This is a genomic window from Streptomyces sp. NPDC087215, assembly GCF_044744885.1.
Lineage (GTDB): Bacteria > Actinomycetota > Actinomycetes > Streptomycetales > Streptomycetaceae > Streptomyces.
This window is the reverse complement of sequence record NZ_JBIUZD010000010.1, coordinates 1-52,843: the sequence shown is the minus strand read 5'-3', so window position 1 is coordinate 52,843 and position 52,843 is coordinate 1. Positions and strand designations below refer to the sequence as shown.

The following is a 52,843-nucleotide window of genomic DNA, read 5'->3' as shown; positions in this document are numbered from 1 at the left end:
CCGGAGCAGGCCCGCACCGGCCCGCACCGGCGCGGTCCGGCCGTGACCGGGGGCGGGAGGGGTGGTGCGCCCCGGCGTCCGGGCCGGTGCCGTACGCCCCACGGCCACCCGCTCACCGCTCACCACCGCCCACCGGCGCGCGACACCGCACCCCTGCGTCCGCCCGGGGCGTCACGCCCCCGGCCAGAGTCCCTCCGGGGTCAGGCCGAGGAGGTCGATGGCGTTGCCCCGGACGATCCGCTCCACCACGTCCCCGGGCAGATGGCCCATCTGCGCCTCGCCGACCTCGCGGGACTTGGGCCAGGTGGAGTCCGAGTGCGGGTAGTCCGTCTCGTAGAGCACGTTCCCGGCGCCGATCGCGTCGAGGTTCCGCAGCCCGAAGGCGTCGTCGAAGAAGCAGCCGTAGACGTGCCCGGCGAACAGCTCGGACGGCGGGCGCAGCACCTTGTCGGCGACCCCGCCCCAGCCCCGGTTCTCCTCCCAGACGACGTCGGCGCGCTCCAGGATGTACGGGATCCAGCCGATCTGTCCCTCCGCGTACATGATCCTCAGGTTCGGGAAGCGCTCGAACTTGCCGCTCATCAGCCAGTCGACCATCGAGAAGCAGCAGTTGGCGAAGGTGATGGTGGAGCCGACGGCGGGCGGGGCGTCGGCGGAGGTGGACGGCATCCGGCTGGAGGAGCCGATGTGCATGGCGATGACCGTGCCGGTCTCGTCGCAGGCACGGAGGAAGGGGTCCCAGTGGTCCGTGTGGACCGAGGGCAGCCCGAGGTGCGGGGGGATCTCGGAGAAGGCCACGGCCCGCACCCCGCGCGCGGCGTTGCGGCGCACCTCGGCGGCGGCCAGTTCGGGGTCCCAGAGCGGGATGAGGGTGAGCGGGATGAGCCGCCCCCGGGCCTCGGGCCCGCACCACTCCTCCACCATCCAGTCGTTGTAGGCGCGGACGCAGAGCAGTCCCAGCTCGCGGTCGGACGCCTCGGTGAAGGTCTGTCCGCAGAAACGGGGGAAGGTGGGGAAGCAGAGCGCGGACTGGACGTGGTTGACGTCCATGTCGGCGAGGCGCTCGGGCACGGAGTGGGAGCCGGGCCGCATCTGCTCGTAGGTGATGACTTCGAGGCGTATCTCGTCGCGGTCGTAGCCGACGGCGGTGTCGAGGCGGGTGAGCGGCCGGTGCAGGTCCTCGTAGACCCACCAGTCGCCGACCGGCCCGTCGTCCCCCTTGGCCCCCATGACCGGGGCGAACTTGCCGCCGAGGAAGGTCATTTCCTTCAGCGGGGCGCGGACGATCCGGGGGCCGGTGTCGTGGTGGCGGGACGGGAGGCGGTCCCGCCAGACGTGCGGGGGCTCCACGGTGTGGTCGTCCACCGAGATGATCTTCGGGAAGGTCTCCATGCGCTTCACGGTAGCGCCGATCTGACGGTCCGTCAGCTATTGTGCGGCAGATCGGGGCGGACGGGGGCGCCCCGGCGGCCCGCCCCGGAGCCCTCCGGAGGCCCGATCGAGGCCCCGGCGAGACCGACCCGATGCTGACGGACCCCCTCCGGACAAGGCAGACTGTGCGGGGCGAGACCAGCGGTTGCGGTACGGCAGGGGGAGCGATGGACCGTGAGAACGGGCCGCGAGTTCCGGTGCAGCGGGCTCCGAGGACGAGCGCGGCGGCCGACGCGGGTACGGCCACGGACACGGCCGGAACCACGGACGCGGCGACGACCGGGGGTCCGGTGACGGAGCGGGACACCAGTACGGACATGACCATCGACGGGGACGCGGTCTCCGGCGGCTCCGGCGCGGACGCCGTGCCCGGCGCGGACGACGGCTCCGGTACGGCCGGCGGCGCGAGCACGCACGGCGGCCCCGGCGCGGACCGGCGCACGGGCACGGACGACGGCCCCGGCGCGGACCGTGGCGCGGGCCCGGACGGCGGGGCCCGGACCGGCGGCAACGCGCGTACGGAGCCCGGCGGCGGGGCCGACGCGGACGCCCGGACCGGCACCGGCCCCGGCGCGCCCACGGACACGGGGACCACCGGCACCGGACCCGGCGCCCCCACGGACGCCCGGACCACCGGCACCGGAGTCCTGAGCGGCCCGGGGGCCGGGAGCGGCTCCCCCGGGGTCCTCAGGTTCGCCGTGCTCGGGCCCGTCCGGGCCCAGCGCGGGGAGGAGCCCGTGCCCACCGGCTCCCCGCAGCAGCGCGCCCTGCTCGCCGCCCTGCTGCTGCGCGGCGGACGCACCGCCACCGCCGCCGAGCTGATCGACGCGCTCTGGGGCGAGGAGTCCCCCTCGCAGGCCCTCGCGGCCGTCCGGACGTACGCCTCCCGGCTCCGCAAGGCCCTCGGCCCCGAGGTCCTGGTCAGCGAGTCCGGCGGCTACGCCCTGCGCACCTCCGCCGCCGCCCTCGACGTCACCGCCGCCGAGGCACTCGCCGCCGAGGCCGAGAAGCTGCGCACCGCCGGGGACCGGGCGGGCGCCCGGGACCGGCTCGCCGCCGCCCTCGGCCTCTGGTACGGCGAGGCGCTGGCCTCCGTACCGGGGCCGTACGCCGAGACCCAGCGGACCCGCCTGGAGGAGTGGCGGCTGAGCCTCCTGGAGACCCGGCTCGACGTCGACCTGGAGCTCGGCGCGCACGCCGAGGCCGTGTCCGAGCTGACCGCGCTCACCGCCGGGCACCCGCTGCGCGAACGGCTCCGCGAACTGCTGATGCTGGCCCTGTACCGCAGCGGACGGCAGGCCGAGGCGCTCGCCGTGTACGCCGACACCCGGCGGCTCCTCGCCGACGAACTCGGCGTCGACCCCGCCCCCGAGCTCTCCCGGCTCCAGCAGCGCATCCTCCAGGCCGACGCCGAACTGGCCCGCCCGGTCGAGGAGCCCGCACCGGCGGCGGCGCCCGTCGCCCGGCCCGCGCAGCTCCCGGCGACCGTCCCCGACTTCACCGGCCGCGCCTCCTTCGTACGGGAACTCGGCGCCCGGCTGGCCACCGCCGAGGGCCACGTCATGGCCGTGTCGGCGCTCGCGGGCATCGGCGGTGTCGGCAAGACGACCCTGGCCGTGCACGTCGCCCACGAGGCCAGGCCGCACTTCCCGGACGGACAGCTGTACGTGGACCTCCAGGGCGCGGGCTCGGGCGCGGCGGCGCCGGAGACCGTCCTCGGCTCGTTCCTGCGCGCGCTCGGCCTCCCCGACTCGGCCATCCCCGACTCGCTCGACGACCGGGCGGCGCTCTACCGCTCGACGCTGGACGGACGCCGGGTCCTGGTCCTCCTGGACAACGCCAGGGACGCGGCGCAGATCCGCCCGCTGCTGCCCGGCACGGCGGGCTGCGCGGCCCTGGTGACCAGCCGCATCCGGATGGTGGACCTGGCGGGCGCGCACCTGGTGGACCTGGACGTGATGTCACCGGAGGAGGCTCTCCAGCTGTTCACCCGGATCGTCGGCGCGGAGCGGGTCCAGTCCGAGCGGGAGGCGGCCCTCGACGTGGTCGGCGCCTGCGGGTTCCTGCCGCTGGCCATCCGGATCGCGGCCTCCCGGCTCGCGGCCCGCCGGACGTGGACGGTGTCCGTGCTCGCGGCCAAGCTGGCGGACGAGCGGCGGCGCCTCGACGAACTCCAGGCGGGCGACCTGGCGGTGAAGGCCACGTTCGAGCTGGGGTACGGCCAGCTGGAGCCCGCCCAGGCCCGCGCGTTCCGGCTGCTGGGTCTCGCGGACGGCCCGGACATCTCGCTCCCGGCGGCGGCGGCCGTCCTCGACCTGCCGCTGTGGGACACCGAGGACCTCCTGGAGGCCCTCGTCGACACGTCCCTGGTGGAGTCGGCGGCGCCCGGCCGGTACCGGTACCACGACCTGGTCCGGCTCTACGCGCGTGCGTGCGCCGACCGCGACGAGCAGCCCCCGTCGGAGAAGACGGCGGCGCTCTCCCGGCTGCTGGACTTCTACCTGTCGACGGCGGCCCGGGTGTACGCGATCGAGCGCCCCGGCGACCGGCTCGTCGACCACCTGGAGCCCGCCGTCCACGAGGGGCTCACCTTCACCGACCGGCACGCGGCGCAGGACTGGCTGTACGCGGAGGCGAACTGCCTGCTGGCCTGCGTCCGCCAGTCCGCGGCGGCACCGGACACCGTGCGGCGGGCCGTGGACCTGCTGTGGGCGGCGCTCGACCTGGGCGAGTCGGGGGCGAACTCCCGGGAGTTCGAGGCGACGGGCGCCGTGGTGCGCGACGCCGCCCGCGCCCTCGGGGACGACCGGGCGGCGGGCCGCGCGTTCATGGTCCTGGCCGGGGTCCACCACACGGCGGGCCGCTTCAAGGAGGCCGACGCCGACGCCGAACTGGCCCTGCCGCACGCCGACCGGGCCGGGGACCCGGTGCCCGCCTGCTGGTCGGCGAACGCGCGCGGGATCATCGCGCTCTACCAGAGCCGCTTCGCGGAGGGCGAGCAGTACTTCACGGAGGCGATCGAACGGTTCCGGGGCATCGGCGACCAGCCGGGCGAGGCGAGCGCGCTGTGCAACCTCTCCCGCATCCACCTGGCCACCGGCCGCACGTCGAGCGCCATAGCGCTGGCCCGGCAGGGCACCGCGATCTACGACGCCATGGGGCACGCGCTGCGCGGGGCCAACGGGCGGTACGCGCTGGGGCTCGCTCTCACCCAGGACAACCAGCTGGCCGCCGCGGGCGAGCAGCTCCGGGAGGCGCTGGCCGTCTTCGCCGACAGCAGGCAGCGGCTGTGGGAGGGGATGACCCTCTTCCGGCTCTCGGAGGTGGACCTCGCCGCGCAGCGGCACGCCCCGGCGGCGGCCAACGCCGAGATGGCGCTCACGGTGCTGCGCGGCATCGGCGGCGAATGGCGGCGCGGGAACGTCCTCACGGTGCTGGGGCGCGCGCTCTTCGGCATCGGGCAGAGCGGCCGGGCGCTGGTCTGCTGGCGGGAGGCGCTCGGCATCTTCGACGAACTCGGCGCGCCGGAGGCGGCGGAGGTCCGGGCCCTGCTGTCCCCGGCGAACGCCGCGTAGGCGAACGCCGCGTAAGCGCGGGCCGCGTAGGCGCGGGCCGGGGCAGACCGGGTGCCGCGCCGTCCGGACACAGGGCCGTACGTACCGGGGCGGACGCCCACGGGCCCGGTGGTCCCCGCGCCCGGAGCCGGGCTCGGGCGGCCGGGCCGTCCGGTCCGGCAGGGGCGACCGGGCGCCGGGCTGACCGGGCGGGGCCGACCGGGCCGGGTCCGAAGCGGGCGTGCCGGAGGGGCGGGACCGCCCAGGGCCCCGGTCGTGGCCCCGGCCATGGGCGCGGTCATGGCCCCGGTCATGGGTCCGGTCATGGGTCCGGTCGGCCCGTGACGGCCGGTCCGGCGCGGGACGTTTCCCACGGCCGTACGGCCGGTCCGTGGCGGGGCCTCGCCCGAGCCCGCCCTCGTCTCCCGGCGGTCGGCCGCGAGCCCCGCCCCCGTACGGTCCCGTGGCTCGTTTCCAGCCGCCCCCGGAGGGGGGTTCCCACGGCCCGGGAGGCTCCCCGTACCGGCCCGGGAAGGCCCGCGCGCGGGCCCGGTGGCCGTACGGACAACGGCCCCCGCCCGGACCGCGTGCCGCCCGCCTCCGGGCGGCCCCCGTCCGCTTGGCCTGTGCGTTCATCGTTCGTTTATCGCCACCCGGCATGATTCTGCCCATGACGATCCGCCGCGTCGGGGGGCAGACGGGTCGCCGATGAGGGCCGGAACACCCGGTACTAGGGTGATCGGCTCCCGGAGATTCGTCCGGCCGTCCAACGGGGGAACAGCCGGACGAATCTCCTCATCTCTCGGACATCACAAGCAGGAGTTGACCAGCATGACCGACCCGATCACGCAGGACCCGATCATCGCCACCAAGGACATGCACGCCACCTCCGAGCCCGCGCTCGACGCGATCACCGAGAAGGTCACCGGTCCGGACGAGCACCCGATCGTCACCAAGGACATGCACGCGACCTCCGAGCCCGCGCTCGACGCGATAGCCGAGAAGGTGACCGGCCCGGCCGACCACGCCGTCAAGCCGCTCAACTAGACCACTCCCGACGGGGAATGGCCGCGGCGGCGACTTCGGGGGAGCCGCCGGGGCCGACCGGGGAGGTCCGGTCGACGGGGGAGCGCACGGGCCCGGGGGACGCCCGGGACGGAACCAGGGGGGATCCGTCCGGGCGGGGCCCGTGCGCAACGCGATCGGACCACCGCACAGGAGGGGCCGGGCAGCAGCCCGGCCCCTCCCGCGTGCGCGCCCCGGACTTCGGCCGACCCCTTCCGCACGCGCTCCCGCCCCCGACCGGTCCGTTCAGGAGCGGACCCGGCCGCGCAGTTCGCCCTTGAGGACCTTGCCGCTGGCGTTCCTCGGGAGTTCGGGGAGGAACTCGACCTCCCTGGGGACCTTGTAGTTCGCCATCTCGCGGCGGGACCAGGCGATCAGGTCGTCGGCGGTGACCCGGGCGCCGGGGCGGCGGACCGCGAAGGCCTTGCCGACCTCGCCGAGCCTCGGGTCGGGGACGCCGACGACGGCGACGTCCGCGATGTCGGGATGGAGGCCGAGGAGCTGTTCTATCTCGGCCGGATAGGCGTTGAAGCCGCCGACGATGTACATGTCCTTGAGGCGGTCGGTGATCCGCAGGTTGCCCGCCTCGTCGAGGACCCCGACGTCCCCGGTCCGCAGCCAGCCCTCCGCGTCGACCGCCGCCGCCGTCGCCTCCTCGTCCTCGAAGTAGCCGCGCATCACGTGATGGCCCCTGACGAGGATCTCGCCGGTCTCGGAGAGCCGCAGTTCGGTGCCGGGGATGGGTCGGCCCGAGGTGGTGGCGACGGTCTCGTCCGGGTCGTCGCGGCGGCACATGGTGACGATGCCGCTGGCCTCGGAGAGGCCGTACGCGGTGAGGACCGTGGCGATGCCCAGCTCGGAGCGGAGCCGTTCGACGAGGAGGAGCGGGACGACGGCGGCGCCGGTGACGACGAGCCGGAGCGACGACAGGTCGTGGGCGGCGCGGGCCGGGTGGTCCAGGAGGGACTGGTGCAGGGTGGGCGGGCCCGGCAGGACGGTGACGCGTTCGGTGGCGATGTTGGCGAGGACCGTGTCGACGGTGAAGACGGACTGCGGGACGATCACCGCGCCCCGCATCAGACAGGCGAGGACGCCCGCCTTGTAGCCGAAGGTGTGGAAGAAGGGGTTGACCACGAGGTAGCGGTCGCCCTCGCGGAGTCCGGCGAGTTCGGACCAGATCGCGTAGCAGCGCAGGCTCTGGGCGTGGCTGATGACCGCGCCCTTGGGGCGGCCGGTGGTGCCGGAGGTGTAGATGATGTCGGAGGGGGCCTGCGGGTCGATGGCGGCGATGCGTTCGTGGACCCGGGCGGCCGGGACGGCGTCGCCCTCGGCGAGGAACTCCTTCCAGGTGGTCCACTCCTCGGGCGCGCTGTCGCCGAGGACGACGACCCGCTCCAGATCGGGCAGGTCGACGCCGGAGCGGCGCAGCGAGGCCACGTAGGAGGTGCCGAGGAAGGTGCCGGTGACGAAGAGCAGCCGGGCCCGCGAGCGCTGGAGGACGGAGGCGGCCTCGGTGCCCTTGAAGCGGGTGTTGAGGGGGACGAGGACGGCTCCGGCGGTGACCGCGCCGAGTGCGGAGACGATCCAGTCCAGGGTGTTGGGGGCCCAGACCGCGACCCGGTCCCCGGTGCGTATGCCGGTGGCGAGGCAGGCGGCGGCGGCCCGCTCGACCCGTTCGCCCAGCTCGGCGTAGCTGACGCGGGCGCGTCCGTCGACGACGGCCTCCCGCGTCCCGTACCGCTCCGCGGCCGCCCGGACGAGTCCGGGGATCGTGCCCCACTCCAGATCTCCGCGCATCTCCACCTCCACCGTTCCCATGAGCACCGTTCCCATGAGCGCCTCCCCATGAGCTGACTGTTCGTCAGATTAGTTGTAACCTGACGCGCTGTCAGCAGCACTGCCACATGGGGAGGTTGCCTTGCTCAAGGACGCCACGGCCATCGTCGGGATCGGACAGACCGCCTTCGCGAAACAGCTCCCCGAGACGGAACGGGCCCTCGCCTGCCGGGCGATCCTCGCGGCCCTCGACGACGCCGGGATCGATCCCTCCGAGGTGGACGCCTTCGCCTCGTACACGATGGAGGAGACCGACGAGGTGGACGTCGCCAAGTCCATCGGCGCCGGGGACGTCACCTTCTTCTCCAAGGTCGGCTACGGCGGCGGCGGTTCCTGCGCCACCGTCGGCCACCTCGCCGCCGCGATCGCCTCCGGGCAGGCGAGCGTCGGCGTGGCCTGGCGGTCCCGGAAGCGGGGCAGCGGACCCCGGCCCTGGAAGAACACCGCCGTCCAGCTCCCCACCCCCGGCCAGTGGACCCGCCCCTTCGGGCTGCTCCGCCCCGCCGACGAGATCGGGATGCTGGCCCGCCGCTACATGCACGAGTACGGCGCCACCCGCGACCACCTCTTCAACGTGGCCCTGGCCTGCCGCAACCGCGCCAACCAGAACCCCGGCGCGATCATGTACGAACGGCCGCTGACCCGGGAGATGTACATGACCTCCCGCTGGATCAGCGAGCCCCTCTGCCTCTTCGACAACTGCCTGGAGACCGACGGCGCCCTCGCCTGCGTGATCGTCGGCGCCGAACGGGCCCGCGACTGCCGCCAGAAGCCGGTGTACGTCCACTCCGCCGCGCAGGGCCTGCCCGCCCAGCACCACGGCATGGTCAACTACTGGAACGACGACCCGCTCTCCGGCCCCGCCTGGACCGCCGCCCGGCACCTGTGGAAGAACGCCGACTTCGGCCCCCAGGACGTGGACGTCGCCCAGATCTACGACGCCTTCACCCCCCTCGTCCCGCTCTCCCTGGAGGGCTACGGCTTCTGCGGGCGCGGCGAGGGGGCGGCCTTCACCGAGGGCGGCGCCCTGGAGATCGGCGGACGGCTCCCCGTGAACACCGGCGGCGGCGGCCTCTCCGAGGCGTACGTGCACGGCTTCAACCTCATCAACGAGGGCGTGAAGCAGCTCAGGGGCGTCTCCACCGCCCAGGTCCCGGACGCCGCCACCTGCCTGGTCACGGCGGGCGAGGGCGTCCCCACATCGGCGATCCTGCTGAGGAGCTGAGAGAAGATGCTGACACCTGTCGTCGACGAGGACGGCGCCCCCTTCTGGGAGTACGCCGCCCGGGGCGAGCTGCGGATCCAGTCCTGCGCCGACTGCGGCGAGCTGCGCTTCCCGCCCCGCCCCTGCTGCCCGCACTGCCGGTCCTTCGCGAGCGAGTGGCGGCTGATGTCCGGACGCGGCCGGATCTGGTCGTACGTGCTGCCGCACCCGCCCCTGCTGCCCGAGTACGCGGCCCAGGCCCCGTACAACGCGGTCCTCGTGGAGCTGGCCGACGCCCCCCGCGTCCGGCTCGTCGGGAACGTGGTCGCCGCCCCCGACGCCCCGCTGAACTCGGTCGACCCGGCGCGGCTGCGCATCGGCGCGCCCGTGCGGGTGGCCTTCACCCCGCTCGACGGGCTCGCCGTCCCCCGCTGGCTCCTGGAGCGCGGATGAGCGTCCGCGTCGAGCGGGACGAGAGGACCGGGGTCGCGGTCGTCACCCTCGACCGGCCGGACCGGCACAACGCGATCACCCTGGGGATGGCCCGTGAACTCGCCGCTGTCTGGCGGGCGTTCCGGTACGAGGACGAGGTCCGCGCGATCGTCGTCACCGGGGCCGGCGGGCGGGCCTTCAGCACCGGCGTCGACCGGACGGACGCCGGGGAGGTGCCCCAGCCCTCCTCCCCGTACACGATCGACGACCCCCTCCTCACGATCGGGCCCAAGGCGAACGACCTGTGGAAACCGGTGGTCGCCGCCGTCGAGGGGATGGCCTGCGGCGGGGCCTTCTACCTGCTCGGCGAGGCCGAGTTCCTGATCGCCGGGGAGGACGCGTCCTTCTTCGACCCGCACACCACCTACGGGATGGTCAGCGCCTTCGAGACCGTCCACATGGCGCTGCGGATGCCGCACGGGGAGGCCGCCCGGATGGCCCTGATGGGCGGGGCGGAACGGATCTCGGCCCGGCGGGCGTACGAGACCGGGCTCGTCTCCGAACTGACCCCGCCCGGCGGGGCGCTCGACGCCGCCCGGCGGGCCGCCGCCGTCATCGCCGCCCATCCGACGGAGGCCGTCCAGGGCACGGTGCGGGCCCTGTGGTCCGTACAGGAGAGCGCCAGGTCCCGGGCCCTGGCGCACGCCCCGCACCTGGTCTCCCTGGGGAACCTGCCACCGGAACGGCAGGCGGAGCTGTTCGGCCGCAGGCCGGACGGGCACCGGCTCCGGTGACGGGGGCCGGGGGCGGGTGGACCGGGCGGGGCGGGCGGGGCGGGCAGTGCGGAGGGCCGGGCGGGGCGGGTGGGGCGGGCGGGCGGAGCCGGACCGGCGCGAACCGGACCGGTCGCCCGGCCCCGCTCCGCCCGGCCCCGGCAGGGCACGGACCGGCGTGATCCTCCGTGCCCGCCCCCGCCCCGGCGGAGCCCGCTCCTACCGCTCCACCCGTACGTCGTACACCCAGCAGTTCTCCACCCGGTCGACGGCCTTCGGGTCCTTCATCGGGACCTCGAAGCGCTTCTTCCGGCCGCCCTCGACCGTGACCAGCGTCTCCACCGAGTCCACCGCCGAGCCCGAGGCGCCCTTGAACTCCAGGGTCACCCGGAAGGTCTCGGTGTCCCGTTCCTTCGAGGTGATCTCCAGGGTCGCCGTGGTGTCCGCGCGCCGGGCGGTCCTCCCCTTGCCCTTCCGCCGCTCGGGCTTCACGCAGTCCACGACCACGACCTCCGCCGTCGCCCGGGACGGGGTGGGAGTCGGCGCCGTGGTGCCCGAGCCGGAGCCCCCGTAGTCGTCGTTGCGCTTCTCGTCGCTGGAGCAGCCGCCGCCCGAGTCGTCGTCCGAACCGCCCCCCGACGAGTGACCGCCGCTCCTGCTCTTCCCGCTCTTCCCGCCGCTCCCGCCGGTGCTGGTCTGGAACCCGGTCAGCGCGAGCACCACCACCGTGAGCGTCGCCGCGAGCTTCAGCCGTGTGCGTACCATTCCGCTCCCCCGTTGCTGTCGTGTTCGCGCCACCCTAGGGGACGGGCCGCGTGGCGGGCCTCACCCACCCGGCGTAGCGTCGGGAGCGAGAGCCGTCCCCGTGAAGGAGGCCGCAGCGATGGTCCGCAACGTCATCGGCTCGGTCCTGGCTCTCGCCGGAGCGACGGCCGCCGTCTGGAGCCCCTTCCGTGCCTGGTACGACGGCCGTCACGGGCGCGACTACGCGATCGGTGACCTGTTCAGCGGCATCACCGACGGCAGGCCCGACGTGCTCGCCTCGATCCTGCTGCCGTTCGCCTTCGCCGCCCTGCTCACCGTGTTCGGCGTGGTCCTGCGCTCCCGGGCGCTGGTGGCCGTCGCCGGGCTCGTCGTCCTCGGCTTCACGGTCCTGTGGATGGTGCGGGTCGGGCAGGCCGAGGGCAGCCTGGTGATCTCGGGCGACGGCCGGGGGCTCGGCCAAGGCGTGGCGAACGCCCTCGGTGGCGGGGTCCTGCTGCTGGTCGGCGCGCTCGTGATGTCGGGCCGGTCCCGCCGCCGCACCGCACCGCGCCGGGGTCCCGCGCCGGAGCCCGTACCTCCTGCGGAACCGCCGCCGGACGTCACCGGGGGGACGCCGGACCAGCACCCCACGGCCTCGACGCCGTACGCGGCGACCCGCACCTTCGACGTACCGCCGCCGGAGCCCCCGCGCGAGGACCCGCCCCCGAGGGGCTGACCCCCGGGGGGCCGCTCCCCGGACGACGGGTCCGCGGATCGCTCTTCACCTACCGCGCGCGATCGCTCTTCCCTACCGCGCGCCGGGTCCCCGGCCCGTGGCCGTGCCCTTGACCGCGTCGAGCGCGTACACGCAGCGGTCCTTGCTGCACGCGTACACGACCCCGCCCCTGGCCACCGGCGAGCCGGTGATCTCGCCGCCGGTCGCCAGCTTCCAGCGCAACTGCCCGCCGCTCGCGTCCAGGGTGTAGAGGACGTGGTCGGCGGAGCCGAAGTGCACCCGGCCGTCGGCGACGACCGGCGAGCCGACCAGTTCGCCGCCCGCCGCGAACCGCCAGCGGGGCGTGCCGGTGACCGCGTCGAGCGTGTAGAGCGCGCTGCCGCTGCCGACGTGCACGTTGCCGTCGGCGACGAGCACCGGCTCGGCCGACTGGCGCGGCTCGGTCGCGATCCGCCAGCGGTCCTGGCCGGTGGCCGCGTCGATCGCGTACACCGTGCCGAGGTGGTCGGAGAGGTACACCCCGCCGCCGGTGACCGCCGGTCCCGGCGCGAAGGCGGGCGGCGAGAGGAAGACGGCGGGCGCCTCGAAGTGCCAGCGGACGTGACCGGAGGCGATGTCGATCGCCAGGACCCGGGTCCCGGCGGCCACGTACACCCGGCCGTCCTCGGCCGGGGCGAACCTGACCGGCACGTTGGCGCAGGAGGCGGCGTCACCGATCGGGTACGACCAGCGCTCCACGCCGGTCCGGGCGTCGAGGGCCTGGAGCCGGGCGTCCCGCCACACGTACACGGTGTCGCCGTGCACGGCGGGCCCGGCCTCCGGGGTCTCGAAGTCGGTCTGCGCCCCGGTGATCTCCCACAGCTTGGCGCCGTTGGACGCCTCCCAGCCCTGCACCCCGCCACCGCGCGTACCGGTGACGACGGTGCCCCGGTCGACCTGGAGCGAGTACACCCAGGCGTCCGTGCGCAGCCGCCAGCGCTCGCCGCCGTCGGTGGCGTCGAGGGCGTACAGGGTGGGCCCGTCGGAGGCGTGGATGCGGCCCGAGGCCACCGCCATCGACCAGGCCACGTCCCGGGTCTTGAACTGGCGGCGTCCGCTCCCGGTGTCCAGGGCGTGCACCTCGAAGGAGGTCACGTACAGCAGGTCGCCGTCGACGACCGGCGTGCCCCACACGTCGTTCGACATGCGGAAGCGCCAGGGCCGCCAGTGGCCGGGCTCCGCCGGGGCCGGGTCGGCGCCCTGTGCGGGGACGCCGACCGGGCGGGCACCGGGCGGCGGGCCGGGCTCCCCCGCGTACGAGCCGTGGTCCGCGCCGTGCGGGCCGCCTCCCGGCGGGCGGATCCAGCCGGTGGCCGGGCCCGCGTCGGGGCTCCGGCCGACGGCCAGCGCGGCCCGGGTGTCCGCGACCCGGGGGCCGGGTCCGATCGGCACGGTCGCGCCGCCCAGCCGTACCGGGCCGCCGGTGCTCTCGGCGCGTCCGGCGTGCCGTCCGCCGCCGACGGGCGCGGGACCCGGGCGGCGGCCCGCGTCGGGCGCGGGCTCCGGGAAGCGGGGGTCGCCCGGCGGGCGGGGCGGCGGCGGGGGCGTCCGGCGCGGGACCGGCGGCGCGGCGGGGGCCGTCCGGCCCCCGCCCCTGCGGGTCTCGATCATGGCGGTGGCGCTGTGCGGCAGCCAGGCCGAGGCGGTGCCGCTGTCGTCGCTGCCGGGTCCGAAGAGGTGCGGGGCCAGCTGGGCCTGGAGGTCGGCCGGGGTGGGCCTGCGGGTGACGTCCGTCTGCATACAGGACTCGATGAGGGGGCGCAGCTCCTCGGGCAGGCCCTCCAGGTCGGGGCCCTCGCGCAGCAGCATGAAGACGGTCTCGACCGGATTGGCACCGTGGTAGGGCGCGTGGCCGGTGGCGGCGAAGACCAGCATCGAGCCCAGCGAGAAGACATCGCTGGCGCCGGTGACGCTGCGCGAGTCGCGGGCCTGCTCGGGCGACATGTAGGCGGGGGTGCCGACGGCGACGTTGGTCATGGTCAGCCGGGTGTTGGAGACCCCGGACGCGATGCCGAAGTCGATCACCCGGGGGCCGTCCTCGACGACGAGGACGTTGGAGGGCTTGAGGTCCCGGTGGACCAGCCCCGCGCCGTGGATGGACTGGAGGGCCTCGGCGACTCCCGCCGCCAGCCAGCGCACGGCCTGGGCCGGGAGCGGCCCGCACTCGTTCACTATCTCTTCGAGGGAGGGCGCGGGGACGTAGGCGGTCGCCAGCCAGGGCACGGCGGCCCTCGGGTCGGCGTCGACGACGGCGGCCGTGTAGAAGCCGGAGACCGCCCGCGCGGCCTCCACCTCGCGGGTGAAGCGGACCCGGAACAGCTGGTCCTCCGCGAGCTCCGTGCGCACGGTCTTGATCGCCACGCGACGGCCCGAGGCCGAGCGCGCGAGATAGACCAGGCCCATTCCGCCCGCGCCGAGCCGGCCCAGCACCTCGAAGGGCCCGATGCGTCTCGGGTCGTGCTGCGTCAGCTGGTCCACTTGCCTGCCACCTCCCCGTACGGGCCATGAGGGTACGGCCCCGTGGCCCTGATTCTTCCTGTCCGAGGGCCCGGTGGCGAACCCGGGGGCGGATCGGGGTGTCACGCGTCGCGGCGGGTGTCACCGGCCGTGCGGCGGACCGGGTGGCCGGGGGCGGGCGGCGGGGGACGGAGCGGGACTTCCGGGGCGGAGCGCGGGGGGCGGAGCGGGTGGGTCAGGGCGTAGCGGACGGCTCGCGCGGTTCGGCGAGGACCGCGAACCGGGCGCCCTGGTCGTCGTGGAGGACGGCGATGCGGCCGTGCGGGGTGTCGAAGGGCGGGACGGCGACCCGGCCGCCGAGCCGGACGGTGGTGGCGCAGGCCTCGTCGCAGTCGCGGACGGCGAAGTGGACGAGGACGTGGCCGGGGAGTTCGGCGGGGAAGTCGTCGGTGAGGACGGCCCGCCCGCCGAAGGCGCCGTCGTCGGAGCGGGCTCCGGGCGGGAACCAGACGCGGTGGTCGAAGCCGGGTTCCCGGCCCTCCTCGCGGGCGTCGGCCTGGCGGCCGAGGTAGCCGAAGACGCTGGCGTAGAAGGTGTCGACGGCGTCGGGGAGGCGGGTGTACACCTCCATCCAGCGGAAGGTGCCGGGGGCGCCGGTGGCCCCGAAGCCGTCGTCGTCGCCCTGCTGGCGGAGGCCGAAGACGGCGCCGCCGGGGTCGGCGGCCAGCGCGAGGACACCGAAGGGGCCCACCGGGTAGGGCTCCATGACCATCCGTCCGCCCGCCGCCCTGATCCGGGTGGCGAGGGCTCCCGCGTCCGGGGTGGCGAGGTAGAGGGTCCAGGTGGTGGGCATCCGGCCGTCGCGCTTGGGGAGGAGCCCGGCGACCGGGCGCCCGTCGAGGAGGGCCTCGCCCCGGCCGGGGTCGAAGGTCCAGCCGAACAGCGCGCCGTAGAAGCGTTTGCCCGCTTCCAGGTCGGGGAGCTGTGCGTCCACCCAGCAGGGGGTGCCCTCGGTGCGTACGGCCATGGGGTCACGCTAGGGCCGTGGGAACGGTCCCGCACCTCTCGAAATGCGAACAAAGTAGCGATTTCCTGGCGTACAACCCTTGGGGCGCTTGAGTTGTCCACCGAAGTTTTCCACAGCCTGTTCATAAGCCTGTTCGGGTACGGGGTTCCCGCGGCCGTCCTCCCCGCGCACCCGGAGCCCGGGGCGGGCCCGCCCCGGAGCCGGGGGCCGGACTCCGGCCGCGCATCGCCCGCACGCCACCCGTACGCCGTCCGCGCTCCGCCCGTACTCCGCCCGTGCGCCGTGCCCGACTGGCCAGATCCCGCCCCTCCGCGCCGCCGGGGGCCCCGTCCGGACACCCGCGCCGACCTCGTAGAACACGGACGCCGCAGGGGTGCACCCCATTTGCAGTCGGCCGAATCGCGCGCCGACACCCCCTCGGTAAGCTGACGGCATGACAGGACAAGTACGCACCGTCGACGGCCGCGTGGCCGGACGACGCGGCCAGGCGACGCGGCAGAAGCTGCTCGACTGCCTCGGCGAGATGCTCAGCTCCTCGCCGTACCGGGACGTCAAGGTCATCGATGTGGCCCGGAAGGCGGGCACTTCACCCGCGACGTTCTACCAGTACTTCCCGGACGTCGAGGGCGCGGTCCTCGAGATCGCGGAGGAAATGGCCAAGGAGGGAGCCGGGTTGACCGAGCTGGTCTCCGGCCGCTCCTGGGTCGGCAAGGCCGCCTGGCAGACCTCCGAGGACCTCGTCGAGGGCTTCCTGGACTTCTGGCGCAGGCACGACGCGATCCTCCGGGTCGTCGACCTCGGCGCCGCCGAGGGCGACAAGCGGTTCTACAAGATCCGCATGAAGATCCTGAACTCGGTCACCAACTCCCTGACGGACTCGGTGAAGGAACTCCAGGCCAAGGGCAAGGTCGACAAGGAAGTCAGTCCCGCCGCCATGGCGGGCTCCCTGGTCGCCATGCTCGCCGCGGTCGCGGGCCACCAGAAGGGCTTCACCACCTGGGGCGTGAAGCAGGCCGAACTCAAGCCGAACCTCGCCCTGTTGGTCCATCTGGGCATCACCGGCAAGAAGCCGACCAGATAGACCCGGCCCCTCCCCTCCTCCCCCGTCCTGTCGTCGACGCCGACGGCGGCCCGCCCCCACGGACCGCCGTCGGCGTCGCCGTCTCCGGACCGCGCCGGGCACACCGGGCGCCTACAGGCTGCGGGCGGTGATGTCGCCGTAGGAGGTGGTGGCGCGGACGGCGAGGTCGGCGGCGCCACCGGCGTTGCGGAGCGCGTTGTGGACCCGGCCGTGGGCGGTACCGGCGTCCAGGATGGCGGAGACGCCCCGGGCCGCGCCGATCTCGATCTCGCCGTACGCGGTGTCCAGCACGACCGCGCCCCGCTCGGCGGCGGCGACCCGGAGGTCGCCCTTGCTCGTACGGATCTCGGCGGAGCCGCCGAGACGGCCGACCGTGATGTCACCGGCCTGGAGGACGAGCCGCGCCTCCCCCGCCTCGTCGAGCTTGACGGTGCCCTGCGCGCCCTCGAAGGTGACGTCCCCGAGCCGTCCCACGCCCCGGAGGTCGGCGGCGGCGGTCCTGGCCTCGACATGGGAACCGGCCGGGAGCTGGACGGTGACCTCGACGGAGCCGGAGGCACCGAGGACCCGGCGCCCGCCCTCCGGGACGACGATCCGCAGGACGCCGTCCGCGTAGCCGACCTCGGCCCGCTCGGCGGCCTTCACGTCGCGGCTCTCGGCGGCGTTCGCGGGGCGGACCTCGACCGTGGTGTCGGTCCGGTCGGCGGCGATGAGGCGGATGCGCCCGGCGGGGACGTCGAGGACGGCGGTGACGGCGGCCGGGGTGAGGAACTTCTGCATGACGCTCTCCCTTGGGATTTTGTTTCCGATGAGAGAAAGCTACGTTGCGTTCACGAATCCAGCAACACTTCTGTTGCAGTCATTCACCATTCCAGCAGGTCAGTTGCGATAAATCGTTGCAACGAACCAGAATCTAACGCAACACTCCTCCCCCCATTCGTTGCAATGGATTGGAGGTGAACGCTAGGCTGGGGGCATCACGCGGCACACACCACCGAGCGCACATCACGCACACGAAGGAGACAGGATGCCGGGCGGCAGGCTCACCCAGCAGGAACGTCAGCGGATCGCCCTCGGCCTCGCCGACGGCCTCCCCTACGCGGAGATCGCCCGGCGGCTCGACCGTCCCACCTCGACGGTCACCCGCGAGGTCATGCGCAACGGCGGACCCGCCGGATACCGCGCCGACCTCGCCCACCGCGCCACCGAGCAGCGCGCCCACCGGAGCGGGCGGACCGCGTCCCGGCCGACCGCCCCGGCGCCCCAGCCGCACGGGCGGGACGCCGGGGCGGTGCGCGCGTACGAGGAGGCGTTCACGACCGTCCTCATGCAGTCGGGAATGCCGCAGATGACCGCCCGGGTGATGGCCGCCATCTGCCTCGCCGACAGCGGCAGCCTCACCGCGTCCGAGCTGGTCCAGCACCTCGGGGTCAGCCCCGCGTCCGTCTCCAAGGCCATCACGTTCCTGGACTCCCAGGGGTTCGTCACCCGGCAGCGCGACGAGCGCCGCCGCGAGCGGTACGTCGTGGACGACGACGTCTGGTACCGGTCGATGATGGCCAGCGCCCGCTCGACCGCGCACATCTCCGGGACCGCGCGGGAGGGCGCCGGGGTCTTCGGACCCGGCACCCCGGCGGGCGCCCGGCTGGAGAACATCGCCCGCTTCCTCGACTTCGTCTCGGAGAGCATCGCCCGCGCGGCGGAACAGGCCCGCGACATCCTCCACGCGAAACCGTCCCCGGCTTCGACGACGGACCTCCCCCGGTCCCCGGACGCCCCGGGGCCCGAGGAAGCCGAGGAGACCGAGGAAGCCGAGGAAGCCGAGGAGACACCGGACGGCTCGGGAGCCCCGCATCCCTCAGGAGCCCCGGCCTCCCCCGGCGCTCCCGTCTCCTCGGCGGCCTCGGCCTGAGGCCCGGCACGACCCGCACGACCGACCCGCGCGACCGCCCCGGCCGGTCACCCGGGCGGCCCCGGCCGGACCGGACCCGGCCGGACCGGCCCCGGGCAGACCGGACCAGGCCGGACCCGGCCGCCCGCCCCGCGACGGACACGGACACCCGGCCGCCGCCGGACATCCCCCCGGGCATCCCCCAGGCATCCCGCCGGACGCCCCGTCAGGCGCCCGGTGTTCGCCGGGTCAGCCGGAAGAGCCTGATCTCGCGTTCGACCCGGGCCTGGTAGGTGGCGTACGGCGGCCAGAAGTCCAGGGCCGCCCGCCAGGCCGCCGCCCGCTCCTCCCCCGTCAGGATCTCCGCGCGGACGGACACGTCCTCGCCCCGCCAGTTCACCTCGACGTCCGGGTGGGCGAGCAGATTGGCCGTCCACGACGGGTGCCCCGGGCGCCCGAAGTTGGAGCCCACGAGCAGCCAGCGCCCGTCCGGCTCGGGCACGCAGGCGAGCGGGGTGACCCGGGGCAGCCCGCTGCGGGCGCCCCGGGCGGTGAGCACGACCCCGGGCAGCATCCGCGCGCTGAGCAGCACCTTCCCCCGGGTCAGCCGGTGCACGGCCTTGTCCATCGCGGGCACGACGTGCGGGCCGATCCGGGCGAAGGCCCGGGTCGACGACACCTTCTGCATGATGCCGCGTCCGACGGGCATCTACGCCGCCTCCCCGAAGAGTCCGGTCCGTTCCGCCGCCCGCGCGCGCAGCCGTCGCACGGGCCCGAAGAGCAGTTCGTCGGAAGCGGCCCGTTTGAAGTAGAGGTGCGCCTCGTGCTCCCAGGTGAAGCCGATGCCGCCGTGCAGCTGGAGGGACTCCCCGGCGGTGGCCCGCAGCGCCTCCAGGGCGTGGGCGAGGGCGAGCGGTCCGCTCTCGGGCCCGGGTCCCGGCTCGCGGGCGGCGCAGTGGGTGAGCGAACGGGCGGCCTCGATCTGCACGTACAGGTCGGCGAGGCGGTGCTTGACGGCCTGGAAGGAGCCGACGGGCCGCCCGAACTGTTCGCGGGCGCCGACATGGGCGACGGTCCGGTCGAGGGCCTCGCGGGCGGCGCCGACGGCTTCGGCGGCGATCATCACGGCGGCGGTCCGGCCGGTGGCGGCGAGGGCGCCGAGGACGTCGGCCGGTTCCTCGCCGAGGAGTTCGGCGGGGGTGTCCCGGAACTGCACGGTGGCCTGGGTGCGGGTGAGGTCCAGGGTGGGCATACGGGTCCTGACCAGCCCTGGGGCGGGCGCGTCGGGCTCGTCCCGTACGAGGAGGAGCAGGGTGCGGCTGCGGGCGAAGCCGCCGGTGTGGGCGGCGACGAGGAGCAGTCCCGCGCTGTGGCCGTCGACGACCTGGGCGGCCTCGCCGTACAGCCGCCAGCCGCGCCCCGCACCGCCCCCGCCGTCGCCTCCGCCGCCTCCGCCGCCGTCCTCCGTGTCGGAGGCGGTGACCGGCCGGGCCTGGACACCGCCCGCGCGCCCGCCGCCGGACCAGCTCTCGGCGGTGTTGTCGCCGGTCAGGCCGAGGGCGAGCGCGAGGGCCGCGCCGGGGACGGCGAGGGCGCAGGTCAGGCTGCCGTCGGCGAGGCGCGGAAGGAGCGCGGCGCGCTGGGCGGGGGTGCCCAGCGCGGTGAGCAGGGGGGCGGCGAGGACGCTGGTGGCGAGGAGCGGGGAGGGGGCGAGGGCCCGGCCGGTCTCCTCGCAGGCGAGGGCGAGTTCGGCGGGGCCGCAGCCGACGCCGCCGTACTCCTCGGGGAGGGCGAGCCCGGCGAGGCCGAGGGTCCGGGCCATCCGGGCCCAGAGCCCGGGGTCGTACCCCTGGGGGGTGGCGGTGGCCGCGCGGTTCTCCCGCGGTCCGGCCCGTTCGGCGAGCAGGTCCCGCAGGGTGCGCCGGATCTCCTGCTGCTCCTCGGTGAGCGGGGCGGCGGGCGAGGTGGTTCCGGCGGCGGGCGCTGCGCTGTCGGCGGCGTCCATAGGGCTCCCTCCGATTCTGACGGTGCGTCATGCTAGGCCGGTGGGGGGCGGGTTGCCAGAGATGCGCCGGTCCCGATCGAGAGAATCTGATGTACCGTCAGATTCATGTCCTCCCTCACGCACAGCGCCCGCCGCGTGGCCGTCGTCGGCGTCGCCCTCTCCGACGGCGGCCGGGTCGACGAGGCCACCCCGTACGCGCTGCACGCCCAGGCCGCCCGCCGGGCCCTCGCGGACAGCGGGCTCGACCGCTCGCTGATCGACGGCCTGGCCTCGGCGGGGCTCGGCACCCTCGCGCCGGTCGAGGTCGCCGAGTACCTGGGGCTGCGGCCCCGCTGGGTGGACTCGACCTCGGTGGGCGGCGCCACCTGGGAGGTGATGGCCGCGCACGCCGCCGACGCCATCGCCGCCGGGCACGCCAACGCGGTACTGCTCGTGTACGGCTCCACCGCGCGCGCCGACATCCGGGCCCGGCGGCGCACCTCGAACCTCTCGTTCGGGGCGCGCGGACCGCTCCAGTTCGAGGTCCCCTACGGGCACACCCTGATCGCCAAGTACGCGATGGCCGCGCGCCGCCATATGCACCAGTACGGGACCACCCTGGAACAGCTGGCCGAGGTCGCCGTACGGACCCGGGCGAACGCGGTGCTCAACCCGGAGGCGATGTTCCGCGAGCCGATCACCGTCGACGACGTGCTGTCCGGGCCGATGATCGCGGACCCGTTCACCAAGCTGCACTGCTGTCTGCGCAGCGACGGCGGCTGCGCGGTGCTGCTGGTCGCCGAGGAGTACGTCCGGGACTGCCGTACCGCCCCGGTCTGGGTCCTGGGGACGGGCGAGCACGTCTCGCACACCACGATGTCGGAGTGGGAGGACTTCACGGTCTCCCCCGCGGCGGTCAGCGGGCGGCTCGCCTTCGAGCGGGCGGGCGTGACCCCGGCGGACATCGACCTCGCCGAGGTCTACGACGCCTTCACCTACATGACCCTGGTGACCCTGGAGGACCTGGGCTTCTGCGCGAAGGGCGAGGGCGGGCCGTTCGTCCAGGAGAAGGACCGACTGCCGGTGAACACGGACGGCGGCGGGCTCTCGGCCTGCCACCCGGGGATGCGCGGGCTGTTCCTGCTGGTGGAGGCGGTACGGCAGTTGCGCGGGGAGGCGCCGGGACTCCAGGTGCGGCGGCCGGACGGCTCCCTGCCGGAGCTGGCGGTGGCCTCGGGGACGGGGGGCTGGTTCTGCTCCTCGGGCACGGTGGTCCTGGGCCGCGGCTGACGGGGCGGCGACGCGGCACCACCGGCGCCGAACGCGCACCCGGCCCCGCTCCCGGCCGCACCCGGCCCCGCTCCCGGCCGCACCCGGCCCCGCTGCCGACGCCCGTCCCACGGCCTACGGTGGCCCCATGACCGACTCCGATTTCCACCGGGCCCTGCACTCCCTGAAGGTCTGGGACACCACGCTGCCCTCCTTCGAACCGGCGGACGCCCCGGTGGAGCCGCTGCCCCTCTTCCACGCCTGGTTCACGGCGGCGGTCACGGCCGGTCAGACCGAGCCGCACACGCTCTCCCTGGCCACCGTGGACGAGGGCGGCGCGCCCGACGTCCGTACGGTGATGCTGCACGACGCCGACGCGCGCGGCTGGCACTTCGCCTCGCACGCCACCAGCGCCAAGGGCCGCCAGCTCGCCGCCCGCCCCGAGGCCGCGCTCGGCTTCTACTGGCCGGTCCAGGGCCGCCAGGTCCGGGTCAGGGGCCGGGTCGTCACCGGTACCCCCGAGGAGGCGTACGCGGATCTGCACGCCCGTACCACCGGCGCCCTCGCGGCGGCCCTGGTGGGCAGGCAGAGCGAGGTACTGGACTCCCCGGAGGCCCTCGCGGCGGCGAGCGGGGCCGCCTGGCGGCGGGCGGAGACGGACCCGTCCGCCGCCGTCCCGACCTGGACCCTCTACGTCGTCGAACCGTCCGAGGTCGAGTTCTTCCAGGGCGACGCCCGACGCCGCCACCTCCGGCTGCGCTACCGCCGCACCCCCGACGGCTGGACCCGCGAACTCCTGTGGCCGTGAGCCCCCGCGAAAACCCGCGTGCCCCCCGCCCGGACAGGGGGCGGGGGGCACGCGGGTGCGGGGCCGCGCCGGGCGGAGGGCCCGGCGGGGTTCCCGGGGTCAGGCGGTGGCCGGGACCGCGACCTTCTGCTCGGCCTCGCGGACGTCGACCAGCTCGTCGATCGGGGACGCCGAGGCGTTCTCGTACGCCGTGTGGTCGAGGATCTTCTCGCGGGCGGAGACGATCACCGGGACGAGCGCCTGGCCGGCGACGTTGGTGGCGGTCCGCATCATGTCGAGGATCGGGTCGATCGCCATGAGCAGGCCGACGCCCTCCAGCGGGAGGCCCAGGGTGGAGAGGGTCAGGGTCAGCATGACCGTGGCGCCGGTCAGACCGGCGGTGGCCGCCGAGCCGATCACGGAGACGAAGGCGATCAGCAGGTAGTCGCCGATGCCGAGCTGCACGTCGAAGATCTGCGCGATGAAGATCGCGGCGAGCGCCGGGTAGATCGCGGCGCAGCCGTCCATCTTGGTGGTGGCGCCGAACGGGACGGCGAAGGAGGCGTACTCCTTCGGGACGCCGAGGCGCTCGGTGACCTTCTGGGTGACCGGCATGGTGCCGACCGAGGAGCGCGAGACGAAGGCCAGCTGGATGGCGGGCCAGGCGCCCTTGAAGAAGTGCAGCGGATTGACCTTGGCGACCGTCGCGAGCAGCAGCGGGTAGACGCCGAAGAGGACCAGGGCGCAGCCGATGTAGACGTCGGCGGTGAAGGTCGCGTACTTGCCGATCAGCTCCCAGCCGTAGTCGGCGATGGCGAAGCCGATGAGGCCGACGGTGCCGAGCGGGGCGAGCCGGATGACCCACCACAGGGCCTTCTGCAGCAGTTCGAGGATCGACTCGGAGAGGGTGAGGATCGGCTTGGCGCGGTCGCCCAGCTTGAGGGCGGCGATGCCCGCGACGGCGGCCATGAAGACGATCTGGAGCACGTTCAGCTCGGTGAACGGGGTGATGACGTCCGTCGGGATGATGCCCGTCAGGAAGTCGATCCAGGAGCCCTCGCGCTTGGGCAGCTTGCCGTCCTGCGGGGTGAGGCCGGTGCCCGCGCCCGGGTTGGTGATCAGACCGATGGCGAGGCCGATGGCCACCGCGATCAGCGAGGTGATCATGAACCAGAGCAGGGTGCGGGTGGCGAGCCTGGCGGCGTTGTTCACCTTCCGCAGGTTGGTGATCGAGACCAGGATCGCGAAGAAGACGAGCGGGGCGACGGCCAGCTTGAGCAGCTGGACGAAGATGTCGCCGATCTGGCCGAGCGTCTCCTTGAGCCAGGAGACGTCCTGGCTGCGGGCCAGCCAGCCGAGCAGGACGCCGAGGACCAGACCGGCGATGATCTGGGCCCAGAAGGGGACCTTCGGTATACGGGAGGAAGTCGGGGACTTCGTCTCGGGCGTGGTCGCGGACGCGGACACGGGCACACTCCACAGGTGCGTATGCGGGGCGATACGGGGACGGGGGTGCGGCACAGACGCTCTCGCGCGGGCCGCCGCATGATGCCGGGTCAGAGCTCGCGGCAACAGACCGCGGACATACAGCGGCACAGATCGACGTGCAGGCGCGCCACGAGCGGGATGCCCGGGGCATGAGGAAGTCGCACTGCTGTCGTCATGTCGAACACGTTAACACTTGAACTTTGAGAACCTCAAAGCCCTTCTTTGGGGGAATCAGAGCCTCCGCCCGCCTCGGAAACGCAGAACACCCCAGGCGGGAGCCTGCGAAGCTCCTGCCCGGGGTGTCCGGGGGCGTACGTGTCTGTGACGAACCTTACGTGGCCTTTACGGGGCGGACCCCGCTCGGAGGCGGAACGGATCCCGCCCGGCGCGCGCCCCGACCGGTCCTAGAGCGCGTCCTCCTGGGACCGGTTGGCCGCGAGCCGGCCCTTGGCGCGGTCCACCCTGGCGACGACCTCGACGCTGGCCTGGTCCCGCACCTTGCGCAGGAGGACGAAGCTCAGCGGGGCGGAGATGACGATGGAGAGCACCAGGACCCAGAGCAGGTTCGAGTCGCCGAGCCCGCGCGGCAGCACGCCGACGGTGACGAGGCCCCACAGGGCGAGGAAGCATCCGGCGAAGATGCCGAGCCGCATCAGCGTGTAGCGGAGCATGTCAGTCCACTCATCCGTTCCGACGTTTCCGGGTTTCCGAGACGCGCCCGGGGTCCCATATGGGGACGAGCGCCCCTCCAGTGAAGCACGGGGAGGGGCGCTCGCCGGGAGGGGGTCCCGGGCCGGGTTCAGATCAGCCAGCGGTGCTCGCGGACCAGCCGGAGCCGTGCCCAGCGTCCGCCGAGGCCGTAGTAGCTCCCGGCGCCGGTCGCGGCGGTGATCAGGAGGACCAGGGCGATCATCCAGTGGTCGTCCAGGAAGGGGTTGGCGCCGGGCCAGAGGGTGACGAGCCACATGAAGCCCATCATGAGCGAGCCCGAGACGGCGGCGACGCGCATCCCGATGCCGAGGATCATGGCGAGGCCGACACCGAGCAGACCGAGCATGAAGAGGGTGTCGAGCCACCAGGCACCCGCGACCGAGTCGAACACGTGGGCGAAGGGGCCGCTGGTGCCGTGCAGCAGGAAGCCCTCGGTGGGGTGCCCGCCGTTGATCCACGCCCCGGCCGACGGGGTGGCCCTGCCGAGACCGAAGGCCTTGTCCAGGAAGGGCCAGAGGAAGTAGAAGCCGACGAGGACCCGGGCCGCCGCGAGAACCTTGCGGGCGGGGGCCGAGCGGACCAGGACGTCGTCCTGGCTGCCCGGGAGGTGGGCGCGGCGGGTGGGGCGCTGCGGCGCGTGGACAGCCATGACGGACCTTCTTCCAGCTTCACGTCTCAGGTGCTTGTGAATACATTCACAAGCTACTCCCGTCGCCGGTCACCGCTCCACCGCCGAAGGTCCCGAATCGGACGGCCCAAGGTCAAGAGCTCTTGAGGAGTCAACCAAGTAATAGATAGGATGCCAATATGACCCTTACTTTCGAGGTGGACCCGGCGGTCGACCCCACCGTGCGCGACGGCCTGCTCTCCCTCTGGGCCGACGTCTCCAACGCGGGCGGAGCCGTCGGCTTCGTGGCCCCCGTCACCCCCGACGAGATCCGCCCCGCCCTGATCAGGCACCTGGTCGCCATGACCGAGGGCGGCACCCGGCTGCTCGTCGGCCGCGACGAGGACGGCGAGATCGCCGCCACCGCCTTCTTCTCCTTCAACACCCACCCCCTGATGACCCACTGGGTGTGGCTCTACACCGTGATGGTCCACCCCCGGCACCAGGGCAAGGGGTACGGCCGTGACCTCATGGCCGCCGTCGAGCACACCGCGGGGACCGCCGAGGGCTTCGAGGCGATAGAGGCGATCCGGCTGACCTGCCGGGGCGGCACCGGCGTCGACAGCTTCTACGCCAGGTGCGGCTACAAGGAGGTCGGCCGCGTCCCCGGCGCGATCCGGGTGGCCCCCGGCGACGACCGCGACGACATCATCATGCTGCTCCCGCTGCACTGACCCCCCACCGCCCCACACCCCACACCCGGCGCAGGACACGCGGAAGGGCCGGCGGGATCACTCCCACCGGCCCTTCCCCGATCGCCCGGGGCGACCCGGTCCCGCACGTCGGCCCTTCCCGGGCCCACCGCGCCGGTCCTCCCGGCTCCCCGCACGGCCCTTACCCGGGCCCCGCGCGCCGCCGGTCCTCCCGGTCCCCCGCGCCGCGCCTCAGACCCGCATCGCCTGCGGCGACTCGCGCCGGTCCGCGTCCGGGCCCGGGTACTCGCGGATGATCTCGTACCGGGTGTTCCGCTCGACCGGCCGGAAGCCCGCGTCCCGGATCAGCTCCAGCAGGTCCTCGCGGCCCAGCTTGTTCGGCGTGCCGTAGTTGTCGGCATCGTGGGTGATCTTGTACTCGACGACCGAGCCGTCCATGTCGTCGGCGCCGTGCTGGAGCGCGAGCTGCGCCGTCTGCACGCCGTGCATCACCCAGAAGACCTTGACGTGCGGCACGTTGTCGAAGAGCAGCCGGGAGACCGCGAAGGTCTTCAGCGCCTCGGCGCCGGTCGCCATCGTGGTGCGCGCCTGGAGCCTGTTGCGGATCTTGCCGTCCCGCATGTCCACGAAGTCGTGCTGGTAGCGCAGCGGGATGAAGACCTGGAAGCCGCCGGTCTCGTCCTGGAGCTCCCGCAGCCGCAGCACGTGGTCCACCCGGTGCCGGGGCTCCTCGATGTGCCCGTACAGCATGGTCGAGGGGGTCTTGAGCCCCTTCTCGTGGGCGAGGCGGTGGATCCGGGACCAGTCCTCCCAGTGGGTGCGGTGGTCCACGATGTGCTGCCGGACCTCCCAGTCGAAGATCTCGGCGCCACCGCCGGTCAGCGACTCCAGACCGGCCTCGATCAGCTCGTCGAGGATGTCGGAGGCGGACATCCCGGAGATCGTCTCGAAGTGGTGGATCTCGGTGGCGGTGAAGGCCTTGAGGGAGACGTTCGGCAGGGCCTTCTTCAGCTCGGAGAGCGAGCGCGGGTAGTACCGCCAGGGCAGGTTGGGGTGCAGCCCGTTGACGATGTGCAGCTCGGTGAGGTTCTCGTTCTCCATCGCCTTCGCGAGACGCACGGCCTCTTCGATGCGCATGGTGTACGCGTCCTTCTCGCCCGGCTTGCGCTGGAAGGAGCAGTAGGCGCAGGAGGCGGTGCAGACGTTGGTCATGTTCAGATGCCGGTTGACATTGAAGTGGACCACGTCGCCGTTCTTGCGGGTCCGGACCTCGTGGGCCAGCCCGCCGAGCCAGGCGAGGTCGTCGGACTCGTACAGGGCGATGCCGTCCTCACGGCTCAGCCGCTCACCGTCCCGGACCTTCTGCTCCAGCTCGCGCTTGAGCCCAGCGTCCATCTGCGGCCGCCTCCCTCTTCTCCTGAAATCAGACTCGGTCGTTCACCGTACTCTCAGCCCTCTTCGGGCAGCTCTCCGACCCGGTTCTCCCACTTCGTGGACAGCACGATCGTGGTGCGGGTGCGGGAGACGCCCTTGGTGCCGCTGAGCCTGCGGATCGTCTTCTCCAGTCCGTCGACGTCACTGACGCGCACCTTGAGCATGAAGGAGTCGTCGCCCGCGATGAACCAGCAGTCCTCGATCTCGGCGAGGTCCTTCAGACGGCGGGCCACGTCCTCGTGGTCGGCGGCGTCGGAGAGGGAGATGCCGATGAGGGCGGTGACGCCGAGGCCGAGCGAGGCGGCGGCGACGGTGGCGCGGTAGCCGGTGATGACCCCGGCCGCTTCGAGGCGGTTGATGCGGTCGGTGACGGAGGGGCCGGAGAGCCCGACGAGCCGGCCGAGCTCGGCGTACGAGGCACGTCCGTTCTCGCGCAGAGCCTGGATGAGCTGCCTGTCCACGGCGTCCATAGGGAAGAACCTTCCATTGTCCAGCGATACCGCGAGTTTAGGTGTAGAATCTAAGGTACACAGGGAAGAAGCCCTGTGAATCTTTCAATAGATCAACGACGATCTTTCAGGAGTGTGTCACCGTGTACACGATCGAGATGGCCTACGCCCGTATGCGCGAGCTGCAGGAGATGGCCAACCGCTCGCGTGCCCACCAGCGGTCCGCCGCCCCGAAGCGCGCCGAGCGGAAGTCCGCCAAGAAGCGCTGATCATCCCCGGGGGGTGGCGCCACCGAGTTCACCCTCCCAACGGCGGTACAGCCGGTGCGGCACCCCTGCCGCGTCCAGCACCCGCCCGGCGACGAAGTCCACCAGGTCCTGGATGTGCGTCGCCCCCGCGTAGAACGCCGGAGAGGCGGGCAGCACGACCGCGCCCGCCTCGTCCAGTGTCACCATGTGCCTGAGCGTCTGTCCGTTCAGCGGGGTCTCCCGCACCGCGACGACCAACGGGCGCCGCTCCTTCAGCGTCACGCTCGCGACCCGCTGCAGCAGGTCCTTCGAGAGCCCCAGTGCCACTCCCGCCACCGCGGCGGTCGAGGCGGGCACCACCAGCATCCCCTTCGCCGGGTACGAACCCGAGGACGGCCCCGCCGCCAGGTCTCCGGCCGCCCAGTACCGCACGTCGTCCAGCGCGCCGGGGACACCCGGGCCGAACGCGTCCGGCTTCCCGTCGGCGCCCCGCGCCAGCCACGCCGCCAGGTCCTCGCGCCAGTGCGCGTCCCGGAAGGGGAGCCCCGTCTCGTCGAGCAGCGTGAGCCGCGATGCCCGCGACACGACCAGGTCGACGCTCTCCCCCGCCGCGAGGAGCCCCCGCAGCACGGCGGCGGCGTACGGCGTGCCCGACGCCCCGGAAACCCCCACGACCCACGGTGTGCGCTTGACGTCGTTCATGCCGTCGAGCCTATCCGCCATCGGACCGTGAGCTACGGCGTCAGGCCGCGGACCAGCAGGTCCAGCAGGGCGCACACGAACAGGGTGATCCCGATGAAGCCGTTGGTCGTGAAGAACGCCCGGTTCAGCCGGGACAGGTCGTGCGGCTTCACGATCGAGTGCTCGTAGCAGAAGGCCGCCGCCACGATCACCAGACCGGTCCAGAAGAACAGCCCGGCGCCGGTCGCCAGCGCGTACCAGACGAGCAGACCGGTGGTGAGGACCGCCGAGACGCGGGCGCCCCACAGCGCCGCCGGGACGCCGAAGCGGGCGGGCACCGACATCACGCCGTGCGCCCGGTCCGCCTGCACGTCCTGGCAGGCGAAGATCAGGTCGAAGCCGCCGATCCAGACGCCCACCGCGAGGCCCAGGACCACCGCGTCCCAGGACCATTCGCCGGTCACCGCGAGCCAGGCTCCGACCGGCCCCATGGCCTGCGCGAGGCCGAGGATCGCGTGCGGGAAGTTCGTGAACCGCTTCCCGTACGGATAGACGACCATCGGGACGACCGCGAGCGGCGCCAGCGCCAGACAGAGCGGGTTCAGCAGGGCGGCGGCGCCGAGGAAGACGACGACCGCGATCCCCGCCCCGGTCCACGCCGACCGCACGGACACCGCGCCGGTCACCAGCTCACGGCCCGCCGTGCGCGGATTGCGCGCGTCGATCTCGCGGTCGATGATCCGGTTGCAGGCCATGGCGAAGGTCCGCAGGCCCACCATGCAGACGGTGACCAGGAACAGCGTCCACCAGTGGATGCTCCGGTCCAGCCGGTACATCGCGGTGAGCGAGGCGATGTACGCGAAGGGCAGCGCGAAGACCGAGTGCTCGATCATCACGAGACGCAGGAAGGACCGCGTACGGCCCGGCTGCGCTCCGGGTACGGCGGCGGTGGTCACAGCCCGTACTCCTTCCACCTGCGGTCCACCATGGCCGCCGTCGCCGGGTCCGACTCCACCATGTCCGGCCAGCCGCCGTCCCGGGTGTAGCCCTCCTCGGGCAGCTTCTTCGTGGCGTCGATGCCCGCCTTGCCGCCCCAGAACTGCTGGTAGGAGGCGTGGTCGAGATGGTCGACCGGGCCCTCGACGACCGTGAGGTCCCGGGCGTAGTCGGTGTTGCCGAGGGCGCGCCAGGAGACCTCGTGCAGATCGTGGACGTCGCAGTCCTTGTCGACCACGATGATCAGCTTGGTCAGCGACATCATGTGCGCGCCCCAGATGGCGTGCATCACCTTCTGCGCGTGCTTCGGGTACTTCTTGTCGATCGAGACGATCGCGCAGTTGTGGAAGCCGCCCGACTCCGGCAGGTGGTAGTCGACGATGTCCGGCACGATGATCTTGAGGAGCGGCAGGAAGAACCGCTCGGTCGCGCGGCCCAGCGGACCGTCCTCGGTCGGCGGGCGGCCGACCACGATCGACTGGATCAGCGGGCGCCTGCGCATGGTGACGCAGTCGATCGTCAGCGCGGGGAAGGGCTCCTGCGGGGTGTAGAAGCCGGTGTGGTCGCCGAAGGGGCCCTCCGGGAGCATCTCGCCCGGCTCCAGCCAGCCCTCGATGACGACCTCGGCCTGTGCCGGGACCTGGAGCGGGACGGTCTTGCAGTCGACCATCTCGATCCGCTTGCCCTGCACGAAACCGGCGAACAGGTACTCGTCGATGTCGCCCGGCAGCGGAGCCGTCGAGGCGTACGTCACCGCCGGGGGGCAGCCGAAGGCGATGGCGACCGGCAGCCGCTCGCCCTTCGCCGCCGCGACCGCGTAGTGGTTCCGGCTGTCCTTGTGGATCTGCCAGTGCATCCCGATGGTGCGCTTGTCGTGGCGCTGGAGGCGGTAGAGGCCCAGGTTCCGCACGCCCGTCTCGGGGTGCTTGGTGTGGGTGAGACCCAGGTTGAAGAAGGAGCCGCCGTCCTTCGGCCAGGTGAAGAGCGCGGGCAGCCGGTCCAGGTCGACGTCGTCGCCGGTGAGCACGACCTCCTGCACGGGGGCCGCCTCGGACTTCACCTTCTTCGGCGGCACGTGGACCATCGAGCCCAGCTTGCCGAAGGCCTCACGGACACCGACGAAGCCGTGCGGCAGCTCGGGCTTGAGCAGTCCGCCGATCTTCTCGCCGATCTCCGCGTACGACTTCAGGCCCAGGGCCTTGAGGAGACGGCGGTCGGTGCCGAAGACGTTCATCGCCAGGGGCATGTCGGAGCCCTTGACGTTCTCGAAGAGGAGCGCCGGGCCCCCGGCCTTGTTCACCCGGTCGACGATCTCCCCGACCTCCAGGTACGGGTCGACTTCGGCCTTGATGCGCTTGAGGTCGCCTTCACGTTCCAGAGCCCTGAGCAGCGAGCGGAGATCGTCGTAAGCCATAGGGGCAAGTATCGGTCACCGGCTACCCTTGACCTGTCACCGGGGCGCCGAATCGCGCCCCCGCCACCGCTTCCGGGGGGCTGTCCCACATGCTCAGAGCGCTGCTGTTCATCCTGCCGCTGGCTCTGATGATCTACGCCTTCATCGACTGCCTGAACACTCCGGAGGAAGAGGTCAAGCACCTTCCCAAGCCGGTCTGGGCCATCGTCGTGCTGCTGTTCTCCTTCGTCGGGGCGATCGGCTGGATCGTCGCGGGCAAGCAGCGCAAGCCGCGCGGCCGGGGCGCCCCGGGCGGCTGGGTGGCGCCCGACGACAACCCCGAGTTCCTGAAATCGCTGCGGGAGGAGAAGCCCCGCGACGAGGCCCCGGAGGCCGCCGCCCCGCAGCGGGACGAGGACCGCCTGGAGGACTGGGAGGCCGACCTGCGCCGCCGCGAGGAAGAACTGAAGCGCCGCGAGCGCGACGGGGACCCGGAGAGCTGACGGCCCCCGGGGCCGGGCCGGGAGATCCGCCGGAGGCCCGGCCGGGCCACGGACCCGGCCGGACGGACTGCCGGAGGCCCGGCGGAACGCGGCCCCCACGGGCCGACCGACAGGTCACGGACCCCGGCGGAACGGACCCGCGAGAGCAGTCCCGCCGGTACGGCGTGCCCGGCGGCGCCCCGGCAGCGCCCCGGCAGAACGATCCACCGGAGGCCCGGCAGGCCGCAGGCCCGCCCCAGGGCAGACCCCTGACCGACGCGGGGGCCCGGCGACGGCCCGTAATCCCGGCCCGCCGGAGCCCGGCGGGCCGGGAAGTCCGGCAGGCGCCAGGGCCCCGGCGGACGGGCCGCCGCAGACCCGGGCGGAGCCCGGTCCACTGAAGTCCCGGCGGGACGCGGACCCGCGGAGACCCGCTCGGTGTCCGGTCCGGGCGGACACGGACCCGGGCGGACACGGACCCGGCGGACCGGACGCCGTCGGTCCTGGGAGCGCGGTCCGCCGAAGTCCCGGCGGGACGAGCCGCCGGATGCCCGGCGAGTCGCGGGCACGGCGGGACGCGGGCACGCGACTCGCAGGCACGGCGGGACCGGCGCCGGAAGTCCGGGCCGAACGGTCCGCCGCGGGCCCGGCGGAGCAGGTCGTCGCGGGCCCCGAGCCCGGTCGTCGCGGGCCCGGCGAAGCAGGTCGTCGCAGGTCCGGCGGACCCGGTCGTCGCAGGTCCGGTGGGTGCGCCGGAGGGGTGGAATACCTTTGGCAGAAGGCGAGTTGGCAACGGTTACCCCATGACACCGGAGCTGACATGACCTTCGACGCCACCCCTGGCGCGGACCGCTCGTTCCTCTTCGTGCTCGGCAGTTCCCGGGCCGACGGCAACTCCGAGATCCTGGCCCGCGAGGCCGCCGCGCACCTGCCCGCCGGGGTGCCCCGGCGCTGGGTGGACCTGAACCGGCTGACGCTGCCCGACTTCCAGGACGGCCGCCACGAGGTGTCCGGCCCGCCGACCGGCGAGGACGAGCGGCTGCTGCTGCGGGCCACCGAGGAGGCGACCGACGTCGTGATCGTCTCGCCGCTCTACTGGTACAGCTTCTCCGCGCAGACCAAGCGCTACCTCGACTACTGGTCGGGCTGGCTGAACATGCCGGATTCCGACTTCAAGGAGCGCATGGCGGGCGGCACCCTGTGGGGGGTGACGGCCATGGCCGACGACGACCATGTCGTCGCCGACGGTCTGACCACCTCCCTCAGCCACTCGGCGGCCTATCTGCGGATGCGGTTCGGCGGCGTCCTGACCGGGACGGCCTCCCGGCCCGGCCGCATCCGCGCCGACGAGCGGGCGCTGACCGCCGCCCGGACCTTCTTCGACCGCCCCGCGCCGCTCGCCCGCTTCCCCTACGAGGAGACCGCCGGGGCCGTCGCCTGACCCGGCGCCCCGGGCGGACCCTCCGGGCACGTGACACGGAGGGCCCTCCGGGGAAGGCTCACCCCATGGACCGGGAACAGGACCGCGCGCGGCTCGCCGTCGCCCTCGACGAGGCCCGCGCCGGACGCGCCGAGGGAGGCGTCCCGATCGGCGCCGCCCTGTACGGACCGGACGGGACGCTGCTCGGACGCGGCCACAACCGCCGGGTGCAGGACGGCGACCCGTCCGCGCACGCGGAGACCGCCGCGTTCCGGGCGGCCGGACGGCGGCGCTCGTACCGGGGGACGACGATGGTGACGACCCTCTCGCCCTGCTGGTACTGCTCCGGGCTCGTCCGGCAGTTCGGGATCTCCCGGGTGGTCGTCGGGGAGGCCGGGACCTTCCACGGCGGGCACGAGTGGCTGGCCCGGCACGGCGTCGAGGTCGTCCTGCTCGACGACCCCGAATGCGCCGCCCTGATGCGGGAGTTCACCGCCCGGCACCCCGCCCTGTGGAACGAGGACATCGGCGAGGCATGAGGCTCCGCCGAAACCTCCCGTACCGCCACAGCCGCACCACACCCCCGCAACGACTCGAAAGCAGAGTCGAAAAGGCCAAGGCTTTCCCAACACCCCGCCCATATCCTGAAGTTGACTGTGACGGGGGTAACGGGGGCACACGGGGGTGACGGATCGTGGCAAGAGATCTGTACGGCCGCGAGGCGGTCCTGGAGGACGGCGGGCTGGTGGCCCGCCTCAGCGGTCTGACCCGGGAGGGCGGCGCCCGGGTGCCGTTCGAGCACGGTGACGATCCACCGGTCACCGTCTTCACGGGCGGCCGGGGCACGGGCAAGACGGCCCTCCTGAAGGAGGTCCGCGACCGCTACAAGGGGTACACGCCGCTGGCCCTGTTCGACTGCGAGGACGTCGAGCCGCCCGCCGACCACGGCCCCGGCTGGACCCCGGTCACCGGGGCGCTCGCCGAACTCGCCGTACAGCTGTCGCCGAAGGCCCTGGGCGCCCGGCCGGTGCGGTTCCCCCGGCTCTCCCTCGGCCTGGTCGCCGTCGCCTCCCTGGCCTGGTCCCGGGAGGACGACGAGCGGGCCCGCCGCGACCTGCTGCGGCTCGGACCGCTGCTCTCGACGGTCGACGCGACCAGGGGCGCCGCCGCCAACTGGGTCGGCAAGGTCCTCGCCAAACTCGCCTCCAACTTCGCCGAGGCCGCCGCGCCGCTCGCCGGGATGCTGGCCGAGGCGACCGTGGAGACCGTCCTGGAGGAGGTCTTCGGACGCCTCCAGCGGACCTCCGAGAGCTGGTACGGGAGCTACCGCAACGCGGGCGGCAACGGCAAGGCCGGGCTCCAGCAGCTCGCGATCGACTTCGAGCAGGACGGGCGCCGACGGCGCGGGGCCGAGGACTTCCTCGTCGGCGCGCTCGTCGAGGACCTGCGCCGCTCCTACACCGGGCTCGCCCGCGGCGCCCGCGTCGGCCGTCCGCTGCTCCTCATCGACAACGCCCACGAACCCCTCGGGCGGCAGCTCGTCGAGCCGGTCCTGCGGGCCCGCGCCGAGGGCCGCCGCGACCGGACCGTCGTCCTCGCCACCTCCCGCGTCCGGGACCACGAGGGCCTGCGGCAGGCCACCCGCACCCGGCTGCCGGAGACCGCGCACCGGGCGCCCTGCCCGCGCGGGACGAGCATCGGCTCCGGCATCCTCGCCGTCGAACTGACCCCGCTCTCGCCCGCCCAGACCCGGGCCGCCTTCGACCACCGGGACCCGGCGGGCCGGACCCCCGCCGAACTCGCCCGCGCCGTCCACCGGCTGACCGGCGGACGGCCCCTCGGGGTGGCGCGGCTCAGCAGGGCGGCGGGCGAGGCTCCGGCGCACCTCAAGGCGCACCTCACCCCGGGGCTGCTGCTCGATCTGACGGTGGAGCTCCGCGAGGACTCCCCGCCGGTGCCGGTGGCCCCCGCGCTGCTCGCCGATCTCCTGCCGGTGCGGCGGCCGGGGCCGTACGCCGTGCTCGCCGCCGCCCACGACGAGGAGTCCGCCCGGATGCTGGCCCGCGCCCGGCTCCAGGGCGCGTCCCTGGACGGGGACGTGGCACTGCGGGTCCGCGATCTGCTGCGCGCCGAGGACTGGCCCGAGAGCCCCCGGCACTTCGTCGCCGACCCGCTGCTGCGGGCACTGCTGCTGCACCGGCTCCGCTTCGAGGACGGCGACCACCCCCGGTACGCGGCCTGGCACGCCGTCCACGAGACCCTGCGCCGCCACTACGGGCCCCAGCCCGGCCCGTACCGGCTCCACCACGATCTCGCGCTGGGCCGCACCGACGAGGCCGTCGGCCATCTGCGGGAGACCTTTCCCGGCCCGGACGTCCTCGGCTGGCTGGGGCGGCTGCGGTTCATCGGCTCCGCCCCCCATCCGCGCGAGCGGGGCGCCACCGGGCCCGATCCGCGCCGGGCGGCGGCCCTCGGCCAGGGGCCGCCGGGTCCGCTGCCGCCGGGGCTCGACGCCGACGGCGTGGAACTGCACCTGGCCGTACGGCGGCTGCTGCACGCCGTGTGGCTGCTGACCGATCCGCTGGCGCTGCCCGACGAGGAGGTGGCCGACCGGCTCGCGCACGAGCTGCGCCGGCTGTCCGGCCGTCATCTGACGGGCAGCGGTTCCCTCTGGGACGCGGCCACCCACTGGCCGCGTGACATCCGTGCCCGGCGGGAGCTGTCGCTGCCGCCGGGCCGCGAGGACGGAGTCTGACGTCATGCCCGACCGACTGCTCGACCCCCTGCGCCGCCGTGTCCGCACCCCTCGCCAGAAGCTCGTCGCCTCGGTCGTCGCCGCCGCTTTCGTCCTCGGGGCCGGTGGCTACGGCGTGGTCCGGCTCACCACTCCGGAGGACCGTTCCTGCGCCGCCGGGGTGGCCCGCCCGGTCGCCAGCTCCGAGTGCGTGGGCGTCAACGGCGACGGCCATGACTTCGGCGTCGCCGAACTGCGGGAGGTGGCCGGGGCCGTCCGCGCCGAGAACGCCACGCTCAAGAGCGGCGAGTACGTCACCGTCGCCGTCCTGCTGCCGCTGACCTCCACCGACGGGGGGATGCGGAACAAGGTGCTGCACGAGGTGCAGGGCGCGTACGCCGCCCAGCTCCGGGCCAACCACGAGTCCAACGGGCAGCGGCCCACGATCCGGCTGGTGCTCGCCAACACCGGCCGGGGCAACGCCCACTGGCGCACCACGGTCGATCAGGTGATATCGCTGGCCGAGGGGCCGGAGCGGCTGCGGGCCGTCTCCGGCATCGCCACCTCCTCCACCGAGATGCGGCAGGCGGTGACCGTCCTCACCAAGGCCAGGGTCGCGGTGGTCGGGACCACGATCACCGCCGACGACATCGCCAACGGCCCCGGCGGCAAGCCGTTCCCCGGGCTCGCCCGGGTCTCCCCCACCAACAGCGACGAGGCCAGGGCGCTGGCGCACTTCGGCCGGGTCGAGGCGGCCAAGGCGCTCCTCGTCCAGGACACCCGGAGCGGCGACCACTACGTCGACACCCTGAAGGCGGCCTTCGCCACGTCGCTGAAGGACGCGCCGCTGGAGCCGCTGGAGTTCACCGCCGCGAGCGATCCCACCCAGGAGGGCACCACCGCCAACACCTTCCGCAACATCACCCACATCATCTGCGACACCCGCACCGACACGGTGTTCTTCGCGGGCCGCCACACCCAGCTGCGCCAGTTCATCAACGCGCTCGGCGACCGGGGCTGTGTGGACCGCGCCTTCACGGTCCTGACCGGTGACGAGGGCTCGTACCTGGGCGCGGACGCCAAGCTCGACAAGAACGCCCTCAAGGGGAGGCTGACCGTGCGGTACGCGGCGCTCGCCCACCCCGACGCCTGGCTGCCCGGTCCCGGCCGGAAGGTCCCCGCGACGGGCGGCTCGCCCCGGGCGTACGAGGACTTCGTCCGGGACATCTCGAAGGTGACGCCGAAGGACCGGCCGGTGGCGCTCGCCGACGGGCAGGCGATCATCGCCTACGACGCCCTGACGACGGCGGTGCACGCGATCCGCCAGGCCACCCCGGACGGCGCGGCCTATCCGGCGAAGGAGGACGTGGGCAACCAGTGGCCGCAGGTCAAGGGCTCGCTGCGGGTGGCGGGCGCGAGCGGCTGGATCTGCCTGGACAACTACGGCAACCCGTACAACAAGGCGGTCCCGATCGTGCAGCTCGCCCCGGACGGCACCCAGCGCTTCGTCCAGATGGCGTGGCCGGAGGGCCGTCCGCCGACGGACACGTGCCTGCCGCCGAAGCGGGGGTGACGGCGGGGGAACGGGACCGGCCCCCGGCCTTCGGGCCGGGGGCCGGTGGTCCGGCGGTGGTGCCGGAGCGGACTCCGGCGGGCCGGATCAGACTCCGGCGTAGGAGTGCTTGCTGGTCACGAAGATGTTCACGCCGTAGTAGTTGAACAGGAAGCAGGCGAAGGCGACGAGCGCGATGTACGCGGCCTTGCGGCCCTTCCAGCCCGCCGTGGCCCGCGCGTGGAGGTACGCGGCGTAGCCGACCCAGGTGATGAAGGACCAGACCTCCTTGGCGTCCCAGCCCCAGTAGCGGCCCCAGGCGTCCCCGGCCCAGATCGCGCCCGCGATGATCGTGAACGTCCACAGCGGGAAGACGGCCGCGTTGATCCGGTAGGAGAACTTGTCGAGCGAGGCGGCCGAGGGCAGCCGCTCAAGGACCGAGCGGGCGAAGGAGCCCGGGTTCCCGCCGGTGGCGAGCTTGTTCTCGTACGAGTCGCGGAAGAGGTAGAGGACGGTGGCGACGGCCCCGAGGTAGAAGACGGCGCCGCAGAAGATCGCGGTGGAGACGTGGATCCACAGCCAGTACGAGTCGAGCGCCGGAACGAGCTGGTCGCTGGGGGTCTTCAGCCAGGTGGTGGCCACGCCCAGGTCGAGCAGGACCGTGGTGACCAGCGGCAGACCGATCCAGCGGACGTTCTTCTTGGCGAAGAGGAAGCCGAGGTACGCGCCGACCGCCACCGTGGAGAAGGTGGTGGAGAACTCGTACATGTTGCCCCAGGGGGCCCGCTGCACGGAGAACGCCCGCGCGATCACGCCGGAGGCCTCGACCAGGAAGGCCAGGACCGTGAGCGAGACGGCGATGCGGCCGTACAGATCGCCCTTGACGGTGCCGCCCGCCGCGCCGGGGCCGTCCGGCACGTCACGGGCGCCGGCCGCGGCGCGGGTGACGACCTTCGGCTTGTCGAGCACGGTGGTGCCGCCCGCCTTCTTGACCTGGACGGTCACGGCGGGGGCGGCGGTGGCGGCGCGCGGGGTGAGGGCGGCGGCGGTGCGGCCGACCTTGCTGCGGCTGCCCAGGACCCACTCGGCGATGTGGGCGAGGAAAGCCAGGGTGTAGACGGCCATCGAGGAGTAGATGAGCACGTCGCTCATCCGCGCCAGGCTCTCGTTGGTCGTGGCGGCGAGGATCACTTGTCGGCCTCTCCAGAAGGGGCAGGGTCTTCTGCGGGTTCGTCCGCGGGTTCCGGTGCGGGGGGCGCGTCCTGGGTGAGCGCGAGCGCGAGGTCTCCCAGTTCCTCGGGGAGCTTCGCGGACTCGCTGCGGCCGAGTCCGGCCATCTCGACGACGGTGACGCCGTCCTCACCCCGGACGGCCCGGACCCAGACCCGGCGCCGCTGGATGAAGAGCGAGCCGGTCAGACCGGCGATGGCGGCGATGGCGCCCGCGAGCGCCAGCCCGTTGCCGGGCTGCTGCGAGATCTGGAAGCTGGCCCACTCCCTGATGTCCTTCTCGAAGGTGATCGAGCCGGCCCCGTCGGGGAGCGTCAGGGTCTCGCCGGGCAGCAGTCGCTTGGCGAGCTTGCCGCCGGACGCGTCCGTGAACTGCTTCATCTTGGACTTGTCGAGCTGGTAGACGTTCTGCGGCAGCCCGGAGTCGACCCGCAGGTCACCGTGGTAGCCGGTGAGCGCCATGACGGGGAAGTCCAGCGCGGGGAACTGGGAGAACATCGTGCCCTGGCCCGCGCCCGCGAAGGTCGGCACGAAGAACGCCTGGAAGCCCAGCTGCTCCTTCTCGCCGTTCTTGTCGCGGTAGCCGTCCATCACCTTGATGGCGCCGGTGGACGTGACGTTGTTGTCGATGGGCAGCAGCGGCACGGCGGCGGTGTAGACGATCTTGCCGCGGCCGTCCCTGACGGTGACGACGGGGGCGTAGCCGTGGGCGATCAGATAGACCTTGGAGTCGCCGACCTTGAGGGGTTCGTTGACCCGGATGACGGCCTTGGTCGGCTCGCCGCCCCGCGTGTAGGTGACGGCCGCCTCGAAGGTGCGCGGGGTGCCGCGCTGGGGGCCGTTCTTCTCGTAGGTGCCGTCGAAGGCGTCGAGCTTGAAGCTGAACGGCTCCAGTTCCCCGATGCCGAACTGGGAGCCGGACTTGAAGTCGTCGTACTGGGTGAGCGTGTTGGAGAAGCCGTCGCCCTCGACGATCAGCTTGCCGCCCTCGGACTTGAAGAGCTGGCCCCAGGCGAAGGCGACGAGCATCACGATCAGGGCCACGTGGAAGGCCAGGTTCCCGGCCTCGCGCAGATAGCCCTTCTCGGCGGCGACCGCGTCCCCCGCGGGGTGGGAGCGGAACCGGCGGCCCTTGAGGAGGGCGAGCGCGGCGGTCCGGACCTCCTCGGGAGCGGCCTCGGTGCGCCAGGTGGTGTACGCGGGGAGCCGGTCCAGGCGCCGGGGGGCGCCCGGCGGCCGGCTGCGGAGCTGGCCGACGAACTGTCCGGTGCGCGGCACGATGCAGCCGATGAGGGAGACGAACAGCAGTATGTAGATCGCGGAGAACCACACCGAGCTGTAGACGTCGAAGAACTGGAGCTTGTCGTAGAGCGGGCTGAGCGTCTCGTGGGCCTCCTTGAAGGCCTGCACCTTCATCTCGTCCGCGCTGTTCTGCGGGACGAGGGAGCCGGGGACGGCGCCCAGGGAGAGCATGAACAGCAGGATCAGCGCGACCCGCATGGAGGTCAGCTGCCGCCAGAACCAGCGGATCCAGCCGATGACCCCGAGGACGGGGCCGCCGACGGGGGTGTCGCCCCGGTCCTCGGTGGGGGCGGTGGAGAGGTGCTCCCCGGCGTCGCCGAGGCCCTCCTGCCGCTCCGTCGTGCCGGAAGTGTCGGTCGTACTCATGGAACTCAGATCCCCACCGTGAAACCGCTGGACCAGCCCTGCATCGTGGCGACCATGCTGTCCCACACACCTGTGAGGAGCAGGACACCGGTGAGGAGCATCATGCCGCCGCCGACGCGCATCACCCACACATAGTGCTTCTTCATCCAGCCGAACGCGCCGAGCGCCTTGCGGAAGGCGACGGCGGCGAGCACGAACGGCACGCCGAGTCCGAGGCAGTACGCGAAGGCGAGTATCGCCCCGCGTCCGGCGCTGGCCTCCTGGAGGGCGAGGGCGTTGACCGAGGCGAGGGTCGGGCCGATGCACGGGGTCCAGCCGATGCCGAAGAGCGCGCCGAGCAGCGGCGCGCCGAGCAGTCCGGCGACGGGCTTCTTGTGGAAGCGGAACTCGCGCTGGGTGAACCAGGGCATCAGACCGAGGAAGAAGACGCCCATGAGGATCATGAGCACGCCGAGGATCGTGGTGAGCGTGCCCCGGTACTCCTGGAGGGTGGAGCCGAAGTAGCCGAAGAGCGCGCCGCCGGAGACGAACACGGCGGTGAAGCCGAGGACGAAGAGGAGGGCGCCCGCGGTCATCCGGCCGCGGCGCTGCTCGGCGAGGTCGGTGCCGGTGACCCCGGTGACGTAGGAGAGGTAGCCGGGGACGAGCGGGAGCACGCACGGGGAGAAGAAGGAGACCAGCCCGCCGAGGACCGCGAGGGGCAGGGCGAGCAGCAGGGCTCCGCTGGTGACGGTCTCGTTCACCGGCTCACTTCTCCTTGAGGAGCGGCTCGATCATCGAGCGGAGCTTCTCCTCGTTGAGCGCCATGAGGGAGCGGGCGGCGATCCTGCCCTCCTTGTCGAGGACGACGGTGGAGGGGATGGACTGCGGGCTGAGCGTGCCCTTGGGGAAGCCGAAGAGGATCAGTTCGCCCTGCGGGTCGTAGAGGCTGGGGTAGGTGACCCCGTAGTCCTCCTCGAAGGCGAGGGCGGGCTGCTTGTTGGGGTCGCGGGTGTTGAGGCCGACGAACTCGACGCCCCGGGCCTTGAGGTCCTTGGAGACCTTGGCGAAGTGCGGGGCCTCGGCCCGGCAGGGGGCGCACCAGGAGCCCCAGACGTTGAGGACGACGATCTTGCCCTTGAGGGAGGCGACGTCGAGCCGTTCGCCTTCGAGGGTCTCGCCGGCGAGCTTTCCGGGGGCCGCGCGTTCACCCTTGGCGACGGTGGCGATGCCGCCCGCGTTGGTCACGAAGTTGGTGTTGCCACCACCGCCGGACTTGCCGTTGCTGTCGCCGCCGCAGGCCGAGAGCGTGAGGGCGGCGGTCAGCACTCCGACGGCGAGCAGGGTGCGTCGAGGGGCACGGCTAAGGCTCATGTGAAAAGTTTCGCATGGGCGTTTGGGGGATCTTGGGCACCCCCCTACGTGCCCGGAAAGCCCCTTGTCAAGATCGCCTAAGCCGCGGGGGTGGACGAGTCGGGCGTCCGGGCGGAGGAAGGGGTGGCCGGGGTGGCCGGAGCGGGCCTCAGGAAGGCGTTCCAGCCGCCGGTCGGCTTCTGTCCGACGTCCAGGGTACGCAGTTTCGCGAGGATCTTCGGGTCCTGGACGTCGAGCCAGTCGGTGAACTGCCGGAAGGAGACGAGACGCACCTCCTTCTTTCCGGCCATTCCCTTGAGGGCTTCCTCGACGGCGTCCATGTAGATGCCGCCGTTCCACTGCTCGAAGTGGTTGCCGATGAAGAAGGGGGCGCGGTTCGAGGTGTACGCGCGGTTGAATCCGGCCAGATAGGCTCCGGCGGCCTGCTCGCGCCAGCCCTTGTAGCGCGAGGGCATCCCCTTCGTCGTGTTCTTCGACTGGTTGGCGAGCATGTTGTAGTCCATGGAGAGGACTTCGAAGGAGCGCCCGGGGAAGGGCACCGCCTGGAGGGGCAGGTCCCAGATGCCCTGGCGCTTCTCGGGCCAGACCTGTCGGCCGCCGGGCGAGCTGGCGTCGTAGCGCCAGCCGAGCCGCTTGGCGGTGGGGAGCAGCTTGTCCTGGCCGAGGAGGCAGGGGGTGCGGCCGCCGACGAGTTCCTTGGAGTAGTCGAACGGCAGCGGGTCGAGGTCGGTCCAGCCGCTGTGGGTCTTCCACTCGGTGACGAACTTCATCGCCTGGTCGATCTCGCTCTGCCACTGGGCCGGGGTCCAGTTGCCGACGGAGCCGGAGCCGCCGCAGAAGTGCCCGTTGAAGTGGGTGCCGATCTCGTGGCCCTCCAGCCACGCCTGCCGGGTGTACTTCAGGGTGTCCTTGATGTGGTCGTCGGTGAGGTAGCCGATGTCGGAGGCGCCGACGCGGTTGTTCGGCGGGCGGTAGAGGTTCTTCTTGGACTCGGGGAGGAGGTAGATCCCGGAGAGGAAGAAGGTCATCGCCGCGTCGTGGCTCTTGGCGAGTTCGAGGAAGCGGGGGAAGAGGCCGTTGCCGACCTCGCCCGCGCCGTCCCAGGAGAAGATCACGAACTGGGGCGGGGTCTGGCCGGGTTCGAGGGGGACGGGGGCGTCGGGCTGGTGCGGCTGCTTGCCGGTGTCGGCGGTGGAACCGTCGCCGATGAGCTTGACGTCGTCCTTGCCGGGGGCGGGCTTGCCCGGTCCGGTCGAGGCGTCGCCCCCCTTGCCCGGTCCGGATCGCGGCGACTTGTCCTGGCCGCCCGTACTGCACGCGGCCAGTCCCATCGCCGCAGCGGCACCGGCGCCCGCTCCGAGCAGCCCCCTTCGACTGATCCCGCTGTTCCCGCGCATGGCATCCCCATTCGAGCTGACGTACGAGATGAACGTCATCCAAACCGACAATGAGTGAGATGCCGGGAGGAACACGGAGGTTCCGGGAAATAGCACAAAAATTTTAGGGCGGTCGATTGGCATGAACACCAAACGACCGCCCCAGCACTCTGGACCGCGCGCTCCACACTGTCCAGCGGGGCCGCTCCGCGCCCCGGAACATCCGGACGTACTACGCCCCGAACGCCTTCGACTTCCCCTTCACCGGCTTCGCCCCCGCCAGCAGATGCGCCGGTACGAGGTCCCGGGCGGGCTCGCTGTAACCGACCGAGACGATCTTGTCGCCCCGGTACGTGAACGAGGTCAGCGAGGCCAGCGTGCACTGCCGCCGCCGCGGGTCGTGCCACAGCCGCCGCTTCTCCACGAAGCTGCGGACGATCCAGATCGGCAGCTGATGGCTGACGCAGACCGCCTCGTGGCCCCGGGCCGCGTCCTTCGCCGCGTCCAGCGCGCCCATCATGCGGACGACCTGCTCGACGTACGGCTCGCCCCAGGACGGCTGGAACGGATTGGTGAGGTGCTTCCAGTTCCCCGGCTTGCGCAGGGCCCCGTCACCGACGCCGAAGGTCTTGCCCTCGAAGACGTTCGCCGCCTCGATCAGCCGCTCGTCGCTCGCCAGGTCCAGGCCGTGCGTCTTCGCCACCGGCGCCGCCGTCTCCCGCGCCCGCTCCAGCGGGGAGGCGACGACGTACGTGATGTCCCGGTCCGCCAGCGACTCGGCGACCCGGTCCGCCATCTTCCGGCCCAGCTCCGACAGGTGGTAGCCGGGGCGGCGCCCGTAGAGGACACCCTCCGGGTTGTGCACCTCGCCGTGCCGCATCAGATGGACGACGGTGATGTCCTCGGCGCCCTTCGGGGTCTCCTTCACCGGAGCGCCCTCCCGCTCCTCTTCGGTCCGCGCGCGCTCGCTCATGCCGTCGCCTCCGCGGCGGCGCGGGCGGCGGCGGGCAGCGCGGCGGCGATCCGCTCGATCGCCCGCTCGTCGTGGGAGGCCGACACGAACCAGGACTCGAACGCGGACGGCGGCAGGTACACCCCGTCGGCCAGCATCGAGTGGAAGAAGGCATTGAAACGGAAGGCTTCCTGCCGCTTCGCCTCGTCGTAGTTCCGCACCTCGTCGGCGGTGAAGAACACCGAGAACATGTTGGACGCGGTCTGCAGCCGGTGCGCCACGCCCTCCTTCGCCAGAGCGCTCGTGACCAGGCCCTGGATCTCCGCCGAGACCGCGTTCACCCGCGCGTACGCCGGGTCGTCGAGCAGCCGCAGCTGCGCGAGACCGGCGGCCGTCGCGACCGGGTTCCCGGAGAGCGTGCCCGCCTGGTAGACCGGACCGGCCGGGGCCAGATGGCCCATGACGTCGGCCCGCCCGCCGAACGCGGCGGCCGGGAAGCCACCGCCCATGACCTTGCCGAAGGTCAGCAGGTCGGCCTTGACACCGTCCACGCCGTACCAGCCCGCCCGCGAGGTGCGGAAACCGGTCATCACCTCGTCGGAGACGTACAGCGCGCCGTTCTCCCGGCACAGGTCCGCGAGCCCCTGGTTGAAACCGGGCAGCGGCGGCACCACACCCATGTTGCCGGGCGAGGCCTCCGTGATGACACAGGCGATCTCGCCCGGGTGCGCGGCGAACGCGGCCCGCACGGCCTCCAGGTCGTTGTAGGGGAGCACGATCGTGTCCCCGGCCTGCGCCCCGGTCACGCCCGGGGTGTCGGGCAGCCCCAGGGTGGCCACCCCGGAACCGGCCGAGGCCAGCAGCGCGTCGACATGTCCGTGGTAGCAGCCCGCGAACTTGACGACCTTCGCGCGCCCGGTGAACCCGCGGGCCAGCCGGATCGCGGACATCGTCGCCTCCGTGCCGGAGGAGACCAGACGCACCTGCTCGACCGGCTCGACCCGCGCGACGATCTCCTCGGCGAGCGCCACCTCGCCCTCGCCGGGCGTCCCGAAGGAGGTCCCCCGGCCCACGGCCTCCCGCACCGCCGCCGTGACCTCGGGATGCGCGTGGCCGAGGATCATCGGACCCCACGAGCAGACGAGGTCGACGTACTCCCGCCCGTCCGCGTCGGTGAGGTAGGGACCGGAACCGGACACCATGAACCGGGGCGTTCCGCCCACGGCCCGGAAGGCACGCACCGGTGAGTTCACGCCGCCGGGCGTCACGAGGGACGCGCGGTCGAAAAGCGTCTGTGAGACTGGGGCTTCGTATGAATACGGCACTGTGATCCTGACCTGCGAGAACGACTGAGGGCACGACATCGGGAACGGACGGACGGTGCGGACACCCCCGGTATCACGCCGGGGCGTTCGCCCTCCGCGTCTGCGAAACTGGGGCGACATGGGGATGACTCACGGAATCCATGGTGTCAGAGGCCACGGCGTTCTTGCGGACAGGTGTTTCACCGTACGAACGCGGGGGAGGTCACTGACACGATGATCGGGTCGCGCGGCGGGGTCGTGTTGCCGAGAAGAAGCAGTCGGGTGGAGATATGCATCGCGGTGGCGGACCGGGCGAGGGGACGGACGATCTGGGTCCGGAGTCTGCCCGGCGGGGGAGACACCGGCGCCGGCGGACCGAGGACCCGACGGCGGGCGGGCAGGGGGGCGCCGCGGGCGCCCCTGGCGAGCCGGCCCCCCGAAGCAGGAGCGGCCGGTTGGGAGTGACCTACAAGTACTTCGGCGCGCCCAACGGCGCCACGGCGGCCCGCGTCCCGATCTCCATGCGGCCCGAGGAGCTCGGCGGCGACGAGCTGGGCATGGGCGGCATGTTCAGCAAGATCAAACCGGAGACCATAGCCGCGATGGTCCTCACCGGCATCCAGGGAATGCCCCTGCACAAGGTGCCGCCCCTGGAACTGGTGGTGCTGCACCCGGACTACGCGGTGGTGAGACTGCCGATGACCGTGGTCGACCCGCTGCGCGGGATCGGCGAGGAGTCGGTGGGCGCCGCGGCCTTCATCTGGTCCACGGTCCCGGACCGGGGCGGCCCGCGCGACGCGTTCGACGTCTACCAGTTGCTCCACGAGTGGCAGGACTTCTCGGTCCGCCTCCACGAGGCGGGCCACCAGCCGTACTGCCTGGTGTGGCCCTGACGGCGGACGGGCGGGCCCGGCCGGTGCGGGACCGGTGTCCGGGCGGGGCCCGGTCCGGCGCGCCGGGACCATGAGCCCGGGACGTCCCGGACCCGGGGTCCCGGGCGGCTCGGACCCGGGTGCGCCCGGCCGTCCCTGACCCGGGCGGGTGCCGCGCGTCTCCGACCCCGGGCCGGGGCGTCCCGGCCCCGGGTAGGTCCGGCCGTCCCTGACCCGGGCGGGTCCGGCGTGTCCCGGACCCTGTGCCCGGCCCTCTCCGACCCTCGCGGGTCCGGTCGTCTCAGACACGGCCCTCCGCCTCCCGCGCCGCCTTCGCCCGCTCGGCGGCCAGCTCACGGGCCGAGGCCAGCCGGTACGGCACGTCGATCGTGACGACGTTCTTCATGAACAGCAGCCGGGCCTTGAGCCGCAGCGCGCTCTGGTTGTGCAGCGGCTGCTCCCACCAGCGCCCCACCACGTACTCGGGGATGACCACCGAGAGCACCGCGTCCCCCGTGCGCTCGGGCGCCTCCCTGACGTGCCGCAGCACCGGCTGGACGATCGAGCGGTACGGGGAGCTGAGCACCCGCAGCGGTACGCCGATGCCGTGCGCGTCCCAGCTCGCCCGGAGCGCCTCCGCCTCCGCCGGGTCCTCCGCCACGGTGACGGCGGTGAGCGACGCGGGACGCAGGGTCAGGGCGTAGGACAGCGCCCGGAGGCTGGGCGCGTTGACCGAGGCGACCAGGACCAGGACGTGGTTCTCGGCGAGGGCGCGGGGCCGGGCGCCGGCCTCCACGGCGACCTCGGCGGCGACGGCGTCGTAGTGCCGCCGCACCCCCTTCATCCCCGCGAAGAGCAGCGGCATCGCGAGGACGACGATCCAGGCACCGTGGGTGAACTTGGTGATGAGGACGATCACGAGGACCACCGCCGTCAGACAGGCGCCGAAGGCGTTGACGGTGAGGCGGCGCCGGATGTTGTGACGGTCCGCGGCCCCGGCGGGCGTGGCGAGTTCCCGCCGCCAGTGCTTGACCATGCCCGCCTGGGAAAGGGTGAAGGAGACGAAGACGCCGAGGATGTAGAGCTGGATGAGGCGGGTCAGCTCCGCGTCGAAGGCGACGATCAGGACGATCGCGGCGAGCGCGAGGAGGACGACGCCGTTGGAGTAGACGAGCCGGTCGCCGCGGTGGACGAGCTGCCGGGGCGCGTAGCGGTCGCGGGCGAGGACGGACGCGAGCATCGGGAAGCCGTTGAAGGCGGTGTTGGCCGCCAGGACCAGGACGCCCGCGGTGACGGCCTGGAGCAGATAGAAGAGGACGTGCCAGTCGCCGAAGGTGGCCCGTCCGATCTGGGCGAGCGCGGTGGACATCGGAGTGCCGGGGGCGAGCCCGAGTTCCGTGGGGTCCTCGGCGACATGGACCTCGTAGACCATGGCGAGCACCGTGATCCCGAAGAACATGGTCACGGAGAGCCCGCCCATGATCGCGAGCGTCATGGCCGCGTTGCGGCTCTTCGGCCTGGCGAACGCGGGTACGCCGTTGCTGACGGCCTCGACCCCGGTGAGCGCGGTGCAGCCGGAGGCGAAGGCGCGCAGCGCGAGCAGCACCAGCGCGACCCCGGAGTAGGTGGAGACCGCCTCGACGGGCAGCCGGGCGGACTCGGCACGGATCGCCGTACCGGTCGCCGTACGGACCGCGGCCACCACGAACATCAGATGGACGACCCCGATGAAGGCGTACGTGGGGAGCGCGAACCAGCGCCCCGACTCCCGTACCCCGCGCAGGTTCATCCAGGCCAGGACGGCGACGAAGAAGACCGAGAGGGCCACGGCGTGCCCGTCGAGCGAGGGGACCGCCGAGGTGATCGCGGCGACCCCCGAGACGACGGAGACGGCGACGGTCATCACGTAGTCGATGAGCAGCGCGGACGCGGCGGTGAGCGCGGCGGTCCGCCCGAGGTTCTCGGAGGAGACGACATAGGCGCCGCCCCCGCCCGGATAGGCGTAGCAGGTCTGCCGGTAGGAGGCGACGACGACCAGGAGCAGGACGACGATGCCGGTCGCCGCGTACCAGGCGAGATGGAGCACCGCGAGGCCGCCGAGCGCGAGGATCAGCAGGATCTCCTCGGTGGCGTACGCGACGGAGGAGAGCGGGTCGCTGCAGAAGACCGGCAGCGCGACCCGCTTCGGCAGCAGGGTCTCCCCGAGCCGGCCGCTGTCCAACGGACGACCGACCAGCAGGCGTTTCGCCGCACTTCCAGCTCTCATAAGTGATGAAGTTAGGACGAATGGTATGTAATGCGCGGAAGCCGCGCCCTGGGAACCCCGTACGCCTCGGGGACGCCCGCACGAGGAAGGAACTGGCCGTGAGCGGAGCAGCAGAGACCCGGGAAGCCCGGGAGTCCCGGGGAGTACGGGGGCCCCGGGACGCGCGGTCGTCCGGCGCGCCCCTGCAGATCGGGGAGGTCGCCACCCGGACCGAACTCCCCCTGCGCACCATCCGTCAGTACGAGGACAGCGGTCTGGTCGTGCCGTCCGCCGCCTCGCCGGGCGGGTTCCCGCTCTATACGGACGCCGATGTGGACCGGCTCATGGTGGTCCGCCGGATGAAGCCGCTCGGCTTCACCCTCGACGAGACCCGTGAGCTGCTGGCCGCAGTGGACCGGCTGACCGCCGAGCGCGCGGGCACGGACACGGAGCTGGAACCGGAGGAGCGGGCCGCGCTCCTGGCCCGCGTCCGGCGGTACGAGCGGGCCGCGGCGGAGCGGGTCGCCGAACTGCGGGCGCAGTTGGGCCGCGCCGAGGAGTTCGCCGACTCGCTCCGCCGCACCCGTCTCACGGCGGTACCGGTCTGACCGGGGTCCGGCCGGTCAGCGGGTGAGCGTCCGGGCCAGCTCGTGGAAGAAGCGCGCGTAGGCGGCGGGGCTGGGCGGGGTCTCGGGGTTCCAGGCGGTGCGCGGGACGTCCGAGAGGGGCCCGTCGGGCGGAGTGGCGTGGGCCCGGCTGTCGAAGAGGACCAGGCCGGGCCGGAGCTCGGCGGCGCGGGCCCAGTCGGCGGTGAGCCAGTTGGCCCCGGGGCCCGGCCCCGGGTCGAGCAGCCGTACGCCCAGCTCGGCGAGGCGCGCCAGCTCGGGCCAGGCGTCCGGGCGGGCCAGGTGCACCTGCTCGGGACCGGCGCCGGAGAGCGCGAGCACGGTGACCCCGCCCCGCCCGGCGGCCTCCCGCAGCGCCCGTTCGGCGGCGGGCAGGGCGGTGGCGGACGGGGTGGCTGCGGGCGGGGCGGTGGTGGCGGGGGTGACGGGCGGGGCGGGGGTGGGTTCCGCCCCGCCGCTCCTTCCGCCGGGATCCGGTCGAGCGCCCAGACCGGTGGCGAGCGCCGCGAACCGGTCGAGGATCGCCCCGAGGGTGAGCTCGCCGCCGACGGAGAGCGCCACGAGCGGTACCCCGAGCCGCTCGGCGACGGCCTCGTCGAGCGCGTACGGGCTCTTCCCGTCATAGGTCACGTCGACGAGCACGTCCGGCCGCAGCGACCGCAACCGCTCCTCGTCCAGGGTCCGGCCCGGCCCGAGGTACGTCACGGCCGCCGCCCCGAGCCCGCCCTCCTTCGCGGGGTCGAGGACCTCCCCGTCGTGCCCGGAGCCGTACACGGCGACCGGTGTCACCCCCAGATCGCAGAGGGCCGCCCCGGCCCGTACGTACGCCACCACCCGTCGCGGGACGCGGGCCGCCCCCAGCTCCGTACCCCTGTCGTCCGTGAATCCCCATGTCTGAGTACCGGACATGCGGCTACTCCCTCCCCGGCCGGAACGTGCCTCTTCCGCCACCTTGGAACGGCTGCCCGGCCCGCACAAGAGGGCCTGTCGTCCGGTGGTGGACATCCGGCCCGGGACCAAGGTCCCGGGACCCCCTGCCGAAAGTCCTCCCCTGTGGTGTTAACTGAACAGGTCGGGAGGAAGCAGTAGGAATCGTTCGTGCCTCCGTGCCCGCGCGCCACCTGCCGGGGCGCGCCACGCGCGGGCGGCCTCTCGCTCTGGAGTGAGCCATGTCCTTGCCCGGCCAGTTCTCCGACCCCCGTGTCCTCACCCTGTTCGGCCTGCTCGCCGTCTCGACGGTGGTGTGGCTGTCGCTCGGTCTGCGCTCCCGCGCCCGCCGCGACCGGGCGGGCATCCCGCTGGAGCGGGTGTGGCACCCGCTGGAGTCGACGGCCCTGACGCCTGCGGAGGAACACGCCTTCGGCCAGGTCGTCTCCCGGCTCGCCCCGGGCCGGGCGGGCCGCCTCCGCTGACTTCGGGGGCGGGTACCGAAGCCGGTCCGGGAGCAGGACCGACGCCGGGTGCCCGGGGGGACCGTGAACGCGACCGGATCCCGGAGGAGCGCCGACCGGGCGGCCAGATTTCCGGCGGCGCTCAGACGTCCCCGGTCCTGCTCTCCGTGCTCCATCAGCACTCCCTGGTCACTGCCTGGTCACTCCCTGATCCCCCTCGGTCGTTCTCAGTCGCTCTCAGTCGTCGCGGAGGCGCGGGTCCCGGACGGGCGCGGATCGTGGGTCGCGGCGGGTCGCGGGGCGCGGCCGGTCGTCGCGAGCAGCCGTTCGAAGGCGGTGGCGTCGGCGGGCGGCTCGACCGCCTCCCCGAAGACACCGGCCTTCCGGGCCATCGGCGCCATCCCCTCCACCTCCTCGGCGAGTCCCTCGACCACGGCCGGATCGGGCTCGAAGCGGCGCCCGGTGGCGCGGGCGAGGTCCCAGGCGTGCACGGTGAGGTCGAGCAGCACCATGCAGCCGACGGTCCGCGCGGGCAGGCCGAGGGACCCGGTGGTGCCCTCGTCGGCGCCGGGCGCCGACCAGGCGTCCACCAGCTTCCCGGTCTCGTCCTCGAAGCGGTCGCGCCAGTCGGCGTCGGCGAGCCGGTCCGGGGCGCCGGAGAAGTCGGCGGACCGCTTGGCGGCGAGGGCCCGGAAGTTCACCACGACGTCGAAGAGGTGGTTCAGGAGGGCGCGGACGTCGTACTCGGCACACGGCGTGGGCGCGCCCAGAGCCGTGTCGGGGGTGTCCCTGACGAGGGGCACGGCGTGCGCGGCGGCGGTACGGAGGAGGGCGCCGACGCGGGGCGGGTCGTTGTTCGTCATGAGACCGACGTTCCGAGAACATGCCCACGGCCGTCTTGAAGAAACGCGCCAGACCGAAACTTGTCCCGCGCACGGCCCAGTACGGAGGGGGACGGGGAGGTAGGACGTGGAGCGGGGGCAGGGGCGGGAACGGAGGCGGAGGCGGAGGCGGAGGCGGAGGCGGAGGCGGAGGCGGAGGCGGAGGCGGAGGCGGAGGCGGAGGCGCCGCGAGGCTCGGGCGCGGCCTCGGGGACGCGCCTGGCATCGAAGGATGGCTGATTCCGCTCCTCGCCGGGACACACGGGGGCATCGTCGACCCCGCCGAACTGCTCGCCCGGGTCCGTTTCCGGCGGCACACCCCGGCGCCGGAACCGCGCCCCTATCTGGAGCACTACTGGCTGATCGACTGGGATCTCGACCAGCCGTACGTCAGCCATCTCGTCCCGCACCCGTCGGTGAACGTCGTCTTCCAGCGGTACGGTCCGATCGGCGCCCCCACGGCCTCGGCGCACGCGTCCGCCGATGTGTCGGGCATCGGGCGCGGCCTGTTCGCCCAGGAACTGGCGGGGTCCGGCCGGGTCCGCGGGGCGCAGTTCCGGCCCGGCGGCTTCCGGCCGTTCGCGCCCGCGTGGCCGGTGTCGGCGTGGACCGGCCGCCGGGTCCCGTCGGCCGAGGTGTTCCCGCAGGGGCCGGGCTCGCCGGACCCCCTGTCCCGGATCCTCTCCCCCCGACGCGGACCACGCGCGCGTGGCGGCACTCGCCGCGTTCCTGCTGACCCATGGTCCCGTCCCCGATCCGGCCGCCGACCGGGCCATGGAACTGGTCGATCTGATCCGCACGGACCGGACGGTCCGCAGGGTCTCCCGGCTGGCGGCCCCGTCGGGCCTGTCGGCGCGCTCGCTCCAGCGGCTGTTCGCGTCCCACGTGGGCGTGGGGCCGAAGTGGGTGATCCTCCGGTACCGCGTCCATGAGGCCCTGGAACGCGCCGGGGCGGCGCGGGCTCCGGAAGGGCCGGACTGGGCGGGGATCGCGGCGGAACTGGGCTACAGCGACCAGGCCCCTCTCGTACGGGACTTCACGGCGACGGTCGGGGTGCCGCCGACCGCGTACGCCCGGGGGCTGTCAGACCCCTGACCTACCGTACGAACATGGAGAACGCCATCTCATCAGTACGTCTCGAAGCCTGGTCCGAGGACGACGCCGAGCTGCTGCGCGCCCTGAACGCACCGGAACTGACGGAGCATCTCGGCGGCCCGGAGACCGAGGAGCAGCTCGTCCGGCGCCACCGTCGCTATGTGGGCCTGAGCGCGGACGGCACGGGCGCGGGGCGGATGTTCCGGATCGCACTGGAGCCGGAGGGGACCGTGGCGGGCAGCATCGGTTTCTGGGTGCGCGGCGGGGAGGGCGAGCCGGTGTACGAGACCGGGTGGAGCGTGCTGCCGGGCTTCCAGGGCCGGGGCGTGGCGACGGCCGCCACGCGCGCGGTGGCCGTCGAGGCCAAGCGCGCGGGCCTGCACCGCTTCCTGCACGCGTACCCCTCGACGGGGAACGCGCCGTCGAACGCGGTGTGCCGCAAGGCCGGGTTCGAGCTGCTCGGTGAGCGGGACTTCGAGTACCCGCCGGGCCACCTGATGCGCTGCAACGACTGGCGGCTCGACCTGACGGGCCCGCTCTAAAGCGTGTTGCAGAAGGTTGTGTCTGGGCAGGTCAGGGCCGGTTTCGGGCTGGTCTGGTCATGCTGCCATGGCGAGGTTGTGCATGTGGGCG

47 protein-coding genes and 1 pseudogene are annotated in these 52,843 nt (G+C 73.2%); 22 read left to right on the top strand and 26 right to left on the bottom strand.

Annotation, left to right across the window (positions count from 1 at the left end; translation table 11 throughout):
• Positions 1–171: 171 nt before the first annotated feature.
• A complete protein-coding gene (locus tag ACIO92_RS23845; protein ID WP_366443164.1) occupies positions 172–1,392 on the bottom strand; it encodes an amidohydrolase family protein in 1,221 nt (406 codons plus the stop codon).
• A gap of 206 nt (positions 1,393–1,598) precedes the next feature.
• Between ACIO92_RS23845 and ACIO92_RS23840 the strand changes: the two genes are divergently transcribed.
• Both ACIO92_RS23840 and ACIO92_RS23835 read left to right on the top strand, forming a co-directional pair.
• The gene (locus ACIO92_RS23840) at positions 1,599–5,006 is read left to right on the top strand and encodes a BTAD domain-containing putative transcriptional regulator (protein ID WP_402283245.1); all 3,408 of its coding nucleotides are present in this window, start codon (positions 1,599–1,601) and stop codon (positions 5,004–5,006) included.
• 810 nt (positions 5,007–5,816) lie between these two features.
• Positions 5,817–6,032 carry a hypothetical protein gene (locus ACIO92_RS23835; RefSeq protein ID WP_366443162.1) on the top strand — a complete coding sequence of 72 codons (216 nt, stop codon included), beginning with the start codon at positions 5,817–5,819 and terminating at the stop codon, positions 6,030–6,032.
• A 264-nt stretch (positions 6,033–6,296) separates the two neighbouring features.
• Here ACIO92_RS23835 and ACIO92_RS23830 read toward each other — a convergent pair whose 3' ends face one another.
• The gene (locus tag ACIO92_RS23830; RefSeq protein ID WP_401241584.1) at positions 6,297–7,847 is read right to left on the bottom strand and encodes a FadD3 family acyl-CoA ligase; all 1,551 of its coding nucleotides are present in this window, start codon (positions 7,845–7,847) and stop codon (positions 6,297–6,299) included.
• A gap of 121 nt (positions 7,848–7,968) precedes the next feature.
• Here ACIO92_RS23830 and ACIO92_RS23825 point away from each other — a divergent pair, with 121 nt between their 5' ends.
• Genes ACIO92_RS23825 through ACIO92_RS23815 form a run of 3 tightly spaced genes read left to right on the top strand, consistent with a single transcriptional unit; the run spans position 7,969 to position 10,316 of the window.
• A complete protein-coding gene (locus tag ACIO92_RS23825; RefSeq protein ID WP_366443161.1) occupies positions 7,969–9,111 on the top strand; it encodes a lipid-transfer protein in 1,143 nt (380 codons plus the stop codon).
• 6 nt (positions 9,112–9,117) lie between these two features.
• Positions 9,118–9,543 (top strand): OB-fold domain-containing protein, encoded by a 426-nt coding sequence (locus ACIO92_RS23820; RefSeq protein ID WP_366443160.1) that lies wholly within the window; start codon positions 9,118–9,120, stop codon positions 9,541–9,543.
• Positions 9,540–10,316 (top strand): enoyl-CoA hydratase/isomerase family protein, encoded by a 777-nt coding sequence (locus ACIO92_RS23815; protein WP_366443159.1) that lies wholly within the window; start codon positions 9,540–9,542, stop codon positions 10,314–10,316. The genes ACIO92_RS23820 and ACIO92_RS23815 overlap by 4 nt, the downstream gene beginning before the upstream one ends.
• A gap of 198 nt (positions 10,317–10,514) precedes the next feature.
• On the opposite strand, the gene ACIO92_RS23810 is transcribed toward ACIO92_RS23815, so the two are convergent.
• On the bottom strand, positions 10,515–11,060 hold the full coding sequence (locus tag ACIO92_RS23810; protein WP_366443158.1) for a hypothetical protein: 546 nt from the start codon (positions 11,058–11,060) through the stop codon (positions 10,515–10,517).
• A gap of 118 nt (positions 11,061–11,178) precedes the next feature.
• On the opposite strand from ACIO92_RS23810, the gene ACIO92_RS23805 reads away from it, so the two are divergent.
• Positions 11,179–11,775 carry a hypothetical protein gene (locus ACIO92_RS23805; protein WP_402283248.1) on the top strand — a complete coding sequence of 199 codons (597 nt, stop codon included), beginning with the start codon at positions 11,179–11,181 and terminating at the stop codon, positions 11,773–11,775.
• 72 nt (positions 11,776–11,847) lie between these two features.
• On the opposite strand, the gene ACIO92_RS23800 is transcribed toward ACIO92_RS23805, so the two are convergent.
• Both ACIO92_RS23800 and ACIO92_RS23795 read right to left on the bottom strand, forming a co-directional pair.
• A complete protein-coding gene (locus ACIO92_RS23800) occupies positions 11,848–14,292 on the bottom strand; it encodes a PQQ-binding-like beta-propeller repeat protein (RefSeq protein WP_401241487.1) in 2,445 nt (814 codons plus the stop codon).
• 214 nt (positions 14,293–14,506) lie between these two features.
• The gene (locus ACIO92_RS23795; RefSeq protein WP_366443155.1) at positions 14,507–15,298 is read right to left on the bottom strand and encodes a VOC family protein; all 792 of its coding nucleotides are present in this window, start codon (positions 15,296–15,298) and stop codon (positions 14,507–14,509) included.
• Between the two features lie 433 nt (positions 15,299–15,731).
• Here ACIO92_RS23795 and ACIO92_RS23790 point away from each other — a divergent pair, with 433 nt between their 5' ends.
• Positions 15,732–16,379, top strand: a complete 648-nt coding sequence (locus ACIO92_RS23790; protein WP_351789525.1) for a TetR family transcriptional regulator — start codon at positions 15,732–15,734, stop codon at positions 16,377–16,379.
• A gap of 111 nt (positions 16,380–16,490) precedes the next feature.
• On the opposite strand, the gene ACIO92_RS23785 is transcribed toward ACIO92_RS23790, so the two are convergent.
• A complete protein-coding gene (locus ACIO92_RS23785; protein WP_402283251.1) occupies positions 16,491–17,159 on the bottom strand; it encodes a DUF4097 family beta strand repeat-containing protein in 669 nt (222 codons plus the stop codon).
• Positions 17,160–17,406: 247 nt separating this feature from the next.
• Between ACIO92_RS23785 and ACIO92_RS23780 the strand changes: the two genes are divergently transcribed.
• Entirely contained in the window at positions 17,407–18,291 is an 885-nt protein-coding gene (locus tag ACIO92_RS23780) for a helix-turn-helix domain-containing protein (protein ID WP_402283253.1), read from the top strand.
• A gap of 205 nt (positions 18,292–18,496) precedes the next feature.
• Here ACIO92_RS23780 and ACIO92_RS23775 read toward each other — a convergent pair whose 3' ends face one another.
• Positions 18,497–18,979 (bottom strand): nitroreductase family deazaflavin-dependent oxidoreductase, encoded by a 483-nt coding sequence (locus ACIO92_RS23775; protein WP_366443152.1) that lies wholly within the window; start codon positions 18,977–18,979, stop codon positions 18,497–18,499.
• Positions 18,980–20,275: an acyl-CoA dehydrogenase family protein gene (locus ACIO92_RS23770; protein ID WP_402283255.1), complete on the bottom strand. Its 1,296-nt coding sequence runs from the start codon at positions 20,273–20,275 to the stop codon at positions 18,980–18,982.
• A gap of 105 nt (positions 20,276–20,380) precedes the next feature.
• Between ACIO92_RS23770 and ACIO92_RS23765 the strand changes: the two genes are divergently transcribed.
• Entirely contained in the window at positions 20,381–21,544 is a 1,164-nt protein-coding gene (locus ACIO92_RS23765; protein WP_366443150.1) for a thiolase C-terminal domain-containing protein, read from the top strand.
• Between the two features lie 127 nt (positions 21,545–21,671).
• Positions 21,672–22,331: a pyridoxal 5'-phosphate synthase gene (locus tag ACIO92_RS23760; protein ID WP_366443149.1), complete on the top strand. Its 660-nt coding sequence runs from the start codon at positions 21,672–21,674 to the stop codon at positions 22,329–22,331.
• A 99-nt stretch (positions 22,332–22,430) separates the two neighbouring features.
• Here ACIO92_RS23760 and ACIO92_RS23755 read toward each other — a convergent pair whose 3' ends face one another.
• From ACIO92_RS23755 to ACIO92_RS23745, 3 genes are all read right to left on the bottom strand, one after another.
• Positions 22,431–23,777 (bottom strand): dicarboxylate/amino acid:cation symporter, encoded by a 1,347-nt coding sequence (locus ACIO92_RS23755; protein ID WP_401241475.1) that lies wholly within the window; start codon positions 23,775–23,777, stop codon positions 22,431–22,433.
• 425 nt (positions 23,778–24,202) lie between these two features.
• Complete coding sequence (locus ACIO92_RS23750; protein WP_366443147.1) at positions 24,203–24,469, bottom strand: DUF4229 domain-containing protein; 267 nt, start codon at positions 24,467–24,469, stop codon at positions 24,203–24,205.
• 128 nt (positions 24,470–24,597) lie between these two features.
• Positions 24,598–25,158: a hypothetical protein gene (locus ACIO92_RS23745; protein ID WP_366443146.1), complete on the bottom strand. Its 561-nt coding sequence runs from the start codon at positions 25,156–25,158 to the stop codon at positions 24,598–24,600.
• 158 nt (positions 25,159–25,316) lie between these two features.
• Here ACIO92_RS23745 and ACIO92_RS23740 point away from each other — a divergent pair, with 158 nt between their 5' ends.
• Entirely contained in the window at positions 25,317–25,850 is a 534-nt protein-coding gene (locus ACIO92_RS23740; RefSeq protein WP_366443145.1) for a GNAT family N-acetyltransferase, read from the top strand.
• A 210-nt stretch (positions 25,851–26,060) separates the two neighbouring features.
• Here ACIO92_RS23740 and mqnE read toward each other — a convergent pair whose 3' ends face one another.
• Both mqnE and ACIO92_RS23730 read right to left on the bottom strand, forming a co-directional pair.
• Positions 26,061–27,224, bottom strand: coding sequence for an aminofutalosine synthase MqnE (gene mqnE, locus ACIO92_RS23735; RefSeq protein ID WP_366443144.1), 1,164 nt, complete (start codon positions 27,222–27,224; stop codon positions 26,061–26,063).
• A gap of 53 nt (positions 27,225–27,277) precedes the next feature.
• Positions 27,278–27,733, bottom strand: coding sequence for an Lrp/AsnC family transcriptional regulator (locus tag ACIO92_RS23730; protein ID WP_351789492.1), 456 nt, complete (start codon positions 27,731–27,733; stop codon positions 27,278–27,280).
• 122 nt (positions 27,734–27,855) lie between these two features.
• On the opposite strand from ACIO92_RS23730, the gene ACIO92_RS23725 reads away from it, so the two are divergent.
• Positions 27,856–27,981 carry a hypothetical protein gene (locus ACIO92_RS23725; RefSeq protein ID WP_366443295.1) on the top strand — a complete coding sequence of 42 codons (126 nt, stop codon included), beginning with the start codon at positions 27,856–27,858 and terminating at the stop codon, positions 27,979–27,981.
• On the opposite strand, the gene ACIO92_RS23720 is transcribed toward ACIO92_RS23725, so the two are convergent.
• From ACIO92_RS23720 to ACIO92_RS23710, 3 genes are read right to left on the bottom strand one after another with little or no spacing between them, the layout of a single operon-like run.
• Positions 27,982–28,662 (bottom strand): UbiX family flavin prenyltransferase, encoded by a 681-nt coding sequence (locus ACIO92_RS23720; protein WP_366443143.1) that lies wholly within the window; start codon positions 28,660–28,662, stop codon positions 27,982–27,984.
• 32 nt (positions 28,663–28,694) lie between these two features.
• A complete protein-coding gene (gene mqnP / locus ACIO92_RS23715) occupies positions 28,695–29,534 on the bottom strand; it encodes a menaquinone biosynthesis prenyltransferase MqnP (RefSeq protein ID WP_401241583.1) in 840 nt (279 codons plus the stop codon).
• A 59-nt stretch (positions 29,535–29,593) separates the two neighbouring features.
• Positions 29,594–31,051, bottom strand: coding sequence for a menaquinone biosynthesis decarboxylase (locus tag ACIO92_RS23710; RefSeq protein WP_366443141.1), 1,458 nt, complete (start codon positions 31,049–31,051; stop codon positions 29,594–29,596).
• 89 nt (positions 31,052–31,140) lie between these two features.
• Between ACIO92_RS23710 and ACIO92_RS23705 the strand changes: the two genes are divergently transcribed.
• The 5 genes from ACIO92_RS23705 to ACIO92_RS23685 all read left to right on the top strand — a co-directional run bounded on the left by ACIO92_RS23705 (position 31,141) and on the right by ACIO92_RS23685 (position 37,239).
• On the top strand, positions 31,141–31,533 hold the full coding sequence (locus tag ACIO92_RS23705; protein ID WP_366443140.1) for a PLD nuclease N-terminal domain-containing protein: 393 nt from the start codon (positions 31,141–31,143) through the stop codon (positions 31,531–31,533).
• Between the two features lie 799 nt (positions 31,534–32,332).
• Entirely contained in the window at positions 32,333–32,953 is a 621-nt protein-coding gene (locus ACIO92_RS23700; RefSeq protein ID WP_366443139.1) for an NAD(P)H-dependent oxidoreductase, read from the top strand.
• A gap of 65 nt (positions 32,954–33,018) precedes the next feature.
• Positions 33,019–33,471, top strand: a complete 453-nt coding sequence (locus ACIO92_RS23695) for a nucleoside deaminase (protein ID WP_366443138.1) — start codon at positions 33,019–33,021, stop codon at positions 33,469–33,471.
• 155 nt (positions 33,472–33,626) lie between these two features.
• Complete coding sequence (locus ACIO92_RS23690) at positions 33,627–35,687, top strand: hypothetical protein (RefSeq protein ID WP_402283261.1); 2,061 nt, start codon at positions 33,627–33,629, stop codon at positions 35,685–35,687.
• Between the two features lie 4 nt (positions 35,688–35,691).
• On the top strand, positions 35,692–37,239 hold the full coding sequence (locus ACIO92_RS23685; RefSeq protein WP_402283263.1) for a hypothetical protein: 1,548 nt from the start codon (positions 35,692–35,694) through the stop codon (positions 37,237–37,239).
• Positions 37,240–37,326: 87 nt separating this feature from the next.
• Here the strand turns inward: ACIO92_RS23685 and ccsB are convergent, their stop codons facing one another.
• The 7 genes from ccsB to hemL form a co-directional block, all read right to left on the bottom strand.
• Positions 37,327–38,409: a c-type cytochrome biogenesis protein CcsB gene (gene ccsB / locus ACIO92_RS23680; RefSeq protein ID WP_366443135.1), complete on the bottom strand. Its 1,083-nt coding sequence runs from the start codon at positions 38,407–38,409 to the stop codon at positions 37,327–37,329.
• Positions 38,406–40,115: a cytochrome c biogenesis protein ResB gene (locus tag ACIO92_RS23675; RefSeq protein WP_366443134.1), complete on the bottom strand. Its 1,710-nt coding sequence runs from the start codon at positions 40,113–40,115 to the stop codon at positions 38,406–38,408. The genes ccsB and ACIO92_RS23675 overlap by 4 nt, the downstream gene beginning before the upstream one ends.
• Positions 40,116–40,120: 5 nt before the next feature.
• A complete protein-coding gene (locus ACIO92_RS23670; RefSeq protein WP_366443133.1) occupies positions 40,121–40,858 on the bottom strand; it encodes a cytochrome c biogenesis protein CcdA in 738 nt (245 codons plus the stop codon).
• 4 nt (positions 40,859–40,862) lie between these two features.
• Positions 40,863–41,468: a TlpA disulfide reductase family protein gene (locus ACIO92_RS23665; protein ID WP_366443132.1), complete on the bottom strand. Its 606-nt coding sequence runs from the start codon at positions 41,466–41,468 to the stop codon at positions 40,863–40,865.
• Between the two features lie 77 nt (positions 41,469–41,545).
• Positions 41,546–42,904, bottom strand: coding sequence for a hypothetical protein (locus ACIO92_RS23660; protein ID WP_402283265.1), 1,359 nt, complete (start codon positions 42,902–42,904; stop codon positions 41,546–41,548).
• A gap of 172 nt (positions 42,905–43,076) precedes the next feature.
• Positions 43,077–43,724, bottom strand: coding sequence for a histidine phosphatase family protein (locus ACIO92_RS23655; protein ID WP_366443280.1), 648 nt, complete (start codon positions 43,722–43,724; stop codon positions 43,077–43,079).
• A gap of 89 nt (positions 43,725–43,813) precedes the next feature.
• A complete protein-coding gene (gene hemL, locus ACIO92_RS23650; RefSeq protein ID WP_402283267.1) occupies positions 43,814–45,160 on the bottom strand; it encodes a glutamate-1-semialdehyde 2,1-aminomutase in 1,347 nt (448 codons plus the stop codon).
• Positions 45,161–45,390: 230 nt separating this feature from the next.
• Here hemL and ACIO92_RS23645 point away from each other — a divergent pair, with 230 nt between their 5' ends.
• A complete protein-coding gene (locus tag ACIO92_RS23645; protein WP_366443130.1) occupies positions 45,391–45,993 on the top strand; it encodes a hypothetical protein in 603 nt (200 codons plus the stop codon).
• 280 nt (positions 45,994–46,273) lie between these two features.
• Here the strand turns inward: ACIO92_RS23645 and ACIO92_RS23640 are convergent, their stop codons facing one another.
• Complete coding sequence (locus tag ACIO92_RS23640; protein WP_366443129.1) at positions 46,274–48,238, bottom strand: APC family permease; 1,965 nt, start codon at positions 48,236–48,238, stop codon at positions 46,274–46,276.
• 182 nt (positions 48,239–48,420) lie between these two features.
• On the opposite strand from ACIO92_RS23640, the gene ACIO92_RS23635 reads away from it, so the two are divergent.
• Positions 48,421–48,825, top strand: coding sequence for a MerR family transcriptional regulator (locus ACIO92_RS23635; RefSeq protein WP_366443279.1), 405 nt, complete (start codon positions 48,421–48,423; stop codon positions 48,823–48,825).
• 15 nt (positions 48,826–48,840) lie between these two features.
• Here ACIO92_RS23635 and ACIO92_RS23630 read toward each other — a convergent pair whose 3' ends face one another.
• Positions 48,841–49,752 carry an ABC transporter substrate-binding protein gene (locus ACIO92_RS23630; protein ID WP_402283269.1) on the bottom strand — a complete coding sequence of 304 codons (912 nt, stop codon included), beginning with the start codon at positions 49,750–49,752 and terminating at the stop codon, positions 48,841–48,843.
• A 260-nt stretch (positions 49,753–50,012) separates the two neighbouring features.
• Here ACIO92_RS23630 and ACIO92_RS23625 point away from each other — a divergent pair, with 260 nt between their 5' ends.
• Entirely contained in the window at positions 50,013–50,255 is a 243-nt protein-coding gene (locus ACIO92_RS23625; protein ID WP_402060410.1) for a hypothetical protein, read from the top strand.
• A gap of 206 nt (positions 50,256–50,461) precedes the next feature.
• Here the strand turns inward: ACIO92_RS23625 and ACIO92_RS23620 are convergent, their stop codons facing one another.
• Positions 50,462–51,097, bottom strand: a complete 636-nt coding sequence (locus ACIO92_RS23620; RefSeq protein WP_402283271.1) for a TIGR03086 family metal-binding protein — start codon at positions 51,095–51,097, stop codon at positions 50,462–50,464.
• 250 nt (positions 51,098–51,347) lie between these two features.
• Between ACIO92_RS23620 and ACIO92_RS23615 the strand changes: the two are divergent.
• Positions 51,348–52,210: pseudogene (locus ACIO92_RS23615) on the top strand (DUF6597 domain-containing transcriptional factor).
• Between the two features lie 14 nt (positions 52,211–52,224).
• Entirely contained in the window at positions 52,225–52,752 is a 528-nt protein-coding gene (locus ACIO92_RS23610; RefSeq protein WP_402060407.1) for a GNAT family N-acetyltransferase, read from the top strand.
• Positions 52,753–52,843 lie beyond the last annotated feature (91 nt).

Excerpts from the sequence above, each read along its gene's own strand:
- ACIO92_RS23845 (WP_366443164.1), bottom strand. The coding sequence starts at position 1,392 with ATGGAGACCTTCCCGAAGATCATCTCGGTGGACGACCACACCGTGGAG.
- ACIO92_RS23840 (WP_402283245.1), top strand. The coding sequence starts at position 1,599 with ATGGACCGTGAGAACGGGCCGCGAGTTCCGGTGCAGCGGGCTCCGAGG.
- ACIO92_RS23835 (WP_366443162.1), top strand. The coding sequence starts at position 5,817 with ATGACCGACCCGATCACGCAGGACCCGATCATCGCCACCAAGGACATG.
- ACIO92_RS23830 (WP_401241584.1), bottom strand. The coding sequence starts at position 7,847 with ATGCGCGGAGATCTGGAGTGGGGCACGATCCCCGGACTCGTCCGGGCG.
- ACIO92_RS23820 (WP_366443160.1), top strand. The coding sequence starts at position 9,118 with ATGCTGACACCTGTCGTCGACGAGGACGGCGCCCCCTTCTGGGAGTAC.
- ACIO92_RS23815 (WP_366443159.1), top strand. The coding sequence starts at position 9,540 with ATGAGCGTCCGCGTCGAGCGGGACGAGAGGACCGGGGTCGCGGTCGTC.
- ACIO92_RS23810 (WP_366443158.1), bottom strand. The coding sequence starts at position 11,060 with ATGGTACGCACACGGCTGAAGCTCGCGGCGACGCTCACGGTGGTGGTG.
- ACIO92_RS23805 (WP_402283248.1), top strand. The coding sequence starts at position 11,179 with ATGGTCCGCAACGTCATCGGCTCGGTCCTGGCTCTCGCCGGAGCGACG.
- ACIO92_RS23795 (WP_366443155.1), bottom strand. The coding sequence starts at position 15,298 with ATGGCCGTACGCACCGAGGGCACCCCCTGCTGGGTGGACGCACAGCTC.
- ACIO92_RS23790 (WP_351789525.1), top strand. The coding sequence starts at position 15,732 with ATGACAGGACAAGTACGCACCGTCGACGGCCGCGTGGCCGGACGACGC.
- ACIO92_RS23785 (WP_402283251.1), bottom strand. The coding sequence starts at position 17,159 with ATGCAGAAGTTCCTCACCCCGGCCGCCGTCACCGCCGTCCTCGACGTC.
- ACIO92_RS23780 (WP_402283253.1), top strand. The coding sequence starts at position 17,407 with ATGCCGGGCGGCAGGCTCACCCAGCAGGAACGTCAGCGGATCGCCCTC.
- ACIO92_RS23775 (WP_366443152.1), bottom strand. The coding sequence starts at position 18,979 with ATGCCCGTCGGACGCGGCATCATGCAGAAGGTGTCGTCGACCCGGGCC.
- ACIO92_RS23770 (WP_402283255.1), bottom strand. The coding sequence starts at position 20,275 with ATGGACGCCGCCGACAGCGCAGCGCCCGCCGCCGGAACCACCTCGCCC.
- ACIO92_RS23765 (WP_366443150.1), top strand. The coding sequence starts at position 20,381 with ATGTCCTCCCTCACGCACAGCGCCCGCCGCGTGGCCGTCGTCGGCGTC.
- ACIO92_RS23760 (WP_366443149.1), top strand. The coding sequence starts at position 21,672 with ATGACCGACTCCGATTTCCACCGGGCCCTGCACTCCCTGAAGGTCTGG.
- ACIO92_RS23750 (WP_366443147.1), bottom strand. The coding sequence starts at position 24,469 with ATGCTCCGCTACACGCTGATGCGGCTCGGCATCTTCGCCGGATGCTTC.
- ACIO92_RS23745 (WP_366443146.1), bottom strand. The coding sequence starts at position 25,158 with ATGGCTGTCCACGCGCCGCAGCGCCCCACCCGCCGCGCCCACCTCCCG.
- ACIO92_RS23740 (WP_366443145.1), top strand. The coding sequence starts at position 25,317 with ATGACCCTTACTTTCGAGGTGGACCCGGCGGTCGACCCCACCGTGCGC.
- mqnE (WP_366443144.1), bottom strand. The coding sequence starts at position 27,224 with ATGGACGCTGGGCTCAAGCGCGAGCTGGAGCAGAAGGTCCGGGACGGT.
- ACIO92_RS23730 (WP_351789492.1), bottom strand. The coding sequence starts at position 27,733 with ATGGACGCCGTGGACAGGCAGCTCATCCAGGCTCTGCGCGAGAACGGA.
- ACIO92_RS23720 (WP_366443143.1), bottom strand. The coding sequence starts at position 28,662 with ATGAACGACGTCAAGCGCACACCGTGGGTCGTGGGGGTTTCCGGGGCG.
- mqnP (WP_401241583.1), bottom strand. The coding sequence starts at position 29,534 with ATGATCGAGCACTCGGTCTTCGCGCTGCCCTTCGCGTACATCGCCTCG.
- ACIO92_RS23710 (WP_366443141.1), bottom strand. The coding sequence starts at position 31,051 with ATGGCTTACGACGATCTCCGCTCGCTGCTCAGGGCTCTGGAACGTGAA.
- ACIO92_RS23705 (WP_366443140.1), top strand. The coding sequence starts at position 31,141 with ATGCTCAGAGCGCTGCTGTTCATCCTGCCGCTGGCTCTGATGATCTAC.
- ACIO92_RS23700 (WP_366443139.1), top strand. The coding sequence starts at position 32,333 with ATGACCTTCGACGCCACCCCTGGCGCGGACCGCTCGTTCCTCTTCGTG.
- ACIO92_RS23695 (WP_366443138.1), top strand. The coding sequence starts at position 33,019 with ATGGACCGGGAACAGGACCGCGCGCGGCTCGCCGTCGCCCTCGACGAG.
- ACIO92_RS23685 (WP_402283263.1), top strand. The coding sequence starts at position 35,692 with ATGCCCGACCGACTGCTCGACCCCCTGCGCCGCCGTGTCCGCACCCCT.
- ACIO92_RS23675 (WP_366443134.1), bottom strand. The coding sequence starts at position 40,115 with ATGAGTACGACCGACACTTCCGGCACGACGGAGCGGCAGGAGGGCCTC.
- ACIO92_RS23665 (WP_366443132.1), bottom strand. The coding sequence starts at position 41,468 with ATGAGCCTTAGCCGTGCCCCTCGACGCACCCTGCTCGCCGTCGGAGTG.
- ACIO92_RS23660 (WP_402283265.1), bottom strand. The coding sequence starts at position 42,904 with ATGACGTTCATCTCGTACGTCAGCTCGAATGGGGATGCCATGCGCGGG.
- ACIO92_RS23655 (WP_366443280.1), bottom strand. The coding sequence starts at position 43,724 with ATGCGGCACGGCGAGGTGCACAACCCGGAGGGTGTCCTCTACGGGCGC.
- hemL (WP_402283267.1), bottom strand. The coding sequence starts at position 45,160 with ATGTCGTGCCCTCAGTCGTTCTCGCAGGTCAGGATCACAGTGCCGTAT.
- ACIO92_RS23645 (WP_366443130.1), top strand. The coding sequence starts at position 45,391 with ATGCATCGCGGTGGCGGACCGGGCGAGGGGACGGACGATCTGGGTCCG.
- ACIO92_RS23640 (WP_366443129.1), bottom strand. The coding sequence starts at position 48,238 with ATGAGAGCTGGAAGTGCGGCGAAACGCCTGCTGGTCGGTCGTCCGTTG.
- ACIO92_RS23630 (WP_402283269.1), bottom strand. The coding sequence starts at position 49,752 with ATGTCCGGTACTCAGACATGGGGATTCACGGACGACAGGGGTACGGAG.
- ACIO92_RS23625 (WP_402060410.1), top strand. The coding sequence starts at position 50,013 with ATGTCCTTGCCCGGCCAGTTCTCCGACCCCCGTGTCCTCACCCTGTTC.
- ACIO92_RS23620 (WP_402283271.1), bottom strand. The coding sequence starts at position 51,097 with ATGACGAACAACGACCCGCCCCGCGTCGGCGCCCTCCTCCGTACCGCC.
- ACIO92_RS23610 (WP_402060407.1), top strand. The coding sequence starts at position 52,225 with ATGGAGAACGCCATCTCATCAGTACGTCTCGAAGCCTGGTCCGAGGAC.